The sequence below is a fragment of the Devosia sp. T2-14 genome (genome assembly GCF_055397495.1).
The window spans coordinates 333,982-390,746 of record NZ_AP027921.1 but is presented as its reverse complement, the minus strand read 5'-3'; the positions used below and the strand labels follow the sequence as shown (position 1 = coordinate 390,746).

Here is a 56,765-nt window from a genome sequence, read left to right as displayed (position 1 = left end):
CATTTCGTTGCATTGCTTGTCCGGTCGTAACGGGCTTTCAATACTGAACCAGTCAGGTATCCTCCGCGCCGTTTGATTTGCGGAGTTTCGGCATGAAAAGCGCTTTGATCGTCTATGGTGGCTGGTCCGGACATGATCCGGAAGAATGCGCCGCCATCTATCGCCGGTGGCTGCACGAGGATGGTTTCTCGGTGCGCACCGCGACCGAGACCAGCGCTTTCGCCGACCCGGCGATCCATGATCTGTCGCTGATCATCCCCATCTTCACCATGAGCAAGATCGAGAAGGCCGAGGTCGAGAACCTGGTCAAGGCGGTCGAGGGCGGCGTCGGGCTGGCCGGCCATCATGGCGGCATGAGCGACGCGTTCCGCGAGGCGGTGGACTACCAGTTCATGGTGGGCGGGCAGTGGGTGGCCCATCCGGGCAACATCATCGACTACACGGTCGACGTCACCGATCCGCTCGACCCGATCATGGCGGGGATCAAGTCGTTCCCCTACACGTCCGAGCAATATTACATGCATGTCGACCCCTCCAACAAAGTGCTGGCGACGACCACCTTCACGGGCGAACACGCGCCGTGGATCGAGGGCGTGAAAATGCCGGTGGTGTGGAAGCGCCAGCATGGCAAGGGCCGCGTGTTCCACTCCACGCTCGGCCATCAGGCCAAGGAATTCGACGTGCGCGAAATGGCCACCATCATGCGCCGCGGCATGAACTGGGCCGCCCGCGACGAGTAGGGGCTGTACCCTCGGGCTTGACCCGAGGGTTTTTCGTCTCCCTCCCCTTGTGGCGACGCGGCCCCGCACTCTCGTCGCCAAGTCTTGATTGGAAACTTGTCGCCATGCGCCTCCGTATCTGATGGAGTGGACAGCGGAGGGGCAGATGAGTGATGCGAGCGAAAAGAAGGGGCCACTGATCTATCGCCAATCGGCGTGGACGCGGGTGACCCATTGGGTCTGGGCGATTTGCCTGTTCTTCATGCTGCTGTCGGGGCTGCAGATCTTCAATGCCCATCCCGCGCTCTATATCGGGCAGGAATCGGGCTTCCAGTACAACAATTCGGTGCTGAGCATCGGCGCCATCGATACGCCCCAGGGGCCGCGCGGGCAGACCGTCATCCTGGGCAACCGGTTCGATACGACAGGCGTGCTGGGCGTCAGCGGCTCGGTCCAGCAGCCCAGCTATACCGGCTTTCCCGGCGCCCTGACCATTCCGTCCTATCGCGATCTCGGCACTGGCCGGGTGGTGCATTTCTTCTTCGGCTGGATCCTCGTCGCCACCATGCTCGTGTGGTTCGTGGCCAGCTTCATCAACGGGCATTTGCGGCGCGATATCGTGCCCGGCGCCAAGGATCTCAGGGGCCTGCCGGGCGACGTGGTCGATCACGCCACGCTGCGCTTCAAGCACCGCCGCAGCTATGGCCCGCTGCAGAAGCTGAGCTATTTCACGGTCTTCTTCATCCTGTTTCCGCTGATCATCGCCACGGGGCTCACCATGAGCCCGGGCATGAATTCGCTGGCGCCCTGGATGCTCGACCTGTTTGGCGGGCGGCAGACGGCACGGACCATCCACTTCACGGTCATGGTGCTGCTGGTGACGTTCTTCATCATCCACATCGTCATGGTACTGGCCGCCGGGCCTCTCAACGAATTGCGCTCGATGATCACCGGCTGGTATCGCGCCAGTCCCGGTACGCCCAGCGCCGAGGGAGACAAGCCATGACCCGGCTGATCACGCGCCGTAGCTTCCTGCGCAGCTCGGCAATTGCCGGCTCTGGGCTGATCCTTGCCGGATGCGACCAGTTCGATTTCCTTGGCCAGCGCGACCACCCGGCCCGCAATTTCATGGAGCAGGCCAATGTGCTGACCTATCGCGCGCAGCGGGCGCTGATCGGCGAGCAGACGCTGGCGCGGGAATATTCGTCGAGCGAAATCCGCCAGGGCATGAAGCCCAATGGCTCCAACGATCCGACAACGCCGGAATACCTGTTCCTGCGCATGCGCGACTTCGCCGACTACAAGCTCAAGGTGACGGGCATGGTGGAGCGCCCGCTGGAATTCTCGCTCGCCGAATTGCGCAACATGCCTGCGCGCAGCCAGATCACAAGGCACGATTGCGTCGAGGGCTGGAGCTGCATCGCCAAGTGGACCGGCACCCAGCTCGGGCCGATCCTCGATATGGCCGGGGTGAAGCCGCAGGCGCGGTTCTGCGTCTACCACTGCTTCGACAATATCCAGCGCACGCTGTCGGGAGACATCCTCTATTACGAGAGTTCGGACCTGGTGGACGCCTACCACCCCCAGACAATCCTCAGCTACGGCCTCAACGACCAGGTGCTGCCGGTGAGCAATGGCGCCCCGATCCGCCTGCGTATCGAGCGGGCCCTGGGCTACAAGCAGCCCAAATTCCTCCACACGATCGAGCTGGTCGACGACCTCTCGCCCTTCGGCAAGGGCCAGGGCGGCTATTGGCCAGACAATGGCTATGACTGGTATGGCGGGATCTAGGGGCACGCCCTCGTGGTTTGCGTAGGTTGCCCTCTCCCCATCCACGATGTCACCCCGGCCTTGAGCCGGGGCCCATCCTGAGATCTCAAGATGGATCCCGGCTCAAGGCCGGGATGACACAGTGTTTTGGAAGCTTACCGTGGCCTACTTTATGAGCTTCACACTCCGCTCAATCAGCGCTGTGAGGGCTTCGATCTGGTCGGCATAGACGGCGTAGGAGCGGATCCATTCGGCGGGCCAGTCGCCGACCTGGTTGGCGATCACGGCGGGGAGGCGCTTGCCCATCGGGTGGTCGGCGACGATCTCAAGGGACGAGGTTTCCCAGCGGTCGTCCAGCAGCAAGATATCTGCAAGAAAACTGCCAGCATTCTCCCAGCTGATGCTTGCATAACTGGTGCCCGGCGTGACGTCCGGCGACACGAAGTGCACGCCCCAGCGGGCGAAGTCGCTGAGCTCGCCGAAATAGGCGGGCACGGCGATCGAAAGGCCTGTATTTGAAGGCGAAATCGCCATCACCGTGAGGTCCGGCTTGGCGGCCGTAACAGTCTCAAGGCCGGTGACCGCAGCCTCGAAACGGGCGCGGTCGGCAGCCAAAGCAGGGGTGTCGGTCGCTGCACCCAGGCTTGCAGCAAAGTCGCGATATTCTTCAAGCATGCTGGTGATCGAATTGGTGCGGGCAATGCCGACTGTGGGGGCGATGCTTTCCAGCCGCGCGGCCACGGCGCCCTCATTGGTGCCGCCCTGATAGATGCCCTCGATGGTCGAATATTCAGTGAGGATAATGTCGGGGTCGAGCGCCAGCACGGCCTCGGCATCGATCTCGAACCAGCCGCGCGACACGACGGGAATGTCAGTGAGATCAAGGCCTTCAAGGGTGCGATCGAGCGAGGGCGGGCCATCGCGCAGAATGCCGATGGGGCGGATGCCATAGGGGATAAGCGCCGCGGCGACGGTGCTGTGCGCGATGATCCGCGCCGGCGGCTCGGGCAGGGTCACGGTCTTGCCGGCACCATCGGTATAGCGCCATTCGGCGGCGAAGGCAGGCGTGGTGAGAAGGAGGGCGGCGAGGAGTATTCTGAGCATGATCAGGTCATAGCACAAGGCCATTTCGGCGTGGCGGGAAACCATGCCCTGAGTGGCTGGCGCGCGTGGGTCGCTTGGGGGGCATGCGCGGCGCGAGGGTGAATATCCTTGCTTTTTCAGGTGCCTTGGGCCATATGAGCCTCATCGTCACCCGGCGCATGGACCTTCGATGGATCCGCTGGCGCCCAATATTGGTGACGGACTTCTCTTCTTATCCCCTGCGGTGAGCGGCGAAGTCAGCCCGGAAACACGTTTCGTCCGGGTTCGAGCCAGCACCCGCGCGATACCCCTTTATCGCCCGATTGCACCTGTTGATCCGCCGGCGCTTCGCGTCCGGCGACATGCGCGCTGGATTGTCCTGCGCGCGTTGCAGCGCCGTCATCGGCGCAGAAAGACGTGTTCTTTGAACGACTTCATTTCTCTCGGCCTGCCGTCCATTCTCACCGACAGCCTGACTGCCGGCGGCTTCACCGAGCCGACCAAGATTCAGGCCCAGGCCATTCCCAAGCTCCTTGAAGGCAAGGACATGATGGGTATCGCCCAGACCGGTTCGGGCAAGACGGCAGCCTTCGGCCTGCCGATCCTGGCCGGTATCCTCACCCTCAACGGCCGTCCGCGGCCGCTGACCACGCGCGCGCTGATCCTGGCGCCGACGCGTGAACTGGCCGTGCAGATCGACGAAAATATCCGCAAGTTCGCCGGCTCCAAGATGAAGCTGGATACCGTGCTGCTGCTGGGCGGCGTGTCGCGCTACCATCAGGTCAAGCGCCTCGAACGCGGCGTCGACATCGTCGTTGCCACCCCGGGCCGCCTCAAGGACCTGATGGACGACGGCAAGATCCGCCTCAACGAAACCCGCTGGCTCGTCCTCGACGAAGCCGACCGGATGCTCGACATGGGCTTCATTGCTCCGGTTCGTGCCATCGTCAAATCGATCGGCATGAAGCGCCACACCATGATGTTCTCGGCCACCATGGCCCCTGAAGTTGCCGACCTCGCCAAGACCCTGCTGCAGGATCCGGTGCGCGTCGATGCTTCGGTTGCCGGCTCCACCGTGGTCAAGATCGACCAGCGCGTGATCCTCTCGGGCGCCAAGGCCAAGCGCGGCGTGCTCAATGAGCTGCTGGCCAGCGAAGAAGAAAACATGGAACGCGTGATCATTTTCTCGCGCACCAAGCATGGCGCCGACCGCGTCGCCAAGAACCTCGAGATCGACGGCCACAAGGCAGCGGCCATCCATGGCAACAAGAGCCAGAACGCCCGCCAGGCGGCCCTCAAGGGCTTTGCTTCGGGTGATGTGCGCATTCTGGTCGCGACCGATATCGCCGCGCGCGGCATCGACGTGCCGGGGATCACCCATGTGGTGAACTACGAGCTGCCCGACGATCCGGAAAACTATGTGCACCGTATCGGCCGCACCGGCCGCAACGGCGCTTCGGGCTCGGCGATCACTCTGTGCGACGGCACCGAGCGCGGCAAGCTGCGCGACGTGGAACGCCTGATCCGCCGCACGCTGCCCTATACGGGTGACCTGCATACCGGCAACGACACCGGCGTCATTGAAGCACCGCGCTCGGCTTACAAGAAGCCCAATGGCGGCCGTCCCGGCCCGCGTTCGGCCAAGAACCCGCGCAAGGACCAGACCGATCGCCGCTCGCCCGCCGAACGTCGTCCCTTCGCCGAATTCGCCAAGGAAGTTGGCGCCAAGGCCGCACAGCCGCATCACCAGCCTTCGGACGCGCCACGCGCTCGTACGGATGGTCAGGTAACGCGCGTGCGTCGCGACAATGATACGGGCAAGCCCGTGGGCGCCAAGCCTGCTGGCGGCAAGCCAGTTGCCAACAAGCAGCGCTGGGGCAAGACGCAAAAGGATGCGGTCCGCAGCGGCGGCCGGTCCAATGCCGACCGCCAGCGCGGCCGGACGGCACATTCGAACTAAGACGTGAAAGGGCGGCCCAAGGGTCGCCCTTTTTCATTCGCCCTTGACGGGCGGGGTCATCGTGGAGCGGTCGGCAGAACCCTGCGGACCGCCGCCGCCGGGAGGCCCACCGGCGCCGTCGGGCGGAGGTCCGCCTGCGCCGCCCATGCCCATGCCTGAGCTTGAGGTGGCATGGGGATCGACACCGATGATCATTGCGACGAGATATTCCGCGTCGAGTTCCTTGATGAAGGCAAAGGCGGCGCGGGTCGACTGCTGGGCAATGCCATCATTGGCGTTGAGCGTGTCGCGCTCGCTGGCCCGGTCATTGTAGGGCGCGACCTTGAGGTAAATGTATTCGCTTAGGGCATCGGGGAAAAAGATCTGCCCGGTGAGGATATTGGTCTCGTCGAGAAAGACCTTGAAGTGGATGTGGGTGGTGCGGCCGCGATACCAGCTGGGGTAGACCGTCTCGAATTCGGCAATGCCATTGTCGTTGGCGAACTGGGTTCCGCGCATAAAGGTCTGTCCGGTCGTATCGACCGAGCCGTCATCGCCCTGGCCGGCATAGCCGGAGTAAACGCCGGTGGCGTCGCAGTGCCAGATATCGACGCGGGCGCCGGGCAGTGGCGCGCAGGCCTCGTCGACAACCTGCAGCCGCACGCGCAGCGGAATGCCGGGGCGCCCCTCGGTGATATCGACGCGCTCCAGAGCGGGGTCGAAATAGTAGGGGCCCTCGGTCACTTCGGGAATGATGGCGCAGACATCGGCGCCCGAGAGCAGGGCGGAGGTCTGCCTAGCGGTGACGCCAGCCTCCTGCGCAAAAGCCTGCTGGCTCATCAGCAATCCGCCGGAAGCGGTAACGGCGACGGCCTTGAGGGCGTCGCGGCGATTCATCCCTGTCATGTGTGGTCCTTCCGGTCAGTGTTACAGCGCTAATTTGTTAGCGCAGCCACTGCCCGAGGAGGCGTTACAAGGCGGAGAGCTGCGTGACGATTTGGTAAGGCAGCTTTATCAATGGGTGACCTGAGCCTCGCGGTCGCGCGCGGCGATATCGCCCAGCCCCTTGATGAGGGCGTGTACCGAAGCGACGTTGTCGATGCGCATGCGGGCAGCCGTGCGCCCCTCGCCGAGCTTTATGCCGACGCCGCCCAGTTCCTGGGCCGCGATAAAGGCATCCTCGTCGGTGGTTTCGCCACCGATGAAGATCGGGGTGCGGCCGAGGAAGGGCTCCTCGCGCATGAAGGCACGGAGGGCTTCGCCTTTGCTGGCGCTGCGTGGGCGGGCTTCGAGCACCATGTCGCCCGGGATCAGCGAGAAATCCGGCACGCCGTGAATAGCTTCCTGCATGGCGTGGCGGGCCACGTCTTCGAGCTCGGGGGCGTCGCGATAGTTGAGCAGGACCGTACCCTCGCGGGATTCAAGCAGCAGGCGGGGATGGGCGGCGATGACGGTGCTGACGGCATGGGCTATTTCCTCGGCGCCCAGCGCCGCCGCTGGATCTACGGTTTCAATGAAACCATCCGCGCGCCGACGCTGGGTACCGTGGGCGCCAGCTACCGGGAGGTGTAGCGGCGCAAGGAAGCGATCAATGTCCGCGATCTCGCGTCCGGTCAGCACGGCGAAGGCGCTGTCCAGTTCGCGGGCGGCACGCTCAAGTTGCCAGGGAAGGGAATCGGGAACTTCAATTTCGTCGGGGCTTTCGGCCCATTCGACCAGGGTTCCGTCGAAGTCGGTGAAAATGGCCAGCTGCGGCATGGTGTGGGGTGCGATGGCATCGGTCTGGGACATTTGCTGGGGCTTCCGAAAACACTGTTTCGTGTGCAACGCGCAGCCGCCGCATTGGTTCGTTTTCCAGCATGGCAGGCATGTGGGATTCGAGCTTCTGAACGCCATCTGAATGGGGCATTGCTCGCCCGTTCAACGCCGGTCACCTAGAGGAGAGATCATGACTGACAGCACTGGAAACCCTGTGTCCGTCGGTCAGGAATCGTCGTCCTCCAAGGGAGCGAGCAAGATGACCCAGGTGTTTCTGACGGCCCTGTTTGCCATTGCGTTGAGCATTCTCACCTTTGCCGCCTCGTTTGCCGAAGCGCCGCGCAGCGAGCTGATTTCGCTCCCGGCCGAGAGCGTGTCGCACTAGGCCAAGGGTATGCCCTTGTTGCCCTTTTCGCGCTGATAGATCGCGGACAGATCAGCATAGAGCGCATTCAGATCGTCGAAGCGCGCGAGCAGCTGCTCGCGGTTGTCGCGATCGAGCCCGGCAATCATCTGCACGATATTGTGGCTGGCCCAATAGGGGTTAGTGCGGTTGTAGAGCGGACGGTCGGGCGGCACCGTCGCCATGCCGGGATCGGGCACGGCATAGACACCTTTGAGGATGGCGATGTCATAGGGAATGGCAAAGCTGTCGCGGGTGTCTTCGTAACTGAACAGATAATAGAAATTGTCGAAGCCTGACCAAGTGATGCCCGAGAGGCAGAGCGAACATGGCTCGTGGGTGGCGAGGAACAGGCAGTCGCTGACATCCGGGCGCTGGTCGGCCGGTAGCTCGAAGAAGCGCTTGATGGCGTGCATTTCCCCGTGCCAGAGAGGATTTTCGATCTCGTTATTGGTCTCGGCGACCACCACCGAGAGGTCCGACTTGCGCAGGATGGCGGCGCCGAACAGCTTGTTGCCGCGCGCCACGCCTGCCCGGGTCACCGGGGCAATGTCATGCTCGATGACATCAAGCAGGCGGGCGACGAGTTCGGCATTATCCATCAATCAGGCCGCGGTTTGCGGGGCGAGACGCAGGACCAGGTCGCCCTCGGCATCGTAGAATTCGAGGTCGGTGCCGGAGCGTTTGTAGCTGCGGGCTGCGCCAAGGGCGCCAAAGAAGGCAGCTTCCTGCTTCATGAGATCGGGAGCGCAGGCCATTCGTGTGCCGGCGACGGGGCCGAACTCGACGGTGTCGGCACCAAACTGGCCTTCGGCAAAGTAGTTGTTGCAGGCCCGGCCGCTGATGCGCTGATCGGCGGCGATGGCGAGGGAAATCCGGGAACCATCCAGCAGCGGCGCGGCGCCGATCATGACAACGGTCCACTGGGTATCGGCCAGCGCTGCGGCAGGCGGCTCGGCCGGAACGATGGGTTCGGGATGGTATTGCACGAGGATGCGGACCGGGTTGGGGGCGACGGCGTCGACATGGACGGGCTCTTCATTACGGAAGAGCACCTGGCCATTGTGGGAAATCTCGGCGAGCAGGCCATATTGGCGGTCGGGGTCGACATTGCTGCGCACGTTGAGAGTGAACTGCAGCGGCACGCCGCCCTGGGCCGCAATGGTGGCCGTGGCGCCGACAACGGCGCGATGATCGGCCATCGAAACCAGCGAAACGCGCAGTTCCGCGCCCTGAGGAAGCGCGATGCGTTCGCGATAGGTCACCTGGCCGGTGAATGTGACGTCGGCCATCGCCGCGCCAGAGAGTGCCAGCACGGCAAGGAGCGCCAAACCGGCGCGTTTAATCAATTCCAGCAACATATTGCCCTCCAGAGTCCGCCAACAGCAGCATAACCCAGCCGCGCGATGGTTTCGACCTCTGACGCGGCACAGGGTTAGCGGCGTTGCACCTCAAAAGGTTCCGAAAAATGGTGCTCCTCGAGATTGTTGCCGTCGCCGCCCCGGTCGACGACGAGGAAATCGCTGGCCTGATCGAGCGGCGTCAGCACGCCGTGCCAGGTGTTCATGGCGATATTGACGCCTTGTCCGGGTGCGGTGAGGAAAGCCCGCGGCATCTGTGGTGTGCCAGCATGGTCGAGCGCTACGATGACCAGGAAGGAACGATCGGATAGCGGAAAAAACGCCTGGCTGCCCAGGGGGTGCCGCTCGACCATCGTGAGGGCTAGCGGCAGGGAATAAGGCTGGCCGCGAAAGATCGAGATCAGCGGGCGGGGATGGACGCCGCCCAGCTCAACCCGCGCCAGATCGTGGAAGCGCTCGGTCATGCCGTTGTTGATCGGATAGTGATGCGCGCCCTCGGTCTGGATGACCTGACCGAAGGGAGCGAAAGCCCCTGCCGTCAAGGGCTCGATGAAAATGGTGCGGTCGGTCATGGCTAGAACGGCAGCTTGGCGTGGCGGTTGACGTCCTTGAACAGCAGGTAGCGGAAGCGGCCGGGGCCGGCATAGCAAGCCTGCGGGCAGAAGGCGCGGAGCCACATGAAGTCCCCGGCTTCGACCTCGACCCAATCGCGGTTGAGGCGATAGACGGCCTTGCCTTCGAGCACGTAGAGCCCGTGTTCCATGACGTGGGTTTCCTCAAAAGGAATGACCGCGCCGGGCTCGAGGGTGACGATATTGACGTGCATGTCATGGCGCAGGTCGGTGGGCTCGACGAAGCGGGTGGTGCCCCAGCGCTCGTTGGTATCGACCATCCAGCGGATGGGTTCAGCCCTCTCGTTGGTGACGAAGGCTGTTGGCAGGTCGATGCCCTCGGCGACTTCGTAGCGCTTGCGCACCCAATGGAAGCGGGCAGGCACCGTGCCGCGATTGAAAAGCGTCCAGTCGCAGCCGGGCGGCAGGAAGGCATAACCGCCGGGCGCCAGCTGGTGGGGTTCGCCGGCGATGGTCAGCGTCAGGTTGCCGTCGACGACGAACAGCACGCCTTCGGCTTCCGGGTTGGGTTCGGGCTGAGCGCTGCCGCCGCCGGGAGCGACCTCGACGATATATTGCGAGAAGGTCTCGGAAAAACCGGACATCGGACGGGCGATGACCCAAAGGCGGGTCTGGTCCCAATGGGGCAGGTAGCTGGTGACGATGTCGCGCATCACCCCATGGGGGATGAGCGCATAGGCCTCGGTAAAGACGGCGCGCCCAGTGTGGAGCGTGGCCTGTGAGGGTAGGCCGCCGGGGGGAATGGCGTAAGTGGTCTCGACCATGATCGTCCTGAAATCAGCTAGATGGCGTTGCGATGATCGGCGACGATCGGTCCAGCGGCAAGGGCCTCCCGTTCATATTGTGCCTTGCGCCAGGTCTCGGTGAGCGCCGCGTCATACCAGTCGCGCATGGCGGGCAAGGCGAGGATGCGCCTGGCATAGTCTGCGGCGGGCTGGCTCAGTTTCAGGTCGTAGATTTCAACGCGGAAGGCGACCGCGGAAAAGAACGCATCGACGGCGGTGAAGTGTTCGCCGGCGAGGAAGGGGCCGCCGAAGCGCTTGAGCCCGTCGCACCAGAGGGCGTCGAGGCGGGCAATATCCTGCGCCAGGCCTTCGGAGATGGTGGCGAGTTCGATGCGCAGGCCCAGCACCATGCCGCAGGTATTGCGCAGGTTGGCGAAGCCGGAATGCATCTCGGCGGCAGCGGAGCGGGCGAAGGCGCGAGCCTCGCGGTCGGCCGGCCAGATTTGCGGATGGGCTTCGGCGAGATATTCGGTGATGGCGAGGGAATCCCAGACTACGGTCTCGTCATCGACGAGGCAGGGGAATTTCCCACTCGGCGATACTTCGCCAAAGGATGGGGCCGGACCGCCGCCAAAGGGCAGCAGGCGCTCGGTGAAGGGGATGTCGAGGGTTCGCATCAGCACCCAGGGGCGCAGCGACCAGGACGAATACATCTTGTTGGCGACGTAGAGTGTGTACATGGCGGCCCTCCGATCTCTCCTCCGGTTTCTTGGCGATAGACCCTCTGGAGAGCGGCCGCAAGTCAGGGAAGGTGTGGCTCCTCCACTTGCCGCTGCAGGCGACTGAGCATGGACGCCGCATAGGCGGCATAGGGACCGATCCAGCGCTCGTGAATGGCGTGGACGGGCAGGGCGTCGAGGTGGTTCCAGCGCTCGCGGCCACGCCGCTCGGCCACGACCAACCCCGCCTCTTCGAGCACGCCCAGATGCTGCATGACGGTGCAGCGATCGAGTGCCGGCATGAGGTCGCAGAGCATGCCGGTGGTGCGCGGCTCGTGCTTGAGCAGGTCGAGGATCTGGCGGCGAACGCGGTGGCCCAGCGCCTTGAAAATCCGGTCATCTTGGTCTTCGGTTGACATGTTATATTTTTATAACATATGTTTTTTCACGTCAAGCTCAGGAGGGTATGATGGCCTATGATTTCAGAGTAAGCGGCCGCGTCAGCCGGCCGGTCCATGAGGTGTTCGAGGCGGTGGCCGATCCCGGCAAGCTGTCGGGGTATTTCACCACCGGCGGCGCAGTGGGGCGGTTGGAGACCGGCGCGACCGTCACCTGGGATTTTGCTGATTTTCCCGGGGCGTTTCCGGTGCGCGTCGAGCGTGTCGTGCAGGACAAGGAGATCGTGCTGCACTGGGGCGCGGCCGATGATGGCGGGCCCAGCTATGACACGACCGTGGTGATGAGCTTTACCGGCCTCGAAGATGGACGCACGCTGGTTACTATCGAGGAAAAGGGCTGGCGCGAGACGGCTGCTGGACTGAAGGCGGCGATGGGCAATTGCGAGGGGTGGACCGGGATGCTGTGCGCACTCAAGGTTTATGTCGAGCACGGCATCAACCTGCGCGAAGGGTTCTACAAGTGAGCGCCGCAATTGAAGGTGGCGTCAACATCGCGATGAAGGTGCCGACCCACCAATATGAGGCGACAGTCGCCTTTTATCGCGACACGCTGGGGCTGACGCCATTCACCGAAAAGCCGGGCAATGTGGGTTTCATCCATGGGCCGAACCGTTTGTGGATCGACGAGGCGCCGGGTCACACGCAGGCCGAGGTGTGGCTCGAATTGTTCACGCCGGATTTCCCGCAGACTGCCGAACGCCTTGCCTCGGCGGGTGTTGTGCGCAATGACGCAATCGAGGATCTGGGCGAAGGTTTTCGCGGCGGCTGGTTCTTCAACCCGGCAGGCGTGGTGCACATGGTGCGCGAGCCCGACGCCTGGTAAGACTAACGCGCTGTTAGGGTTACCGTTTGTTCAACTTTTGCCGCCATGCTGGGGGCATGAACGGACACAATATCCATAACGGGGCGGCACCCCATGCTTGGCTGCAGCACAATCTGCCCTGGCTTGGCCTGTTCGCGCTCGTGATGAACCTGTTCCAGCACGAGGCTGAAACAGGGTTCAATCCGGACGCACTGAACGGCTAGGGCAGCAGAGCCTGCAGGCGCAGCTGCGCGATGCGCTCGACCTGCGCGCAGGCGGTGGCGAATTCGGCTGCGGCGGTGTTGTTGATGCGGGTTTCGAACGCCGCCAGGATCGACGCCTTGGTATTGTCGCGCACGGCGATGATGAACGGGAACCCGAACTTTTCGACATAGGCGGAATTAAGCGCGGTGAAGCGCTCGCGCTCGGCATCGGTCAATGCGTCGAGGCCTGCAGAGGCCTGTTCGGCGGTTGAGGCTTCCGTGAGGCGCTTGGCGGCGGCGAGCTTGCCCGCGAGATCGGGGTGGGCGCGCAGCACGGCGAGCCGCTCCTCGGGCGTTGCCAGGCGGAACTGGCAGCGCAGCGCGAAATTGAGGCCCACAGCGGTGTCATTGGCGGGGGCGAGTTCACCGTCCCAGGCGCGTTCGGCGATCCATGGGGAATGCTCGAAGATCGAGCCGTAGCGGGCAACGAAGTCGGCCTTGTCGAGCTGCGATGGCGTGACGGCCGGGGCGACATAGGGATGCTCGCGCGCCCAGTGCTCGGCAATGGCGAGGCGCGTCGGCACCCAAACCTTGTCGAAGGTCTTGATGTAGTCGACGAATCTCTTGAGGCCCTGATAGCGGCCGGGCTGGCCGACCAGCCGGCAATGCAGGCCGATCGACATCATCTTGGGTGAGCCGGCCTGCCCTTCGGCATAGAGGCAATCAAAACTGTCTTTCAGGAACTGGAAGTAGTCCTCGCCATTGGCAAAGCCCGAGGCGGTGACGAAGCGCATATCGTTGGCGCTGAGCGTATAGGGAATGATCAGCTGGGGCGTGCCCTTATGCACACGCCAATAGGGCAGGTCATCGTCATAGGTATCCGAGACATAGGCAAAGCCGCCTTCCTCGGAGACCAGATCGACGGTGTTGATCGAGCTGCGGCCGGTGTACCAGCCGCGCGGGCGCGAGCCGGTGGCGATGGTGTGCAGGCGCACAGCTTTGGCGATCTGGGCGCGCTCGGTTTCGAGCGGCATATCCTTGTGCTCGACCCACTTGTAGCCGTGGCTGGCGATTTCCCAGCCCGCGTCCTGCATGGCGGCCAGTTGGGCGGGCGCGCGCATCAGGGCGGTGGCAACGCCATAAATGGTGACGGGCAGGGCGGCTTCGGTGAACAGGCGATGCAGGCGCCAGAAGCCGGCGCGCGCGCCATATTCATACATGGACTCGATGTTCCAGTGGCGCTGGCCCGGCCAGGGCGCGGCGCCCACGACGTCCGCCAGGAAAGCTTCCGAGCCGGCATCGCCATGCAGGATGTTGTTTTCGCCACCCTCTTCGTAGTTGAGCACGAACTGAACCGCGACATGGGCGCCACCCGGCCAATTGGCCTGCGGCGGATTGGGGCCATAACCTTGCATATCGCGGGGGTAGCGCATTGGTGTGCTCTCGTTGGTCTTGGCGGCATAGTATGATTCTGAGCGGCGCGAACAAGATGCACAAAACTGGACCAGTTGGTAAAAAATGAGCATTGCGCAAAGGTGACGATGCGGTAGTCTCGTGCCTGGGGACGACTAAGGGAGCAGCAAATGGCGGGTGATGGACGCCTGACGACGCACGTGCTGGACACGATGCATGGCAAGCCAGCGCGGGGCATGCGGATCGAGCTGCTTTTCGTGCATGGGGATCATACCCATCACATCACGGACAGCTACACCAATGCTGATGGGCGGGTGGACCGCCCCTTGCTCGACAGCGACCAGTTCCAGCATGGCCAGTTCGAGATACACTTCCATGTCGGTCAGTATTTCGAGCGGCTGGGCGTCGAGATCGAAACACCTTTTCTCGATGTGGTGCCGATCCGCTTTACCATCTCGGAAGACAAGCATTACCATGTGCCGCTGCTGGTGAGCCCGTTTGCCTATTCCACCTATCGGGGGAGCTGAGGCATGACCGAGATATCCAACGCGATCCGCTTCATCCTCAACGATGAGGAAATTACCCTCACCGATGTGAAGCCCGACACGACGCTGCTTGATTGGCTGCGCCTGGAACGCCGTCTGCGCGGCTCCAAGGAAGGCTGCGCCGAGGGCGACTGCGGGGCATGCACCGTTCTGGTGGGGCGTGTGCAGGGCGATGAGATCATTTATGACTCGGTCACCGGCTGTATCCGTTTTGTCGGGAGCCTGCACGGCACCCATGTGGTGACCATCGAGCATCTGCGCGGCAAGGACGGGCAACTCCATCCCGTGCAGCAGGCCATGGTCGACGAGCATGGCAGCCAGTGCGGTTTCTGCACGCCCGGCTTCGTGATGAGCCTTTATGGGTTGTGGATGCGCGACCCCAAGCCAAGCCAGGCCGCTATCGAAAAGGCGCTGCAGGGCAATCTCTGCCGCTGCACCGGCTATGCGCCGATCATCCGCGCGGGCAAGGCGATGGGTTCCTATGGCGCGCCGGAAGCCGATCCGCTGCATGCCGAGCGCATTGCGCTCAAGGGCAAAATCGCGGCGATCCACGATGGTAGCCGGGTCGATATCGGGGAAGGCGCCGATCGCATTATCGTGCCGGCCAGCCTAGATGATTTCGCTGAGGTCTATGAAGCCAATCCCGGCGCGACCATCGTTGCAGGGTCCACCGATGTGGGGCTCTGGGTCACCAAATTCATGCGTCCCATCGGTCCGGTGATCTTCATCGGGCATCTGCAGGAACTGCGCCGCATCGCCGAGAATGACAGCGAAGTGCGGTTCTATGCCGGGGTGAGCTATTCGGATGCGCTGCCGGTGATCGCGGGCATTTTCCCCGATCTTGCCGAGCTGTGGAGCCGCATTGCCGGCGAGCAGGTGCGCAATATGGGGACGATTGGCGGCAATATCGCCAATGGTTCGCCCATTGGGGATACGCCGCCGCCCTTTATTGCGCTGGGTGCCAAGTTGCATCTGCGCAAGGGTTCGCATCGCCGCGAAATCAAGCTCGAAGATTATTTTCTCGCCTATGGCAAGCAGGACCGCCAGCCCGGCGAATTCGTCGAGAGTGTCACCATTCCTTTCCTGCCAGCCGGCGAGAAGTTTGCCGTCTACAAGGTCTCCAAGCGCCGGGATGAAGATATTTCGGCGCTGTGCGGCGCGTTCCGGGTGTTCGTCAACGATGTTGGCGTCGTTGGCATGGCGCGCATTGCATACGGCGGTATGGCGGCAACGCCCAAGCGGGCCAAGGCCGTCGAGGCCGCACTGGTCGGCAAGCCCTGGACGCTCGATACGATCGAGGCGGTGATGCCGCTGTTTGCCGAGGACTATCAGCCGATTTCGGATATGCGGGCGAGCGCTGAATATCGCCTGCTCAGCGGGCAGAACCTGCTCAAGCGGTTCTTCCTCGAAACCACCGGACAGGGCCAGCGGCTCAAGCGGGAGGTGCTGGCATGAACAAGCGCGAGACGCCGATCGCTGTAACGCCCCTGCATGCCTCGACCCGCCACGACAGCGGCCCCAAGCATGTGACCGGCACGGCCGAATATATCGACGACATCATCGAGCCGGCCGGCACGATGCACGCCTATCTGGCTTTGTCGACGCGGGCGCATGCCGAAATCCTCGCCATCGACTTCGATGCCGTCAAGGCGGCGCCGGGGGTGATCGGCGTACTGACCGCCGAGGACATTCCCGGCGAGAATGACGTCTCGCCCAGCCACAAGCATGACGAACCGATCTTTGCCGCGGGCAAGGTGCATTTCTGGGGGCAGCCGCTGTTTGCGGTTATCGCCGAAACGCGCGACCAAGCACGCCGGGCGGCGCATCTTGCCAAGGTGGAGTATCGCGACCTGCCGCACATGACCAATGTGCGCGCCGCGCAGGCGGTGGGTGGCAAGCTGGTGACCGAGCCGCTGAAGCTCGAACGCGGCGATGTCGCGGCGGGTCTGGCCGCGGCGCCGCATCGCGTCAAGGGCAGCATCGCCATTGGCGGGCAGGATCACTTCTATCTCGAGGGGCAGATCGCACTGGCGGTGCCCGGCGAGGATGAGGATGTGACCGTGCATTCCTCAACCCAGCATCCGAGCGAAGTGCAGCTGATGGTGGCCGCGGTGCTGGCCATTCGCCAGCATGCGGTGACAATCAATGTGCGCCGCATGGGTGGTGGCTTTGGCGGCAAGGAAACGCAGGGCAACCTGTTTGCCGTAGTAGCGGCGCTGGCGGCAAAGAAGTGGAACCGCGCCTGCAAGATCCGCCCGGACCGCGACGACGACATGACCGCCACCGGCAAGCGCCACGATTTCGTGGTCGATTATGACGTGGGCTATGACGATGGAGGCAAGATCGCCGCGGTCGATGCGGTCTATGCCGCGCGCGCCGGCTTCTCGTCGGACCTGTCGGGTCCGGTGACGGACCGTGCGCTGTTCCACGCCGACAATGCCTATTGGTATCCGGCGGTGCGAGTGCGGAGCGAGCCGCTGTATACCAATACGGTATCCAACACGGCGTTCCGAGGCTTCGGCGGTCCGCAGGGCATGATGGCGGCCGAGCGCTGGGTGGAGGACATCGCCTACGCGCTGGGCAAGGATCCGCTCGATATCCGCAAGGCCAATTTCTATGGCACCGACGACCATAATGTGACGCCCTACCACCAGAAGGTGGAGGACAACATTATCCATCGGGTGGTGGAGGAGCTGGAAGCGTCGTCGGACTATCAGGCGCGTCGCGCCGCGGTGCTCAAGTTCAACGCTGAGAATGCCGTTCTCAAGAAGGGCATCGCGCTGACGCCGGTGAAGTTCGGCATCTCGTTCACGGCCACCTGGTACAATCAGGCCGGTGCGCTGGTGCATGTCTACAAGGATGGCTCGATCCATCTCAGCCATGGCGGCACCGAAATGGGGCAGGGGCTCCATATCAAGGTGGCGCAGGTGCTGGCCGATGCGTTCTGCGTCGGGCTCGATGCCATCAAAATCATGGCGACCAACACCGGCAAGGTCCCCAATACGTCGGCAACGGCCGCCTCGTCGGGTTCGGATCTCAATGGCATGGCGGCCTATGATGCGGCCCGCCAGATCAAGGCGCGGCTAACCAAGCATGCGGCCAAGCTCTACAAGTGCAGCGAGGCCGAGGTGGAGTGGGTGCCCGGCGGGGTGCGGGCGGGCGCGACATTTGTCGGCTTTGCCGAGCTGGTGGCGTCGGCCTATCTCAATCGCGTGCAGCTCTCGGCGGCAGGGTTCTACGAGACGCCCAAGATCCATTGGGATCGGGCGACGGGGCGCGGTCATCCGTTCTACTATTTCGCCTATGGCGCGTCGGTCAGCGAAGTGACCATCGATACACTGACGGGCGAATATGCGGTGGATCGCGTCGACATTCTCCATGACGTGGGGCGTTCGCTCAATCCGGCCATCGATATCGGTCAGGTCGAAGGCGGGTTCATCCAGGGCATGGGGTGGCTGACGACCGAAGAGCTGGTGTGGGACGACAAGGGACAGTTGCGGACCAAGGCGCCCTCCACTTACAAGATCCCCCTGGCCAGCGACGTGCCGCCGATCTTCAATGTGAAGCTGGCGGAATGGTCGGTGAACAAGGAGCCGACCATTGGCCGATCCAAGGCGGTCGGCGAGCCGCCACTGATGCTGGCGATGAGCGTGGTCGAGGCGCTATCGATGGCGGTGGCCAGCGTTGCGGACTACGCGATTGCGCCACGCCTCGATACGCCCGTGACGCCGGAGCGCGTATTGATGGGCTGCGAGCGCTTGAAACGGGAGGCGCGGGGGTGAACGCGGTGGTTATCTGGGCCCTAGTACCCCCACCTAACCTCTCCCTGACAGGGGGAGGGATTGTTCCGCGCTCGGACCATGATTTGGGCTTGCCCACCGAAGGGCTCCTCCCCCTGTCAGGGGGAGGTTGGGAGGGGGCGTTCCCTTTATGAAGCGAACCACGCAACTCGCCACGTTCCTTGCCAACAACGCCGACGCGATTGTCTGCGAACTCACCTCGGTGCGTGGCTCCTCGCCGCGCGAGCAGGGCACCTTCATGCTGGTGGGGGCGGCCGGGCTGTTTGGCACCATCGGGGGCGGCGCGCTCGAATATATGGTGATCGATCATGCGCGCAGGCTGATCGAGAATGGGCAAAGCCGGGACGCGATGGACGTGCCGCTGGGGCCCGAGATCGGCCAGTGCTGCGGCGGGCGGGTTGCGGTCAACCTTGAATATGCCGACACGTCCTGCCGCGAGCGGCTGACGGCGCTGGTCGCGGCCGAGGATGCGGCGCTGCCGCATGTCTATGTGTTCGGCGCTGGCCATGTCGGACGCGCGCTGGCAAAAATGCTCGACATGCTGCCGGTGCAGGTCGAGGTCATCGATACACGGCGCGAGGAACTGGCCGGCCTGCCACCCCATATCAAGGCGCAAGCCGTGCCGATGCCGGAAGCGGTGGTGCGCTCGGCGCCGCAGGGCAGCAGCTATGTGATCGTCACCCATGACCACGCGCTCGACTTCCTGATCGCCCGGGAAGCGCTGGCGCGCGCCGACAGTCCCTATGTCGGCATGGTAGGCAGCCGGACCAAAAGGGCGAAGTTTGCGAGCTGGTTTCGCGGAGAGGGCGGCAATGCCGAGGCTTTGGAGCGGTTAATTCTGCCGATCGGCGAGCAGGGGCTTGGGGATAAGCGGCCAGAAGTCATTGCGGTACTGGCAGCGGCCGAAATTATGGTCCACATTAGGCAACGGGAAGCAGACTCTGCGCGGGCACGCGCCCCCGTACCATTGGGGGTGGTGATTGGACGTTAGTATGCCGTATCGGCTTGAATTGACCGGTATCACGAAACGCTTTCCCGGCGTTCTTGCCAACGACAACGTGACCTTTGCCGTCAAGCCGGGAGAAATCCACGCGCTGCTCGGTGAAAACGGTGCTGGCAAGTCGACCCTGGTCAAAATGATCTATGGAATCATGCAGCCCGACTCCGGCGAGTTTCGCTGGGACGGGGTGCCGGTGGTGGTGAGCAGCCCGAAGGCCGCGCGCAAACTCGGCATCGGCATGGTGTTCCAGCACTTCTCGCTGTTCGAGGCGCTGTCGGTGCTCGAGAATATCGCGCTCGGCATGGACGCCAAGATTCCGTCGCGGGAACTGGAAGCGCGCATCCGCGAGGTGATGGAAACCTACGGGCTGTTGCTCGATCCGCACCGGACCGTAGCGACCCTTTCGGTGGGTGAGCGCCAGCGCATCGAAATCGTGCGCGCCCTGCTGCTCAATCCAAAGCTGCTGATCATGGATGAGCCCACTTCGGTGCTGACCCCGCAGGAGGTGGACCAGCTATTCGAGGTGCTGCGCAAGCTCGCGGCACAGGGCTGCTCGATCCTGTACATCTCCCACAAGCTCTACGAAATCAAAGCGCTGTGCGACACCGCCACCATTCTGCGTGGCGGCAAGCTGGTCGACACCTGCGATCCCAAGATCGAGACCAGCCGCTCGATGGCCGAGAAGATGATCGGCGCAGGGCTCAAGGACATTGTGCGCGCCGAAGGGCGCAAGCTCGGCGAGCCGAAGCTGGTGGTGTCACATCTCTCGACGCCCAAGACGGGACACTTCGACGTGCCGGTCGACGATGTGAGCTTTACCGTCCGCGCCGGTGAAATCTTCGGCATTGCCGGGGTTGCGGGCAATGGCCAGAACGCGCTGCTCGATGGGCTGTCCGGCGAGATTCTAGGCAATGATAACAATGCCATTGCCATCGATGGGCGACCGCTTGGCCTGCTGAGCACCACTGCGCGCCGCAGGCATGGGCTATGCGCCGTGCCCGAGGAACGCAACGGCCACGCCGCGGTCGGCGACTTTTCGCTGTCCGACAACTCGGTGCTGACCGCGCGCGATCGGTTGGGCATGGTGGTGATGGGCCTGATCAATTCGGGCGCTGCCAAGACCTACACGGGCAAGGTGATTGCCGACTTTGCCGTGAAGGCTCTGGGGCCTGCTTCGATGGCGGGTTCGCTGTCGGGTGGCAACCTGCAGAAATATATCATGGGTCGCGAAATCCTGCAGAAGCCGAGCGTGCTGGTGGTGAGCCAGCCGACCTGGGGCGTCGATGCGGGTGCTGCTGCGGCCATTCACCAGGCGCTGGTCGATCTGGCGGCGGTGGGGTCGGCCATCGTGGTGATCAGCCAGGACCTCGACGAATTGCGGGCGCTGTGTGACACGCTCGCCGTGATCAATATGGGCCGACTGAGCCCGGCCCGGCCGGTTGAAGAGGTCAGCGTGGAAGATATCGGACTGCTGATGGGCGGCGTACACGGCATGGTGGAGGCAGGCGATGCAGTTCAGGCTTGAGAAGCGTCCCGAGCCGTCCAAGGTCATGCTTTATGCCACCCCGATCGCGGCGGTGGCATTGACCATGGTGGTGGGCGCGATCATTTTCTCGCTCATTGGCTATAACGGCACCGGTGCGGTGCGCGAAATCTTCCTGACGCCGCTGACCAATCCCTACAAATGGCAGGACCTCGGCGTCAAAGCGGCACCGCTGATCATCATCGGCGTCGGGCTCTCCATCGCCTTCCGCGCCAATGTGTGGAACATCGGCGCCGAAGGCCAGTATATCATGGGTGGCGTTGCCGCGACCGGGGTGGCGCTGTTCACCTGGGGCATGACCGGCTGGTGGATCCTGCCGCTGATGATGCTGGCCGGCATGGCCGCCGGCATGGCCTATGCAGCCATTCCTGCGCTGCTCAAGACGCGGCTCAACGTCAACGAGATACTGACCAGCCTGATGCTGACCTATGCGTCGGTGCAGCTGATTTATTACCTGATCCGTGGCCCGTGGAAGGACCCGATGGGCATCGGCTTCCCGCAGACGCGGCTGTTCTCCGAGGCCGCGCGCCTGCCCACCGTCATTCCGGGCACCATCGTGCATCTGGGCGTGCCGATCGCGGTGATCGTGGGCATCATTGCCTGGTTCATCATGACGCGTTCGGTCTTCGGCTATCGCATGCGTGTCGTCGGCGCGGCGCCCCATGCTGCGCGCTATGGCGGGTTCTCGGAAAACAAGACCATCTGGCTGGCCATGCTGGTGAGCGGTGGACTGGCGGGCTTTGCCGGCATGCTCGAGATCGCCGGGCCATTCCAGCGCATGGTGCCGGGCTTTCCGACCAATTACGGCTTCACGGCCATCATCGTGGCCTTCCTCGGGCGGCTCAATCCGCTTGGCGTGATTATCGCCGGCGTGGTGCTGGCGATCACCTTCGTGGGTGGTGAAGTGGCGCAGACCACGATCGGCCTGCCGAACGCGGCGACCGGCATCTTCCAGGCGATGATGCTGTTCTTCCTGCTGGCGGGCGATATTCTGGTGAAGTACCGGGTCCGGCGTGTGGTGCCGCAGACTTCGGCGGGGGCGGCATAAATGGATCTCACCCTCGTCCTCGCGATTATCGTAACCGTCGTCGGCGCGGCGACGCCGATTTTGATCGCGGCCCTTGGCGAACTCGTTGTCGAGCGCTCCGGCGTGCTTAATCTGGGTGTGGAAGGCATGATGCTGATCGGCGCGATCGCCGGTTTCGTCGTGCAGTTCCACACAGGGAACCCGTATCTGGCGCTGCTCTGCGGCGCTGCGGCGGGCATGGCGTCGTCGCTGATCTTCGGCTTCCTGACGCTCACGCTTTCGGCCAACCAGACCGCGACAGGCCTGGCCTTGACCATTTTCGGCACCGGTTTTTCGGCGCTGGCAGGGTCGTCCTACTCGGCGCGTCCTGTCGCGCTGATGGATTCGCTGTTTCCCGATGCCATTGCCGATCACCCGATCGGCAAGGTGCTGTTCGGCTATTCGTTCCCGGTCTACTTCTCCTTCATCATGGTCGTGGCGATCTGGTATTTCCTGCACAAGACGCGTGCGGGGCTGATCCTGCGGGCGGTGGGCGAGAATGACCAGTCGGCCCATTCGATCGGCTATTCGGTGATCGGGGTGCGCTATCTGGCCATCATGTTCGGCGGCGCGATGGCCGGTATTGCCGGAGCCTGCTTCCCGCTATTGCTGACGCCCCAGTGGGCCGAACGCATGACGGCCGGGCGCGGCTGGATCGCCGTGGCGCTGGTCGTGTTCGCCTCCTGGAGGCCATTCCGCCTGCTGGCGGGCGCGTATCTGTTTGGTCTGGTGATGACCATGGAACTCTATGCCAAGGCCGGTGGCGGTCCGCTGTCGGTCATTCCGTCCGAGATCTGGGCGGCCTTGCCCTATCTCGCAACTATCGTGGTGCTCGTGCTGATCTCGATCCGCCGCGATGCTTCTACCAATGCACCGGCCTGCCTCGGCAAGCCATTCCTGCCCAGCAATTGAGCCGACGCCTCAATGATCGTCTCAATCTAAGAATGTCATCCTGGAGAAACACATGACACTGACCCGCCGTACATTCGTAAAGATCAGTGGCGCAGCCCTCACGCTGCCGCTGCTTGGCTCGGCCGCATTCGCCCAGAAGGAAAAGATCAAGATCGGCTTCATCTATGTCGGCTCGATCAACGACAATGGCTACAATTACGCCCACAATCAGGGCCGCATCTATGTGCAGGACAAGCTCGGCGATAAGGTCGAGACCGTGTTCGTCGAAAACGTGCCGGAAGGTCCGGACTGCGAGCGCGTGCTGCGCGAACTGGCCCAGCAGGGTTGCGACCTGATTTTCGCGACCAGCTTCGGCTTCGGTGACTCAGTGGTCAAGGTTGCCGCCCAGTTCCCCGAAATCGCCTTCGAGCATGCCACCGGCTATATGAGCGGCCCAAATATCGGCCTCTACAATGCCCGCTTCTACGAAGGCCGTGCCGTTTGCGGCACCATTGCCGGCCACATGACCAAGACCAACAAGGCTGGCTATATCGGCTCGTTCCCGATCCCGGAAGTTGTCATGGGCATCAACTCGCTCGCGCTTTCGGGCCGTCGCGTGAACCCCAACTTCACCGTGAAGCCGGTCTACATCTCGACCTGGAACGACCCTGCCAAGGAAGCCGACGCGGCCCGCGCCATGATCGACCAGGGCATCGACGTGATCGCCCAGCACACCGACGGCCCGGCTGCCCTGCAGGTTGCTGCCGAGCGCGGCATCATCGGTGGTTTCGGCCAGGGCGCCGACATGAGCGCCTTCGCTCCTGAAACCCAGCTGACCGCCATCATCGACAACTGGGGCCCGCACTACCTGGCTTCGGCTGAAGCCGTGCTGGCTGGCACCTGGGTGCCGGGCAACACCTTCGAAGGCCTCAAGGAAAACGTGGTCGAAATGGGCCCGTACAACAAGAAGGTCCCGGCCGACGTCGTTGCCGACGCCGAGAAGATCCGCACGGGCCAGGCCGACGGCTCGTTCCACATCTTCACCGGCCCGATCAAGGACAATACCGGTGTCGAGCGCGTTGCCGCCGGCGTCGTGATGACCGATGCTGAACTGCTCAGCATGGACTGGTATGTCGAAGGCGTTGAGCAGCCGGCGTAAGCTGGCGGTTCCATAGATTTCAGGGGGGCGGGTTCAGGCCCGCCCCTTTCTACGAGATCCCCACCAGAGCGCTCGGTGAGCGCCGCAGAAGTGGGGCCGTAGCACGGTCGGCGGCACGACCTCCTGGTTCGATGAACTCACCATGAGGTCTACTCAAAGGGCGAGAAAATGGGCGATCTGGCGATCTCGTATGAATGGTTCATGTTTGCGGTGCGCTGGTTGCACGTCATCACCGCCATCGCCTGGATTGGCTCATCCTTCTATTTCATCGCGCTCGACCTGGGCCTGCGCAAGACCCCAAGCCTGCCGCCCCTGGCGCATGGCGAAGAGTGGCAGGTGCATGGCGGCGGCTTCTATCACATCCAGAAATACCTGGTGGCGCCCGAATTCCTGCCCGAGCACCTGACCTGGTTCAAGTGGGAGAGCTACTGGACCTGGATCTCGGGCTTCATGCTGATGGCGCTGATCTACTACGTAGGCGCCGATCTCTATCTCATCGACCGCAATGTGCTCGACCTGCCGCAATGGCAGGCGATCGGGCTGTCCATGGCGTCCATCGTGCTGGGCTGGGTGCTCTACGATACGCTGTGCAAGTCGCCCATCGGCCAGTCCACGACGGGGCTGATGCTGGTGCTGTTCGTCATCCTGGTGGCGATGAGCTGGGGCTATACGCAGCTGTTCACCGGCCGCGCGGCCATGCTGCATATGGGCGCGTTCACCGCGACCATTATGGCGGCCAACGTGGCCATGGTCATCATCCCCAACCAGAAGATCGTGGTGGCCGATCTCAAGGCGGGACGGGTGCCCGACGCCAAATATGGCAAGATCGCCAAGCAGCGGAGCCTGCATAACAACTACCTGACGCTGCCTGTCATCTTCTTCATGCTCTCGTCCCACTATCCGCTGGCCTTTGCCACGCAGTGGAACTGGATCATCGCCAGTCTGATCTTCCTCGTCGGGGTGGTGATCCGGCACTATTTCAACACGCGTCATGCGCGCAAAGGCAATCCGCACTGGACCTGGGCCGCTGCCGTCATCCTGTTCCTGATCATTGCGTGGCTCTCGACGGCCCCCAAGCTGATCTCGGGAAGCGAGGAGGTGGCGTCTCGTGCGGCCGAGCCATTTCTGGCCGCAGCCAGTTTTCAGTCGGCCAGCCTAGCGGTGCAGACGCGCTGCGCCATGTGCCATACGGCAGAGCCGGTCTGGCCGGGCGTCAACCAGGCGCCCAAGAACGTCATTCTCGACAATGACACTGCGATCGCCAACCACGCCAAGGATATCGCCATGCAGGCCGGCTATGCCCACGCCATGCCGCCGGGCAATGTTACCGGCATGACACCGGAGGAGCGCGCTGCGATCGTCGCGTGGTTCCGTGAGGGATCAGGGCAATGAGCCGGACTATTCTGCGCGGACGTGTGCTGAGCTTTGTCAGCGAACCGCAGGGCCTCGATGACACGGCCAGCTATCGCTATCTGGACGACGGTGCCGTCGTTATCGAGGCGGGCAAGATCGTCGCCGTCGGCGATTTCGATGCGGCCATGGTGGGCGATGTCGAGATCATCGATCACCGGCCCCACCTGATCCTGCCCGGTTTCATCGATATGCATCTGCACTATGTGCAGAGCCAGGTCATCGCCTCCTATGCAGGGTCACTGCTGGAGTGGCTCAACACCTACACCTTCGTTGAAGAGCAGAACTTTGCCCAGCAGGGCCATGCCGGCGTCATTGCTTCGGCCTTCTTTGACGAGCTCATCCGCAATGGCACCACCACGGCGGTGGCCTATTGCTCGAGCGCGCCGCAATCGGTCGATGCGTTTTTTGCCGAAGCCAAGAAGCGCGACATGCTTGTCGTTGGCGGCAAGGTGATGATGGATCGCAACGCGCCAGAGGCCCTGTGTGACACTGCCCAATCTGGGTACGACGACACCAAGGCCCTGATCGCGCGCTGGCATGGGCAGGGCCGGGGCCTGTACGCCATCTCGCCGCGTTTCGCCCTCACGTCGACACCGGCCCAGATGGAGGCGTCGCGGGCGCTGGTGGCCGAATATCCCGATTGCTATGTCCAGACCCATCTCAGCGAGAACGACGCCGAGATCAGCTACGCCATGGAGCTCTATCCGGATTCGCCGGACTATACCGGCATCTACGAAGACTATGGCCTGCTGGGGCCGAAGACCCTGTTGGGGCACTGCATTCACCTCAATCACCGCGAAGCCCATGTGCTGGCCGATACCGGTGCGGTGGCAGTGTTCTGCCCCACGTCCAACCTGTTTCTCGGCTCGGGCCTGTTCGACCGCGAACGGCTGGTGAAGGCTGGCGTACGCATTGGCGTCGCCACCGATATCGGCGGGGGCACCAGCTATTCGATGCTGCGCACGCTCGATGAGGGCTACAAGGTGCTGCAACTGCGCGGGCAGCGGCTGACCCCGTTCAACTCGTTCTACATGATGACGTTGGGCAATGCCCGCTCGCTGGGGCTGGAGGGCACGATCGGCGCGGTGGCGCCGGGCAATGCTGCCGACCTCGTTGTGCTCAATGCCGCCGCCACCCCGGCGATGGCCCTGCGCATGCAGACCGTGACCACCCTGGCGGAAGAATTGTTCCTGCTGCAGACCTTGGGCGACGACCGGGCGATCGCTGAAGTCTATGTGTCTGGCGCAAGGGCGAAGTCAACTTTAGGCGGGTTGTGACAGCGTTGGGCTTGGCCTAGGCTCTCGCTGAAATTGTGTGCTGCCTGCTCGATAAGTGTCCAGCAAATGCCCCAGCGGGCCCGGCGGACTGCGATTACAGAAATGCCCACCCCGACCCGCTCGGCCCGAAATGGCATGGGAGCAGTTCGGGGCGCGGTTACATGCAAGAAGGATAGACGATGAGCGAGTATCTGACGAAGTCCGGCCTTTCGGTTCATCCCCTGCTGGTAGATTTCGTCGAGAAAGAAGCGCTGTCCGGTACGTCCGTATCGGCAGAGCAGTTCTGGAACGGATTTGCTGCCCTCGTGGCCGAGCATGGGCCAACCAATGCCCGCCTGCTGGCGCGCCGCGACGATCTGCAGTCCAAGGTCGACGAGTGGCATCATAAGTATGGTCCCGTTGGCAACAACGCTCAGGGCTACGAGTTCTTCCTGCGCGAAATCGGTTACCTGGTGCCCGAGCCCGCCGACTTCACCATCGAGACCACGGGTCTTGACCCGGAAATTACCTCGATTTGCGGCCCGCAGCTGGTGGTGCCGGTCAGCAACGCCCGCTACGCCCTGAACGCCGCCAATGCGCGCTGGGGGAGCCTCTATGACGCGCTATATGGCACTGACGTCATCTCGCGTGACGGCGACCTGGCGCCCGGCAAGGGCTATAATGCGGCGCGTGGCGCAGCGGTTGTCAGCAGGGCCGCGGAATTCCTCGATAGCAATTTCCCGCTCGCCAGCGGCAGCCACCGCGATGTGACCGGCTATCACGTCATCAAGGACGGCGAGACGCGCCGGCTTGAGATGGATACCGATGCAGGCCGCACCGGCCTGCGCGATCCCTCCGCCTTCGTCGGCTATGCCGGCGCGGAAGCCAAGGGCGAGCTGGTGCTGCGCCATCATGGGCTGCATGCGGTGCTGGTCATCGATCCGGCCAGCGTTATCGGCGCGACGCACAAGGCGGGCCTCAGCGACGTGATCGTCGAAGCGGCAATCAGCACGATCCAGGATTGCGAGGACTCTGTCGCCGCCGTGGACGCGCAGGACAAGGTCGGCGTGTATCGCAACTGGCTGGGCCTGATGAATGGCTCGCTGCAGGACACGTTCGAAAAGGGCGGCCGCTCGGTCACCCGCACGCTCAACCCCGACCGCTCCTACAAGGGCATTGATGGTAGCCCGCTGGTGCTCAAGGGCCGCTCGCTGCTGCTGGTGCGCAATGTTGGCCACCTGATGACCACCGATGCGGTGCTGTTCAACGGCAAGCCGATTGGCGAGGGGCTGATGGACGCGGCGGTGACCGTGCTCTGCGCCATGCAGGACAAGGTCAACAGCACGACTGGCGCCATCTATATCGTCAAGCCGAAGATGCACGGCCCAGAGGAAGTGGCGTTTGCCTGCGCCATCTTCACCTCGGTCGAACAGATGCTGGGCCTGGCTCCCAACACGATCAAGATCGGCATCATGGACGAGGAGCGCCGGACGTCGGCGAACCTCAAGGCCTGCATTTATGAAGCGCGCGCCCGCGTGTTCTTCATCAATACCGGGTTCCTCGACCGCACGGGCGACGAAATTCACACCTCGATGGAAGCCGGGCCGGTGCTGCGCAAGGATGAGATCAAGTCCGAACGCTGGATCTCCTCCTACGAAGACCGCAACGTGCTGATCGGGCTGAGCTGTGGCCTGTCGGGCAAGGCGCAGATCGGCAAGGGCATGTGGGCCCGCCCCGATGACATGGCGGCCATGATGGCCTCCAAGGCCGCTCATCCCAATGCCGGCGCCAATACCGCCTGGGTGCCGTCGCCGACCGCTGCCACGCTGCACGCTCTGCACTATCACGAGGTGGATGTGTTCGAGGCGCAGCGCCGCCGTCACAACCAGTCAGTGCCGCCCCTGGGCCATCTGTTTTCGATGCCGGTTCAGGCGCCGTTCTCGCTCAGCCGCGAAGAGATCATCCGCGAGCTGGAAAACAATGCGCAGGGTATCCTGGGCTATGTGGTGCGCTGGGTGCAGCAGGGTGTCGGCTGTTCCAAGGTTCCTGACATCAACAATGTCGGCCTGATGGAAGACCGTGCAACCTGCCGCATCTCCTCGCAGGCGGTGGCCAACTGGCTGCGGCACGGCCTGGTGAGCCGCGACGAGGTGACCTCGGTATTCGAGCGCATGGCGGCTGTGGTTGACGGGCAGAATGCCGGAGATCCGATCTATCGCCCGATGGCCGAGAACTTCCAGTCGGTCGCCTTCCAGGCAGCGCTTGATCTGGCCCTGCATGGGGCCGACCAGCCCAGCGGTTATACCGAGCCGCTGCTGCACGCCGCGCGCCGCAAGGTCAAGGCGCGCGACGGCAAGTAAGCCGGAAATGAACCAAGGCGCCTGGGCGGCAAGCCCGGGCGCTAGCGGTAATACTCGATGACCGTGTCGTTGAGCAGAACGCGGATGACGCGGTAGGCGTAGAAGAACGCCGCGATACCCAGCGTGACGATGATCAGCAGAATCCAGATGATCACGTGGCCGAGCGAATTGCCGATGTTGAATCGGCAATTCAGCCGCCCGATCGCGTTGCCGCTGCGGTCGAGCACTTCGGTGCGGTTCAGAACGACCTTGTTGAAGTAGTATGGGAACACCAGCAGGGCGAGCCCCAAGGTGACGATGCTCAGGATCAACCAGATGATCACCTGCCCGAGCGTTTCGATAAGTCCGAAGTCGCATTTCAAGCGTACTGGCACGTTTCCGGCGCCATAATCATTTGTCGTCATTTGCTATCCCCAATGCATAGACGCAAGTCATATTGTGTATGTTGGCAGGGCGATAGATGTCGGGTGCAGGATCTGCACGTCGTTTGCCAGCATCGCCGTCGCGGTTCCGATGTTCTCATCGGTGCCAAGGTTGCGGGCGTAGCGGGGATGGGCGCCCGATGACACCTGCAGCCGAAGCCGGTGCCCGGGGCGGAAGTTGTGACAAGCGGCGTGCAACGTGAACTCCAGCCGCCAGCTGCCATCGGGGTCACGCGGTGTTTTTGGGGTGACTCGGATCAGGCCGTCGCAGATGTTGGTGGAGACCCCGTCGAGCCCGACGTCGCAGAGCCGCAGGAAGAAATCGACATTGGGCAGGCTGGCGCGCGCGTGCAGCGATACCGGTGCTTGGCCGATGATCGTCAGGCCCTCGGCCAGCGGCTCGGAGGTGTAGACCAGCACGTCGTCACGGCTTTCGCGCGGGGCGTTGTCGACGGGCCCTGCGCCGGTGAAGGCGAACATGTTGCCGCCAATATTGGGCGTCGGATCGGCCGGGTCGTAGCGATAGCAATCGGGCGTTCCGGAGGTGGCGGGTATCGGGCTCAGGCCTCTGCCAGGCTGGATGTGCCAGGTCTGCATTCTCGCCGGGGCAGGCGGGTAGCGGTCGTATTCGCGCCACTCATTGAGCCCCGAAATGTGGATGCTGACCGGCTTTTCGCGCAGGCCGCTGCTGTCGCCCAATAGCTTTGCCCGCATCCAGATCAGAGTTTCGCGCATGCTCTCGCCCTGCAGGTCGTTGGCGATATGCGTCCAGGGACCGACGGTGAGATATGGCGTGTGGCCGAGTTCCAGGAGCCGCTGGTAGTCGCTCAGCAGCTGATCAAGCATGAAATCGTGCCAGCCGGACAGGAAGTAATTGGGCGGGGTGGTCGGGCTCAAGCGGTGACGATGATCGAGCGCCGACCAGAAGGCATCGTTGCCGATGGCATCCTTGAACCAATGCCGCCAGAACGGCACGCTGTGGCCCACGGCCCGCACGTCCGCTTCGATCAGGGGCAGGGACATGGCCGCCCTGGCGGTGCGTTTTTCCACGCCGCCGGAGAACATGCTGCCGGTCATCTTGAGCGAGTTGCCGCGCAGGCCTTCGATAACCTGCACCCAACTCAGCCAGAGCCCGAGATGGAAGGCACCGGCAGGAAACACCACGGATTGGAATTCGGCACTGGTGACCTTGGTGGCCATGGCCGAGACCTCGGGCAGCGCGTCACAGATGGCCCATTGGGCATAGCCAAGATAGGAGGGCCCCGACAGGCCAAGCCGCCCGTCGTACCATTTCTGCTGTTCGATCCAGCGCAGGGTGGTCAGCCCATCGGCGCGTTCATTGACCAGCGGGTCGAAGTCGCCGCCCGATTTCTCGGTACCGCGACACGCTTGCAGTACGACGTGAAAGCCCCGCTCGGCGTAACACTCGGCGACCGTGCCAAACCCCTGGCGTCCGTAAGGTAGGCGCATCAGTATCGTGGGGTGCTCCCCCGGCGCGCGGGGCGAATAGACATCGGTCATCAGCGTCACACCATCGTCCATCGGCAGGGCGATATCGCGTTGACGGCTTGTGGGATAGAGGCGCGGCGGCAGTCCGTACATCTTGGCGAGGATCAGACTGCCGACGCTCATCGGTCACTCCACGAAATCGAATTTGTCGACGTCGAACAGGCCGCGATCGGTCATCTTGAGGTGCGGGATGACCGGCAAGGCGAGGAAGGCCACCTGCAGGAACGGCTCGGGTAGGACGCAGTCGAGCGCGTAAGCCGCCGAGCGCAGGTCATGCAGGTCGTGGGTTACCTGCTCGAAAGGTTTGTCGCTCATCAGGCCGGCGATGGGCAAAGCCAGTTCGGCAGTGACCTTGCCGTCATCGGCGACGGCAAAGCCGCCACCCAAGGCGATGAGGCGATTGACGGCCACGGCCATATCTTCATCGGTGGCGCCGATGACGGTGATATTGTGGCTGTCATGGCCGACCGACGAGGCGATGGCGCCGCGCTTGAGCCCAAATCCCCTAACGAAGCCGCGGCCGATATTGCCGTTCTTGCCGTGGCGCTCGATCACCGCAACCTTGAGCACGTCTTCCTGCAGGTCTGGCTGGGTGCCGCGCTCGCTGACCGGCAGGGTAGCGCTTTCGCGGAAGGTCAGGATCAGCCCGGGTTTGACGCCGATCACCGGCGTCTGGTTCTGGTCGGCGCGAGGGGCGACGATGAAGTCGTCGGCCGAGACCGGCTTGGCCTTCATTGAGGTGAGGCCAACCGGCGCGACTGGTTGGCGCGCGGCAAACAACTGCGGCCCCACCAACCGTCCGCCCGTGACAACGTCGCTGACGCGGCAATCCTCAAGGCTATCGAGCAGGGCGATGTCGGCGCGCCAGCCGGGGGCCACAAGGCCACGGTCGCGCAGGCCGAAGATGCGGGCGGCCGAATGGCTGGCAGCGCGATAGACGTGGTGCAGCGGCCGCCCCATGGCGATGAGGCGGCGGATGGAACTATCGAGATGGCCTTCCTCGGCAATGTCGAGCGGGTTTCTGTCATCCGTGCAGAGCGCGACGAAGCTCGACGTGTTTTCGTCCAGTACTTCGGCGAGGGCCTTGAGGTCCTTGGAAACGGACCCTTCGCGGATAAGGATCGCCATGCCTTTGCTGAGCTTTTCGCGCGCCTCTCGGGCGCTGGTGGCCTCGTGGTCGGTGCGGATGGCGGCTGCGAGGTAGCCGTTGAGAGCGGTGCCGCTGAGGAGCGGAGCGTGGCCATCGATATGCCCGCCCTGGAAGGCGGCGAGCTTGGCCATAATCCCCGGATCGCCGTTGAGCACGCCGGGGAAGTTCATCATTTCCGCCAGGCCGATGACCTTGGGATGGCTGCGGAAGGGTTCGAGATCGGCCATCTCCAACGCTGCGCCCGACGTCTCGAAGCTGGTCGCGGGTACGCAGGACGACAGGTTCACCCGCACGTCCATCACGGTCTGCTCGGCGCAGTCGAGGAAATAACGGATGCCTTCAGCCCCGAGCACATTGGCGATTTCGTGCGGGTCGCAGATGACCGTGGTGACGCCGTGCGGCAGCACACAGCGGTCGAATTCGAACGGGGTCACCAGCGAGGATTCGATATGCAAATGGGTGTCGATGAAGCCGGGGACGGCATAGCGCCCCTTGCCGTCGATCACGGTCTTGCCCTCGTAGCGGGCGTGGGTGCCCACGATGCGGTCACCGACAATAGCGATATCGGTTTCAGTTACCGCGCCGGTTATGACATCGAGCAGCTTGATATTGGTGATGACCAGATCCGCTGGCTCCTTTCCCTGTCCGGCCATGATCATGCGGGTGAGGGTAGCGGCGGTGGTCATCGAAGATTCCTGAAGTTCGGTCATGGCCGACGTTCGGCTCCCCCGATGCCCGCGTCAAGGGCTGGTTGGGCTGGTGTGGGGAACCGTGGTGGGTGGCACACGTTGGTTCTGCAACTGACACAGGAGGCTAGCGTGCGAACCTATGACCCCCACAAGAGCGAGACCGACGTGCGGCAAGCCAATCCGCGCCGGATGAACCTGCGGGTTCTGATCATGTCCATCATCGGCATCGTGGTGGCTTTTGCGATCATTTACCTGATCTTTGCCGTCACCCAGAGCGGGCCGGTTTGATGCGATGAGACTGAAGAAGGTTGGCCGGGAGGCGCTTACCCTGACGCGCCAGCGGCGGGGATCGGGCTTCAGTTATCAAGACGGCGAGGGGCGGCCGGTTCGTGATCCGGCCGTTCGCGAGCGGATTGAGGCATTGAGCATTCCGCCTGCCTGGGAGCATGTTCGGATCGCTGCCATCCCCAATGCACATATTCAGGTGCTGGGCCTCGATGAGGCCGGCCGCGAGCAATATATCTATCATCCGGATTGGACGGTGCGGCGCGACAGCAAGAAACAGCGCCGCCTTGCCGCGCTGACCATTGCCCTGCCCAGGCTGCGCCGGAAGGTGGGCCATGGGTTGGCGGCCGAAGCTGGCACGCGCGACCTGGCGCTGGCCATAGCAGTGACCCTGATCGACAAGACGGCGATGCGGGTGGGGCGTGAAAAGTACCTTGAGAGCAGTGGCACGCGCGGCGCAGGCACGCTGTTTGCCCACGATGTCGCGGTGGATGGCGACGAGGTGTGCATGGCGTTCGACGCCAAGGGTGGCAAGCGGGCGCAATATTGCGTGACCGACGCGCGGCTCGCCGACGCGGTCAGGCGCATCAAGGCGCTGCCGGGCAAGCGCCTATTGGTCTATCGCGACAGCATGGGCAAGGTTCGTCCGATCAAAACGGCGGCGATCAACGACTATCTGCGGGCTCTGTCGGGGGCAGAAATTTCGGCCAAGGATTTCCGTACTCTCCATGCCAGTGCCATGGCGGGCGAGGCCTTGGCGCAGCTTGAGGCCGGGGCAACTCCTGCCGCGCGAAAGCGGCAGATGGCCGAGGTGACCCGTCAGGTGTCGGAGGTGTTGCGGAATACGCCGATGATTTGCCGGAAGTCCTATATTGCGCCGTGCCTGTTCAAACTGTTCGACGCCGGCAAGCTGGCTCCGATCTGGGCCGAGGCAGGGAAGGGACGCGCCGGGCTGTTGGCGCGCGAGAGCAAGTTGGGTGCAGTGCTTGCGGCGATGGCCTAGGCCGCCCGGGTGCGGGACCGGCGCGCGGGCGCGTTGGCCTTGTCGGCAAAGATGGCCGTGATCTCTTCGGGCGCGATGCCGCCGGAGAACAGGAAGCCCTGCAGCGTGTTGCAGCCGAGGCGGCCCAGGATATCGGCCTGGCTCTCCGTCTCGACGCCTTCGGCGGTAACCTCGATGTCCATGGCGTGGGCCAGCGTAACGATCGCCTGGGTGATCGCAACGGAAACGTGCCTATCGGCCAGTTGGCTGACGAAAGAACGGTCGATCTTGATACGGTCGACGGGGTAGCGCTTGAGGTAGGACAGCGAAGAATAGCCGGTGCCGAAATCGTCGAGCGCGATGTGGATGCCGGAATTGCGGAAGGTCAGCAGATTTTCCGACGACACATGCTCATCGTCGAGCAAAATGGACTCGGTGATCTCCAGTTCCAGATCCGCCGGGCGCATGCTGGTCTGGTTCAGAATATCGAAGACGAGATTGGCAAATCGCGGGTTGCGCAACTGGGTCGGCGAGATGTTGACCGCGATGGTGTGGCCCGGGGTGGTGGCGCCCAGCTCGCAGGCCCGCCGCAACACGAGCTCGCCCAGTGCGTCGATGAGGCCCGTGCTCTCGGCGATGGGGATGAAGCGCCCGGGCGAAATCGGCCCGTGCTTAGGGTGGTTCCAGCGGGCGAGGGCCTCAGCGCCAATGACCTTGCGGCTCTTTTGATCCACCAGCGGTTGGAAAACCACGAACAGCTGGTCATCGAGCTTGAGAGCCTCGCGCAGCTCACCTTCGATCGTGTGCTGGAGCTGCAGCAGCTCGTTCATCTGCTCTTCGTAGACCACGGCACGATTGCGCCCATTCGCCTTGGCCTCATACAGCGCGATATCTGCCTTGCGCACCAGTTCGCGCGGTTCGGCATGCGCAGCGGCGGCGTTGACGATGCCGATGCTGACGCCGACATGGGCCTTGAAGTGATCGAGGTCGAAGGGACGGGAAATGGCTTCGATGATCCGTGCCGCCATCACGTTGACATCGAACTGGCGGTCGCCGTTGACGGTCAGAATGGCGAATTCGTCGCCGCCCAGGCGGGCAATCTTGGCGCCGGACCCCACGACGGCGCGCAGCCGGCGGCCGACGGCGCAGATCAGCTCGTCGCCTGCTTGATGACCCAGCGTGTCATTGACCTGCTTGAAGCGGTCGAGATCGAGCATCATCAGGGACACTGTGGTGCTTTGTCCGTCGGACAGGACGCGCGCCAGGTGCAGATCAAAGCTCATGCGATTGGGCAGGCCGGTCAGTCGATCGTGAGCGGCCTGGTGTTCGGCGTGGCGACGCCCGGCCTCCAGAGCGGCCGAAGAGCGGCGCAGCTGGCCCAGCAGCAGGATTACCAGAATGGCGGCGACGATGAAGGCGGCTGCGAGTGCCGGACCGGTTTGGCGCAGCATGGTTAGGCCGGGGCGGTCGCGCTCCCACTCAAAAAAGGCGATGAAGCGGCCGGCGTCGTTGAGCACGGGGTGAACGCCCCGGTCGCTGCCGGTGGGACGAACGAGGCTGAAGCGACCGTCCTCGAACAGATACTCGCTGCTGAACTGGGCGGCGGTGACGGCATCGAGAAACTGCACGGCCGCAATCAGTGGCTCGGTGCCCGCAGGCTGCCGGATAGCACCGGAGTCGGACACCACGGTGACGAGGCCAATAATGGCGGGCTGGCCTTCGATGACGGCAAAATCCGTCAGGGTGCGCGGCGATGTTGGGCCGCCCGCCCAGACCTGTTCCGCCGGCATGGCCCGGATGCGGTTGACCATTGCCTGGATGGGGCTAGCCATCGGACGGAAGGCGCTGATCTCGGCGGCGACACCATCCTTCATCAGGTAGAGGGGCTGCGCCGAGGCATCGAGCACCACGGTGCGGTTGTGGCCGAAGAAGTCGTAGGTCCAGCGGCCCAGGTTACCGTCGACCCACTCGAAGTTGAAAGACAGGCGCGTATTGGTCACCGCGTCGTCGGAGGCACCAACGCTGGCGAGTTCGTGCTCCATGCGGCCGCGTCGCGCGTCGATGACTTGCGCCAGCATGGCGGATTGCCGCTCGAAGGCGCGCTGATCGATGTTGGCGGTAGTCCAGAACACGAAGGAGAGAACACTGGCGACCGTTATGATCAGAACCAGAACAACAGGCAGCAGAATAGCGGATGAGAACCGCCAGCGTGCGCGCGTTGACGTTTGGGGCTGCATAAGGTTGACCGGTTTTCTCCCTGTGGCCGGCAAACTATAGGCCGACTAAAATTGCGGACTGGTTACCAAGAATGCCGCAGAGCAACCCGTCGTCGACGGAGGGCGAGTGGTGGACTAGTATTGGCCTCAATACCGTCTGGCCCGATCGAAGGATGCAACATGACCAAAGTCCGCGCCCTGGTTCTGGAGCGCCAGCACGAACTGGCTCTGCGTGATATCGAATTGCCGCTCGAGGTCGGGCCCGGCATGGTGCGCATCGCCATTCATACCGTGGGGGTCTGTGGCTCGGACGTCCATTATTACACTCATGGCAAGATCGGCCCCTTCGTTGTGAACGCACCCATGGTGCTGGGCCACGAAGCAGCGGGGACGGTTGTCGAGGTTGGCGAAGGCGTCACTCATCTCGCGGTGGGCGATCGCGTTTGCATGGAGCCCGGCATTCCCGATGCCAATTCGCGGGCTAGTCGCCTGGGCATGTATAATGTCGATCCTGCGGTTAGGTTCTGGGCCACACCGCCTATCCATGGCGTGTTGACGCCCGAAGTGGTTCATCCCGCCAATTACACGTTCAAACTGCCTGATAATGTGAGCTTTGCCGAAGGCGCGATGGTCGAGCCGTTTGCGGTGGGGATGCAGGCGGCGACCAAGGCGCGGATTACGCCCGGCGATACGGCCGTGGTGCTGGGAGCGGGGCCGATCGGCACGATGGTGGCGATCGCGGCGCTAGCGGGTGGCTGCGCGCGAGTGATTGTCGCCGATCTTGCCCAGCCCAAGCTCGATATCGCCGCCGGGTATCAGGGCGTCATTCCGGTCAATATCAGCCAGACCAGTATCGTCGCCGAAGTGGCTAGGCTGACGGACGGCTGGGGCGCCGATGTGGTGTTCGAGTGCTCGGGCTCGCCCCACGCCTGGAAGACCATCATGGACCTGCCGCGCCCGGGTGGCGCTATTGTCGTGGTCGGCCTGCCGGTGGATCCGGTCGCGGTGGACATCGCCGCAGCCTCGACCAAGGAACTGCGGATCGAAAACGTCTTCCGCTACGCCCATCAATATGAGCGCGCCATCGCCCTGATCGCCTCCGGTAAGGTTGACCTCAAGCCGCTGATTTCCGGGACCTTCGATTTCGAGGAGTCCATCGTGGCGTTCGACCGGGCCGTCGAGGGGCGGCCGAGTGACGTGAAACTGCAGATCAGGGTAGCGAAGTAGGATCCGGCCGGAACCAAGCCTTGCTTTGCCGGGTTGTGAGGCAAACTTCACAACCCAGGATGCCCATATGGATGTCGGCAACGAAATCGGCTTCGTCCAAACCTATCTGCCTCAACATATCATCGCGATCCGCCTGCTGATTGCGGCAGCGCTGGGGGCGATAATCGGCTTCGAGCGCGAGGCTCATACGGCCGAGGCAGGGTTACGCACCCATATTCTGGTGGCCGTGGCGGCGGCGCTTTTCACCATCCTCACCTTCGAGATTTTCCACACCATCGAGCCGGGCGCGACCGGGCCACAGGCTGATCCGATCCGCGCCGTCGAGGCGGTGACGGCGGGCATTGCCTTTCTGGGGGCGGGCGCGATCTTCCGGTCTGGCGGCAATGTGCTGGGGATCACCACAGGCGCGGGCATGTGGCTGGCTGGCGCGGTGGGCGTGGCGACCGCGCTCGGCTACTACATCATTGCCCTTGGCGTGGCCTTGCTGGCCGTGCTGGTTCTGGCGGCGCTGCGTGTCTTTGCGCATAGCATCATCGGCAAGCAACCTGGCGGGCAGCGCGCCGATCTGTCCTAGCGGGCCGCGGGGAGAAGCAGAAATCCGGTCAGCAGCGCCGAGGGACGTGCGCGCCGCCGATCTGCCTCTCCCCCCGTGCGGTTACGACCGGGAGGTGTCGCAACCGCGGTCCCGCGCCATCGCCCATGGGGGTGGGGCTGGCGTCTCCACGATCCAACAGGGGAGGATCGTGATGGGTAAAGTGGCCGGAGAGGCGCCTGGGAATGCAGGAGCGGTCCGAAAACCGTCTTGCAGCGACTCTACCGGCCGAGGCATGCAACCTGTGGACGCAGGCGTTACATGCCAACCGCATCCAGGCGCTGCGTGCGCGCCCAGTAGCTGACGATGCCGGCGACCTCGCGCCGATAGGCGTCGAGTTCAGCGTGGCGAAAGAACACTGCCGAAGCGCCCGCCCGTTCCAGGGTCTCGCGGGCCTGGCGGTCGAGCGGAACGGACATCACCACGATCGGGACGCCTTTGGGGCGCCACATCGTGTGATGGGCGGTGATGAAATCGAGATTGGCGCTGCTGTGTGCCTTGAGGTCGACGATCACCAGGCTCGGCCAATTGGCCGTGGGATCGGACAGCACGGCATTGAGGGCCGCGCTGCCGACTTCTGCACTGGCATAGGTGGTGACATCGGGCGAACCGTGCGCCAGCAGCATCCGCGTCAGCAGGTGAGCGGAGTGGCTGTCGTCATCGATGAGTGCCAGGAACGGCACGTTTTCCACAAAATCGTTCAACCTGCACCTCGTTGCACCGCCGCAATGCGGGACAAAGCCGAATGAGAAGGCCGACGGCCACTCACGTGGTCGACAGCTGGGCCGTTTGTTGTTCAAATACAGTGTGGTCTGGGAGCGGCGGGGGGCGCTTGGCCAACCGGCGAGTTGCCGCGTTCTGCACGTCGACGGTCGGCCTATGCTTGAAGCAATGCGGTGCGCCTAGGCAAACTAGGGTAAAGTCGACGTAACGAGCGCTTGTGTTTTACATGTAACGAGTCACTATTGCCCCGTAACCTGGAGAGGCGGGTGACTGATCTGGCGCATAAGCGCGAGGCGATCCTGACTGCACTCGAGCGGCTGCTCGAGTGGCCCGAAATCTCGCGCTCTCCCCAGCTCGCCCGGTTCCTGGACTACATTGTGCGCCGCACGCTCGACGGCGACGAGACGTCCATCAAAGCCTATTCAATTGCCGTTGACGTGTTCGGGCGCGGTGCTGATTTCGATCCGCAGGCCGATCCCATCGTGCGGGTGCAGGCTCGCCGGCTGCGCGCCTTGCTCGAGACCTATTACACCGGGCCAGGGCGCGATGATCCAACCCAGATCAGGCTGCCCGTCGGGCGCTATGTGCCGGACTTCGTGTTTGCGGGGGAGCTTGCTGGCAGCACCGAAGCTGCACCTGAGGCACAGGCGAAGGCGTCAACGAAAAGCGCGACAAGTCAGTTGCCATTGACGTGGTATGCGCTGGCATTGATCGCGGTTGTGGCGGCGACAACGGCCTATGCCATATCATCCTGGGGGCCGGGCAAGGAGCAGACGGACGTTCTGCAGCGGCCTTCCGTTGCGGTGGTCGAATTCCAGAATCTGGCGCCGGGTGGCGCAACCCCGCCCCAGGTGGCGGGATTGGCGGTCGAGCTGGTCACCGATCTCGACGAGTTTCAGGACCTGACAGTGCGGTATGGCGGTGGGGGCGAAGCTAATGCGGCCATGCCCAACCTGCCGACCAGCGACTTCGTGCTCACCGGTATCGTCCGGCTCGATGATGCAGTGATGCAGTATAGCGCCATCCTTACCGAGAGCCGGAGCAGCAGCGTGGTGTGGAACCAGACATTGGCCGTGCCGGTGCTGGAGGCAATGTCACCGCAGGTGCTCGACAAGGTTTCGCGATCCCTCAGCCTGGTTCTGGGCAGCCCGCGCGGCCCGCTGCATGCGCCGGCACGGCAAATGCTGGCCAAGGGCATGCCGCCGGCGGGAATGCAGAGTTCCTACATGTGCCGTGTGCTCTACGGGCTCTATCGCGAGAGCGGCAAAACCGTGGACGCGGAGCAGGCCAGCGCCTGCTATGCAGGCCTGCCCGAAATCGACAGGGGCACGCCCACCGCACTCGCCGCCAGCGCCATTCTCAAGGCGGAAACGGGCGCGGCGCCTCTGGTGGACCGCGAAGCAACGGCGCAGGACATGCTTGATCAGGCGATTCTGCTCGATCCAACCAACGGCTTCGTCTGGGAGCAGCAGGCGCGCCTGCACGAACTGGAGGGGAAGAATACTGCCGCGCTGACCGATTTCAGTTCATCCATCCAGCTCAACCCGGCAAATGGCGATGGACTGGCGAGCTTTGCGCGTCTGCTGGCGCTGGGGGGGCACCTGGCTGAGGCCGAGGCCATGTCGCATGAGGCCCTCAGCAGTTCGCCCAATCCGCCTGCCTACTATTTCGGTGTTCCGGCGCTGCTGGCGCTGCGCGACCGCAACTTCGATGCCGCCCGGGAATGGGCCGAGCAATATGCGCAGTCTGATCGTGAGCTCGGGCCGATCCTGGCGGTCATGGCCGCCCAGGGGAGCGGCAATACCGATGTGGTCAATCGCTTCCTGCCGCAGGTGCTCGACCATGCGGCCTTCCGCGCCAGCGGGATCATGCCTCGGCTGCGTCAGCGGATTTCCGACGATGCCCTGCTGGAAGCCGTTCGCGATGCGCTGGTTCGGGCGGGCGTGCCCGAGCAGGCGATGGAACAGGGTGCCCAGGCTAGTGCGCGGACGACTGCGAAAACAGGTTGATGACCAAAACGCCCGCCAGGATCAAGCCGATGCCGATCAGCGCCGGCAGGTCCAGCGATTGGCCATAGGCGAAGAAGGCAATGATCGATACCAGGACGATCCCGACCCCTGACCAGATGGCATAGCCAACACCGACCGGAATGGTCTGCAGCGCCAGCGAGAAGAAGTAGAAGGTCACGCAATAGCCGACTACCACGACTATCGACGGCACGAGAACGGTGAACCCCGCCGACGCCCGCAGGAACGAGGTCGCGATGACCTCGCCGACAATGGCAATGCCCAGATAGATTGCGCCGTTCATCGGGTTTCCGCTCCAAACAGGGACTGGGCGAGCGCGATGAAATGCTGGCCGCGTTCCTCGAAATTCTTGAACTGGTTGTAAGACGGTGCGCCCGGCGACAGGATCACTGTGTCGAAGGCTGCGCGATGCTCATGCAGCGCCTTCATGGCGGCCTCGAGATCAGGCTCGCGCAGCACTTTGACCTGCGGCGCAGCAGCCTCGGTCGCGGTCGCGAGGCGTTCGCCGGTCACGGGCAGGCAGGCCAAGGTGGTCACGCCATGCCCGGCCAGCAGCGTTGCCAGCTCAGCATAGTCCTGCTGGCGTTCGTGCCCTCCGGCAATCAGGGCGATGCGGCGGCCGTGATAGGCGGCCAGCGCCGCCTTGGTGGCTTCGGGTGTCGTCGAAATCGAGTCATCGACGAAAGTGATACCGCCGAACAGATGCTCTTCCAGGCGATGGGGCAGGGGCTGGAACGCCGCAATGCCGGCGACAATCCCCTCAATGGTGCCGCCTGCGGTCAGCGTGATCTGCGCGGCAAGTCGGGCGTTGTCGAGGTTATGTGCGCCCTTGAGGCGGGATGTGGCAACGGCGTGGTCGATAGCCGTGCTTTCCTCTGGCGTCAGGTTGCGGATCAGGCGCCGCTGGTCGCGCAGGGCGGCAACCACCAGGCCGTTGGTCTTTGCCGCAGCGCCCAGCGCCACGGGGAACCCGCCTTCGCGATCGATTAGGTGCAGCTTGTCGCGGAAGTAGCGATCGACGGAACCATGCCAGTCGACATGTTCGGGATAGAGGTTGGTCACCGCCGCGATGTCGGGCAGGAAGCTCATATCGGCGGTCTGGTAGCTCGAGAGCTCAAAGATCACTACGGGGTGCTGGTCGGCGATCTCGAGCGGGGCCAGGCCCACATTGCCCGCCAGGCCGGCGTCGATCCCCGAACTGGTCAGCATCAGATGCACCAGTGTTGCGGTGGTTGACTTGCCCTTGGTGCCGGTGATGGCGATCACCATGCGGTTCATGCGGTAGGCCGCGCCCCACAGATTGAGGTTGGACGTCACCGGAATGCCCGCGTCGCGGGCGATGTCGAACACGTCCTTGTAGCGCGAGACGCCCGGGCTTTTGACGATCACCCCGAAGCGATGTTCCTTAATGGCATTCACCAGCTCGGCTGGCTCGATCACCTCGGTGTCGGGAATGTCTGCCGCGCCGCTATCGACAGTGACGAAGACCTTGAGGTCGGGCTGGCGTGCCCTGAGGAAGGCCCGGGTCGATAGCGCTTCGCGTCCCGCGCCATACAGCAGGATGGGTTCTTCAAACCGCATAGGCGGCCACCTTGGCGGCAAGGGCAGGGGGAATGTGGTGGTCGTGACTGTCGGTCAGGCATTCCGCCATCGCCAGCTGCAGCTGGGGTTCGCCATACTGGGCAAAGAGATCCGCCTTGACCGCGCGGACCACGGCAGTCTCGTGCCAATCGGCATGCCGGGTCAGGGTGTAAAGGCAGGCAGCGGCCTCAAGGATTTCTCCGACGCATTCCCACGGCTTCTGGCCGGCCAGCCCAGCCAGTTCGCGGAACGAGCCCTCATTGGCCGGATTGTCGAGCAGGTCTTGGCCGAAGATGGAGAGCAGGCGATCCTTTGGCATGAAGGGCGCAAAGATCAGGAACACGAAGTGGCACTTCGGGCATTCGCCACACCATAGCGGACCATCATGTCCGGACAGGCGGAAGTTGCGGTTGCAGCTCGAAAAGACGTGGTCGAACTTGGTTTCGTGGGTGAAGAGCGAGGCAATCCGCGCTTCCGAATAGGGGCGGAGCAGGCTGAAATATTTCAGCGCACCACCGGTGGCGTCGCTGAGAATGGCAGCGATCAGCAGCTCAAAGCCCAGTGACTTGGAATACTGGTGATTGGTCTCCCGCCCGTCGAACTCGACATTGCCTTCGCTGGCTGAGCGCTCGTTACTCAGCACGATCTGGTTGTAGCCGTAGAGGACGGAGCAGAGCGCCGCGATCATTGAGTTGATGGCCGTCGAGGGGACGTGACCGTTGTAGTAGCCGGGCTCGCTGCCCAGCCGGATCATCTCGGCATCGAGCTTGCGCGTGACATAAACCGGCGCGATGCCGATCTTGTCGACTGAGGTGAGGATCGGGCCCTTGGGATTGACGGCGAAGGGGCTGAACTCCACCCCGACATGGCTCAGCAGGTCCACGCTCACCAGCGAGTCCTTGCCACCGCCGATGGGCAGGAGGGTACGGTTGGGCAGGGCTATGGCCGGCTGCACGGAAACAGGCTCGTCGGCCGCCGTGATCGACAGGCGCCCGAAGCGCTGCAGGTTGTTGCGGGCATAAAATTCGCCCAGCCCGTTTTCATAGACGTCAATGGCGAAGGCGCGTTCGGCTTCGCTCAGCGCAATGGAGGGGGCGGCGATTTCGAATGGCGCCTTGAGCTTGAAGTAGCTGACGCCAAGCACGATGGCGGTGAGATCGAGCAACTTGCCGAAAGCGGGACTAGCCGCCATGGCCGGATCGGCGACGGGGGGTAGGGTCAGCGTTTCGCGGAAGCGCTGGCCGGCCAGAACATAGGTAAAGCTGGCGGTGCCGCTAGCCAGGTCAAATTGGGGGCGCTCGATGAGGAATTGTTCGGTCAAGGCTCGGGTCACTCGCGGGATTACTCTCCCTATACGTGATTTGCGTCCGTGGCGGGAGTGGGGCCTTTCGAACGTGTCGAAATTGGCAGAACCTGTTCGTCGTATGGTCAGAGGCCGTGACAGGCCTCAACCAACCCAAGGAGTGGTGCGATGCGCGTAATGGTAATGGTGAAAGCGACAGAGGATAGCGAAGCGAGCGTGATGCCCAGCACCGAAATGCTGGAGGCCATGGGCAAGTTTAACGAGGAACTGGTCAATGCTGGCATCATGCTGGCCGGCGACGGGCTCAAGGCATCGGCTCACGGCAAGCGCGTGGCCTTCGATGGCGCCAGCCGGGCCGTGATCGATGGGCCCTTTGCGGAAACCAAGGAGCTGGTGGCGGGCTATTGGCTGTGGGAAGTGCGCGACATGGACGAGGCGATCGCCTGGGTCAAACGCTGCCCCAATCCGATGCCCGGGCCGAGCGAGATCGAAATCCGCCCGATCATCGAGATGAGCGACTTCGCCGAACAGATGACGCCCGAAGTGGAAGCCCTCCACGCCCGGGTGCGCGAGAAATACGAGGAACGATAGCGGCCCCTTTTTTGGCCCTGCCTTGTGGGCGAGGTGGATGAGGCTTCCACCATGCGGAAAGGATCTCAGAAAGCCTTGTTGAAGCGCTGACGCGAGCGCTCAAGATGGGCGCGCATGGCCGCTTCAGCGGCGGTGGGGTCACGACGCGCCAGAGCATCGATCAGGTGCCGATGCTCGTCGATAGCATCCGCGGTGACCCTCGCGTGGTAAAAGAGGCGGAACAGATGCACGTGGATATGCAGATTGGCCAGTGTCTCCTGAACCAACTCGTTCCGGCTGGCCGCTGCAATCAGGTCGTGGAACTGCGTGTCGAGTTGGGCGAAGCGGCCATAGGCTTCACCTGGGGCGTCGTTGGCGCAGGACAGCATGTCTGCCGCGAGCTTGTTGAGGCTATCAATGGTCGCATCGTCCATGAACTCGGCGGCCCGGGCGGCCGCAAATGGTTCCAGCAGAAGTCTCAACTCGTAAAGCTGCTCAAGGCGATCCGCATCCATCTGGTCGGCGGCGCTGTAGCCAATCAAATGGGTTTTGACGACAAGGCCCTGTGCTTCGAGCCGCGACAACGCCTCGCGGATCGGTGTTTGCGACACGCCAAGTTCGCGAACAAGCCGGTCCACCGAGATTCTCCCGCCCGGAGGAATCAGGCGCGACACCAGCTGGTCGTAGATGACGTTGTAAACTTCTTCGCCAAGCCGGGTCGGGCGTTTGACCAGACCTGTGGCAGCGCGCTCACGACCCATCGTCATTTTATCAGGAATCCATATTGACCTGACTGATGGATACCACCATGCTTCAGCCTGAACAATCAGATATCAGATCGGATTTTATATCTTGCCTGTCTTGTTACCAGAAAAGGTGAGAAATGCGGCCCGCCAAGCGCTTCAGCGCTCGGGCGTGCCAGCAATTCATGCGGAACGGCAGGTTGATCTGTGGCTGGATGCCGATCTGAGGGGAATCAGTTCGCACGGGCTGCTGCGCCTTCCCCGTATCGTTCAGCGCATCGAAGGGGGCCTTGCTGACCCGGTTACCCGTGGCACGCACGTCTGGCGCGGTGACAGCTTTCTTGAAGTTGATGGCGAGAGGGGGCTTGGCCCAGTCGTTGCGCTTGCCGCACTTGAGGCCGTCACCGAGAGGGCCAGGGAAACCGGCGTCGCGATCGCTGCAGTCGCCAACGCGCAGCATATCGGCATGCTGGCCTGGTATGCCGAACACGTCGCTGCGGCGGGGCAGGTGGCCATCGTGCTGTCGACCAGCGAGGCATTGGTCCATCCATGGGGCGGACGGCAGGCGCTTTTAGGCACCAACCCCATAGCGATCGGTGTACCGACCGGCGACGCCGAGCCATTCGTCATGGACACGGCGACCAGCATTGTCTCCATGGGCGAAATTCATGATCGTGCCCATCGGGGGCTTTCCCTGGAACCGGGTTGGGCGCTGGACGAGCTTGGGGAGCCGACCACGAATGCCGAGGCTGCCAAGCTTGGCGCCATTGCCCCATTTGGCCAGGCAAAGGGATATGCACTGGGGCTTGCCTTTGAGCTTCTGGTTTCGACCCTCACCGGCGCAGCTCTGGGGCGTGACGTCCAAGGTACGCTCGACGCCGAGCACCTCTGCAACAAGGGCGATATCTTCATCGTCATCGACCGTGTCCGCGCAGTCGGCATCGCCAACTATCTAGACATTATCCGAAATACCGCCCCAGCCAATGGCTTTGATGCCGTGCTGGTTCCGGGCGAGCGCGGGCTTGCGCAGAAGGCAAAGCGGCTTGTCGAGGGCGTGCCTATTGCAGACCCGGTCTGGGACCAAATCCAGATCCTTTCCGGAGAGTTAGAACATCTACAGGACCATATTTGATGACTAGCCTATTCGGGCTTTCCAGATTTCCTCGCACCCTGCTGTTTGGGCGTGGCCAACGTGGTGCCATTGCCGCCAATGCTGCCGTGCTCGGCAAGCGGGCGCTGGTGGTAACAGACCAGCGCATGGCCGTTTCTGGTGACTGCCGTGAACTTACTGAAAGTCTTGAGGCCGCAGGACTTGCCGTCACGGTGTTTGATGGCACGATCGCTGAGCTTCCCGCCGAGAGCATCACCGCTGGAGTTTCGGCAGGACGGGCTGCCAAGGCCGACGTAATTATTGGGCTCGGCGGTGGCAGCTGCATGGATGCGGCAAAGCTCATCTCCCTGTTGCTGGCGCACGGCGGCCAACTGTCCGACTACTATGGGGAGTTCAAGGTGCCAGGACCGGTCCTTCCGGTCATCGCCGTTCCCACGACGTCCGGTACTGGTTCGGAGGTAACCCCGGTGGCCGTGGTTGCTGACCCTGATCGGGCGGTCAAGGTTGGGATGGCCAGCCCGCACCTGATACCTCAGATAGCTATTTGCGATCCGGACCTGACCGATACATGCCCGCCTGGCCTGACGGCCGTGTCCGGGGCCGACGCATTGACCCATGCCATCGAAGCATACACCACGCTGCGTCGGGCGCCTTCTGCAGGTTTGGCGCAGGAACATGTCTTCGTCGGCAAGAATGCCTTCTCGGACTACTATGCCGTCGAGGCCATTAGGCTCATCGCCGGCAACCTTCAGCGCGCTTACGAAAATGGTGGCGACCGGGACGCGCGTGATGCGCTCATGCTGGGATCGACTTATGCGGGCCTGGCCTTTGGTGTTGCCGGTACGGCTGCAGCGCATGCCGTGCAGTATCCCGTCGGGGCCCTGACCCACACTCCGCATGGCGCGGGTGTTGCGGTGATGATGCCCTATGTAATGCAGTTCAATCGCAGCCATGCAGCGCCGGAACTCGCCGAAATCGCGGCGGCGATGGGCGTCGCAAATAACGGCAAGAACACCGCCGCGAACGCACAGGCGGCAATTGAGGCTGTTGTCCAACTTTTCGACAGCGTCGGCATCCCCCGGACCATCAAAGATCTCGGTCTACCCGAAGGCAGGCTTGCGTGGACCGCTGACGCTGCGCTCGGTGCCTCTCGCCTCGTCAAGAACAACCCGCGCCCGCTGGACGGGAACAGCATGCTTGCTCTGGTTCGCGCCGCCTATTTTGGCGACCGGGCGTCGCTCATTGCCGGATGACTGACATGATCACAAGTAATTCGCCTTTCGCGCATCTCCATTTCGATCCCAAGACGCTCAAGGGGGACCTGTGGATCGATGGGATTTGGAAGCCAGGAAGCGTCGGCAAACGGATCGACGTGATTGATCCGTCCACCGCGCAAGTTATCACAACGGTCGCCGATGCCGGTGTGGATGACGCGATTTCGGCCGTCGACGCCGCGCACGCTGCCGGTCCTGCCTGGGCGGCGACACCGCCGCGCAAACGTGGAGAAATCCTCCGGCGATGCTATGAGCTGATGATGGAGCGCCAGGAAATCCTGGCCCAACTCATCAGCCTCGAAAATGGCAAGTCATTGGGCGACGCTCGTGGCGAAGTGGTATACGCGGCCGAGTTCTTCCGTTGGTTCTCGGAGGAAGCGGTGCGTCTCAATGGTGAGATTTACACGGCGCCGAGTGGGGCCAATCGCATCATCGTGCAGCACCAGCCGATCGGTGTTTCGGTTCTGGTTACGCCCTGGAACTTTCCCGCAGCGATGGCGACGCGGAAAATCGCACCCGCACTCGCCGCGGGGTGTACCTGTGTACTGAAGCCAGCAACCGAGACGCCGCTGACTGCCTGCTATCTCGCGGATGTCTATCGCGAGGCCGGTGTTCCGCCCGGCGTGGTCAACGTCATCACCACCTCACGTTCGGGCACGACGGTCAGCGCCATGCTGCATGACCCGCGCGTGCGGAAGCTGTCTTTCACCGGCTCGACCGAAGTCGGGCGCAAACTCTTGCACGAGGCCGCTGACACGGTCATTTCCTGTTCGATGGAACTCGGCGGGAACGCGCCGTTCATCGTGTTCGACGATGCCGATTTCGACGCAGCGCTTGACGGCGCAATGGTCGCGAAGATGCGCAATGGCGGCGAGGCATGCACCGCCGCCAACCGCTTCTATGTGCAGAAGGGCATTGCGGAGCGTTTTTCAAAGGGCCTCGCAGAGCGCATGAATGCGCTGAGGGTGGGGGTTGGCTATGCCCCCGACACCCAGTGTGGACCGTTGATCAACCAGGACGCAGTCGAGCGCATCAGCGGGCTGATCGAGGAAGCTGTTTCCGACGGCGCAGTCGTGTTGGCCGGTGGCGACGCTGACGATCGTGGCGGCTTTTACCTCAAGCCGACGGTGCTCAGCGGTGTTCCTGCTACGGCGCGGATCACGCGCGAAGAGATCTTTGGTCCCGTCGTCGCGATCAGCACTTTCGAGGCAGAGGACGAGGCGATCGCAGCTGCCAATGACACCGAGTATGGCCTCATTGCCTATGTCTTTACGAGCGATTTCGCCCGCGGCCTGCGAGTTTCCGAGAAGCTTGAAAGCGGCATGGTGGGCTTGAACCGCGGCCTTGTGTCCGATCCTGCAGCGCCCTTTGGAGGCGTCAAGCAGAGCGGCCTCGGCCGGGAGGGCTCACATCACGGCATTATGGAGTTTTGCGAGACCAAGTACATCGCTGCCAACTGGTAGCGATCGGGGAAAGCTGAAGGAGGGACAGCGTTGAAGATTACTAAGGTCGAACCATTTCAGCTGGAATGGGGTGAGGGACGGGGGCGGTCGTCGTTCGTCAGAATTGAAACGGATGAGGGGCTCTTTGGCCTGGGTGAAGCCTCGCCAATGCAGGGCGGACTAGCGTCGCTGACCATCATTGCGGCGGATATGGCCCCGTTTTTGGTTGGGAAAGACCCGCTCGATCACGCCGTTCTGCTCGATACCCTGTTCCACAAATGCATCAAGCTGGGCCCCGAAGGAGCGACCACAGCTGCGCTTGCGGCCATCGATATTGCCTTGTGGGACCTCAAGGGAAAGCTGTTTGGCCAACCCATCTACAAACTGCTCGGTGGCGCATGGCGCGAGAGCCTCACATGTTACGCGTCCGTTGGCGGTAATGCCTGGCGTACCGTCGATCAGGTCGTGGAAGTTGTTCAGCGCCGCGTTGCAAAGGAAAAACCCGCTGCCGTCAAAATACGCTGGGATGGCGACCGCACGAAGCTCGACGTGGATATTCCAGGCGATATCGCCAAGGCCAAGGCAGTCCGCAGGGCATTGGGCGACGACTTCGTTCTCGGCTTCGATGCCAACAATGGCTATTCCGTCGGCGGCGCAATGCGCGTCGGGCGGGCGCTTGAGGACCTTGGCTTTGCCTGGTTCGAAGAACCGGTCCAGCACTACCACGTCTCGGCCATGGGCGAAGTGGCACAGCGTCTCGATATCACCGTTTCCGCCGGCGAGCAGACATACACTCTTCAGGGTCTCAAGGACCTCATCAATGCCGGCGTTCGCATGGTCCAGCCGGATATCGTCAAGATGGGCGGCATTACCGGACTGATGCAGTGCGCCGCTATCGCCTATGCCCACGGCGTCGACTTCGTGCCGCACCAGACCCAGCCATCGATTGGCCACCTGGCCAATCTGCACGTTCTCTCCACCGTCATGCACCTCAACAAGCCTGTGGAACTGGCCGATGGCTGGGAGAGAGCGGGTGCTGTGTTCAAAAACCCATCAGAGCCCAAAGACGGATTGTTCCATCTGCCAACTGGCCCAGGTCTGGGTGCGGAGTTCGATGGGGAGGAACTGCGACGGCGATCGATACCAATAACTGTCTGAGATCAATCAGGGGAGGAGAACCCGATGACACTGACTAGACGAAAATTCCTTGTTGCGGCCAGCGCAGTCGGCGCTGCAGGCAGTCTTGGGCTGTCGGTTGGCCCGGCATTTGCACAGCAGGAAGCGATTTCCATTGCGCTTGCCGCTCGTGCGCCCACCGTTGTGAACCCGCAGCAGACGGGGCTCACGGGCGGCGACAATTGGGCGATTTACCAAGTATTCGAGACACTGGCGAGGAACCCGGACGGCAAGTTTGCCACGCGGCCCGATGAATTCGAACCGGCCCTGGCCGAGAGCTGGGAGATGTCGGCGGACGCCAAGACCTGGACCTACAAGCTGCGGCAGGGTGTGCAGTTCCACAAAGGCTATGGAGAGATGACTGCGGATGATGTGGTCTTCACCTTCGGCAGACAGCTGGACCCGAACCTTGTCACCAATGGCAAGGTGCAGTTCGCCAATGTCGCCTCGGTCGAGGCGGCCGACCCATATACCGTGGTGATCAAGCTCAAGCAGCCTGATCCGCTGCTCAATGGTGCTACCGTTTCGGTTATGGCTGCGAGCATCGTCAGCAAAAAGGCCTTTGAGGAGAAGGGCGAAAGCTTCGGCATCGATCCGGTCGGGACGGGACCGTTTGAGGTAGAGAGTGTCACGGAACAGGGGGGTATCGTCCTCACCGCGTTTCAGGACTACTGGGACGAGCTGGCGGCAAGCCCGCGTGTCAACGTTACCTTCATTGCTGATACCACCGCGCGTACGCTCGCATTTGCGTCAGGCCAGGTCGACATGATCGAGGGGGTGCGGTCCCCCGGCTGGATCCAGACGATGCAGCAGAGGTCGGCAGATACGGCCTTCGACATGACCAAGCCGGGAAGCTTCAACTTCCTGCATCTCAACCTGACTCGCACGCCGCTGGACGATATCCGTGTTCGCCAGGCCATTCGCTATGCGATCGACAACACGGCGCTTGCTTCGGCCTATGGCGAGCAAGCGGCACCAATGGTCGGGATCATCGCTTCGCAGTTCCAGGGTTCCGTGACCAAGGAAGAGCTGCCTGAGGAACTGCGCTACGATTACAATCCTGAAAAGGCGAAGGCCTTGTTGGCCGAGGCCGGGCATCCAAACGGCATCACCATCTCGTGCTATACCAGCCAGCGCGAGGACTATGCCGCCATCATGCTGATGATCCAGGAACAGTTGCGCGCAGCCAATATTACGCTCGACCTCTCCATTATCGACCACAACGCCTTCCACGGAGACAACCGGCAAGACAAGAACAACATGCCGTTGAACTCCTCTAGTTATGGTCCAGCGGTTATCAATGTGTTCCTCCAGCAGGCTTCAGCGCGCGCCGTCGTCAAGGCGGATGGCACGGGGCAGGGCAACTTCAATCACTATGGCGTTGCCATTCCAGGCATTGACGATCTCATCGCCCGGGCCCAGCAGGAGCCGGACTTTGACAAGCAGATTGGGATCGTCAAGGAGATGGAAAAGAAGATCCTGACCGATTTGCCGATGATTGGTATCATCACGCTTGGCTATGTCATTGCGCGCGATCCGCGGGTCGATATCGGCTTTCCTGTGGAGTCCGGCTTCGCATATTGGTCGCTGCGCAAGGCCCGCCGGGTCTGATCAAAGCGGCGCGCCTGTGAAGCGCGCCGCGATTTCTCGTCTAGGCAGGCAATCAATCGATAATGGCTACCTCGTGGTCGAGGATTGCGTCGACGACAAACACCAGGGCATCGCCATCGCGTCGCGCCGGTACGGACTTGCCGGCCACGCGAAGTGACACTTCGGCGGCCTTGCTGCCGACGGAGAGCCGCACTTCTACGGGACCGACGGGCAGCAAGTCGTATTGGCGACCAGGCACTTGCGAAAGCAGGAGGCGATTGTTCAGATGCAGGATGTGACGGCCCTTCTGACGGTACAGTTCTGCGGTGATCACGCCATGTCCGCCGGACAGCCGAACCTTGTCTGTGCCGCCGAGCGCATACCGCACGGCATTGGCAATGATCTGGGCGTGCTCGGCATTTTCGTCTCGTGCGAAGCAGCGATCCAGATCGGCGCCGATCCAGACCATCGATCCGCCAGCACTATCCTTCCGGACGGTGATCGCAGGAATGTTGGTCCGTGGCTGGCGCATCCACGACGTTTCCGGCGGAAAGATCGGAAAGTCCGGCACAAACGTCGCCAGAACGTCGACGTCTTCAGACAGCGTAACGATTGGCAGGTAGCCGCCGAACGGGATCGTGTCCGTTTCCTCGAGCCCCTCAAGGATGGCATGGCGGATGCCTCCCGTGCCGGGTGCGGTGGCGTCCGTTGGCCCGTAAACGCCAGAACGGTTTTCTGGCGACAGGCGCAAATAGGTGTGGCGGGCCCAGGTTTCCATGTCCGGATTGATCGGGCCGGTACCGCCCAGATGGCCTTGACCACGGTGGACACCAAAAAGATCCGCGAGACCGAAATCGGTGCGGGCCTCGCCGTTGTGATCGGCGATCCCGGTTTCGCCAGTGGCGATAACCGAGCCCCCTTTGCCCGCAAAAGCGCGGACGTTTGCGAGCTGTGCATCGCTGAGGGTGCCCACGTTGGGCAAGAGGATCACCTTCACGCGCTCATGGGCGGTCGCGATATCATCGGCGTGCAGCGGCACGTAAGGGATCGCATGGCGGTCGAGGGCCTTGATGGCCCCGCGATAGGGCGCCATGGTTTTTTCGGCCGCTGTCTCGCGTCCAAAAAAGTCGTGATTCTGTTGGGTCCAGACGACTCCAACATCTGGGCGAATCTCCCGGTTGACCAAGATGTCCTGGTTCTCGGCATGCCAACGGAAGACCGGTTCGGCGCTTTGATATTGCCGCCGGTCGTCGTGGTTGGCGCCGATATGGTGCCACCATGGCTGGATACCACCCGCGAAGCCGGCAGTGGCCCAAAGGCGCATTTCCGGCCGGGGCATGGAGGACAGGCGGAAAACCGGCGCACCCAACTGGTATTGGGGCGTGGACTCGGGGATCAACTTGTCCCAACCAGCTATCTCGTGCAGCCGCTTGCCCGCTTCAGTGTTCTGCTCAAAGCCTTCGATCGCGCTGCGACGCTGATGGTCGAGCATAACGATTGGCGCCTGCGAAAGAATGCCCCGAAGGTCGATGAACCGCTGGGAGTTGTAGAGTACCTCACCGCTAATCATGCCCATCCACGCGCAATGCTCGCCGCCCGCTGCACGCGTGACGCGGTTATTGAGGGCCCAGAGCTCGGTGCGCCGTTCGAAGTTCCAGCGGATCCAGGCGCGATAGGGCTGATCGGTCCAGTCGTGATCCTGCGGAAGATCCATCCCGGCATGCACCTTGAATTGTTCCCTGCAATTCTCGCAGTAGCAGATCTTGTTGCGCGGCAATCCGGCCCAGCTATTGTCGGAGAACCCGTCTGGCTGACTACGCGCAATAATCTCTTCCATCACCTTGGGCAGGTATTCCGTGTAGTAGGGCGAGCCTATGCAGGTCACATACTTGTCTGCGAGGCGATAAGGTTCGCCGTTACGGTCGCGGCAGATCCAGTCAGGATGGGCTTCGTAGAAGTCCTGCGCGACGCGATTGGAGTCCATTCGGGCGATGACGGCGAGGCATTCCTCGCGCGCGGCCTTTACAATCTCCCCATAGAGGTCGCGATCGCCAAGCTTTTCGGCGCGATGATGCAGTTCAAATTCGGACGGATAGTACGCGACGATCCCGCCCGCATTGACGATGACGCTCTGCACTTTGGTCTTGCGCCAATGCTCGCGCCAGAACTCCGGATCGTACCGTTCGGGGTCGCATTCGACCAGATTGGTCTGCCCCCAACGCAAGGCAGTCTTATACCAAGGCTCCGAGCCCATTATTGTCCTCCTCAAGTGTTTGGCGTTCGTTTTCCAGAGCTAGCGCATTGCCAATCAAGAGGTAGTCCCGGGCGCCGTACTTTCCGCGATGCGGAAGCAATCCCACGCAAATTGTTGGTCTCTTCCACGATGCGGAAAAGGGCCACCGGCAGGCTTGAGCGAAGCCTTGGTCGCGCTACCGTGGGTCAGCGTGTGGCCCTGCTGGACGGGACAAGCAGGCGAGTCAGACATCTTTTCGGGAGGATAAGATGAGCATTTCAAGGCGCAGTTTTGTGGCAGGCACGGGTGCGGCGGCGGCCGGGCTGGCCTTATACGCCGTGACCAGCGGCAGGGCTTTCGCGCAGGGTGTTGATACACTGCAGGTAGCCTTCGCCGCCCGCGGCTTGCGGACCATGGATCCTGTCAAGTCGATCCAGGGCGTCGATAACTGGGCGATCATTGCCATGTACGACAAGCTGGTGGATCTGCCGCGCTGGCGGTTCCCAGATAGCCAGGATGAGCTGGTGCCGCGTCTCGCAACGAGCTGGTCCAGTTCCGCGGATGCCAAGACCTGGACGCTCGAGCTTCGGCAGGGCGTGCAGTTCCATAAGGGTTATGGCGAGATGACGTCCGCCGACGTCAAATACACGTTCGACCGGGCAACTGACGGGCAGCGTGTCGGTGGCGTGCGCGCAAAATTCACCAACATCGCCAGTGTCGATGCGAACGGTGACTATCGGGTTATTTTCAACCTGGAGCAGCCTGATCCCCTGTTCCTTCTGGGAGTCCTGAGCGACTACGACGCCGCCATTTTAAGCCAGAAGGCCGTCGAGGAAATCGGCGATGAGGCGCTTGGCTCCAACGCAATCGGTACTGGCGTCTATATGCTTGAGACCGTCCATCAGGATCCCTCGCAAGGCATCACCGTGGTTGCCAATCCCGATTACTGGGATACGCCAGCGGCGACCCCCAGAATCCAGTTCCGCTACATTGCTGACACAACAGCCCGCACCCTCGCCATCCTTTCGGGCGACGCGCATATCATCGAGGGCGTTCGCGCGCCGGGTTGGGCGGATTCAATGCGTCAGCGCGATCCGAACCTGATCTTCGACGTCGTCAGTCCGGGTAGCTTCTTTACCATCCAGTTCAACCTGACAAAGGCGCCATTCGACGACATTCGCGTGCGTCAGGCTCTCTTCTACGGCATCGATCGCGACGAAATCACCACCGCTATCGCCCCGATCAGTCAGCGCACCTATGGCCTTAACCCGCCCAGTTTCCCTGGTGGCTTCAACGCCGATACCATTCCGGAGGAAGTGGCCTACAAATACGATCCTGAGAAGGCCAAGGCGCTTCTCGCAGAGGCTGGCTATCCGAACGGTCTGCGCTTCCCCAATGACACGTCGCAGCGCGAAGACTTCTCGGCGATCATGCTGATGATCCAGGACCAGCTCCGCAGGATCAATGTCGACATGCAACTTAACATCAAGGACCATACTGCCTTCCATGCCGACCAGAACATCGGCACCAACACGCTGAGCCAGCAGTCCTCGGCCATGCCGCCGGTTCCGACCCAGGTGATCCTGACCTACCTGACCGCGACAAGCGAGGTGAAGTCTGACGGCAGCGGAAGCTCGAATATGAGCCATTATGGGGTCACGATACCGGGCATCGATGATCTTCTGGATCAGGCACTTGCGGAGCCCGACCTCGATAAGCGCATCGCCATTGTCCAGCAGATCGAAGTGCAGGCCCTCAAGGACGCGGTCATTCTGCCGGTGTCCAACAACGGCTTCATGATGGTTCGTTCGCCCAAGGTCGACCTCGGCTTCGAGGTTCTGTCGGGATACGTGAACTGGCCACTCTCGCAGGCGACGTCCGTCTAGTCAGGTCCTCCCTGGGCCCCGGAGAGACTTGTGTCTCCGGGGCCCATTCCGCCTTCTGATTTTAGGAATTCGTCATGTCGCCGGCGCTGCAGGTCACCATTGTATTTCCAGATGTTCTTCGAGACCCTGCAGGGGCAGTTGAATGGGCAACTGCTGATCTCGTTCGTGCGCTGGAAGAGCGGAACATTGCTGCTGTGATTGCCGATAGGCCATCATCCGGGCTCGTCGTCGAACTAGCCTCAGTGTTGACGCCGGACAGCGCGCCTCAGGTTCAATTGCCCGAAGAACCGGAAGCGATGGCGCTGGTTCGCAATGGGGATCACATAATCGCTTGGGGCAGCGACAGCCGGGGCCTTGTCTATGCGATCACGGAGCTGGCGGACCGCGCCCGGACCACGACGGACGTGGACCCCTTCTGTGGTGCTTTTCCGCTGACCGAGAAGCCATCGTCACGAATCCGGTCCATGTCCCGGCTCTTTTGCTCGGAAGAAGAAGACAAGGTCTGGTTTTATGACAAGCAGCAGTGGCGCGATTACCTCTCCATGCTGGCTTCCAACCGTTTCAACCGGTTCTCGCTCGCACTTGGGTTTGGGTACAATTATCCCTACCACAACCCATGGATAACTGACGTCTACTTCTACTTTCCCTACCCCTATCTGATGGCGGTCGATGGCTACTCGATCGACCTCAAGGAACTAAGCGCGGAGGAGCGCGAGCATAACCTGGAAATGCTCCGCTTTATCGGTCGGGAAGCTGCACGACGAGGGCTCGATTTCCAGCTTGCGCTCTGGACGCAACGATACGATTTCGATGACGTTCCCCGCGCCAATTACACCGTTCGCGGCGTGACGGACGACAATTTCGCCCCCTATTGCCGCGACGCTGTTGCTCGGCTCTTGCGGGAGGTTCCGGAGATCACCGGCCTCACTTTCCGTGTCCATGTCGAAGGTGGCGTAGCCGAAGGCGAATATGGCTTCTGGGAAGAGGTGTTCTCGGGTGTGGCATCAGTCGGCCGA

At 62.6% G+C, this 56,765-nt stretch carries 53 protein-coding genes (2 of these 53 only partly in view); 33 read left to right on the top strand and 20 right to left on the bottom strand.

What is annotated here, in order from left to right; genetic code table 11:
* The 4 genes from ACZ5WT_RS01940 to ACZ5WT_RS01925 all read left to right on the top strand — a co-directional run.
* On the top strand, positions 1-30 hold the final stretch of the coding sequence (locus ACZ5WT_RS01940; protein ID WP_464285707.1) for a class I SAM-dependent methyltransferase. Its footprint begins 591 nt before the window's first position; only the last 30 of its 621 coding nucleotides appear in the window; its start codon lies beyond the left edge, outside the window; the stop codon is at positions 28-30.
* Positions 31-92: 62 nt separating this feature from the next.
* Positions 93-740 (top strand): ThuA domain-containing protein, encoded by a 648-nt coding sequence (locus ACZ5WT_RS01935; RefSeq protein ID WP_464285706.1) that lies wholly within the window; start codon positions 93-95, stop codon positions 738-740.
* A gap of 145 nt (positions 741-885) precedes the next feature.
* On the top strand, positions 886-1,725 hold the full coding sequence (locus ACZ5WT_RS01930; RefSeq protein ID WP_464285705.1) for a cytochrome b/b6 domain-containing protein: 840 nt from the start codon (positions 886-888) through the stop codon (positions 1,723-1,725).
* Positions 1,722-2,510: a molybdopterin-dependent oxidoreductase gene (locus ACZ5WT_RS01925; RefSeq protein ID WP_464285704.1), complete on the top strand. Its 789-nt coding sequence runs from the start codon at positions 1,722-1,724 to the stop codon at positions 2,508-2,510. Before ACZ5WT_RS01930 ends, ACZ5WT_RS01925 begins: the two co-directional genes overlap by 4 nt.
* Positions 2,511-2,654: 144 nt before the next feature.
* Here ACZ5WT_RS01925 and ACZ5WT_RS01920 read toward each other — a convergent pair whose 3' ends face one another.
* A complete protein-coding gene (locus tag ACZ5WT_RS01920) occupies positions 2,655-3,593 on the bottom strand; it encodes an ABC transporter substrate-binding protein (protein WP_464285703.1) in 939 nt (312 codons plus the stop codon).
* Positions 3,594-3,996: 403 nt separating this feature from the next.
* On the opposite strand from ACZ5WT_RS01920, the gene ACZ5WT_RS01915 reads away from it, so the two are divergent.
* The gene (locus tag ACZ5WT_RS01915) at positions 3,997-5,532 is read left to right on the top strand and encodes a DEAD/DEAH box helicase (RefSeq protein WP_464285702.1); all 1,536 of its coding nucleotides are present in this window, start codon (positions 3,997-3,999) and stop codon (positions 5,530-5,532) included.
* Positions 5,533-5,565: 33 nt separating this feature from the next.
* Here the strand turns inward: ACZ5WT_RS01915 and ACZ5WT_RS01910 are convergent, their stop codons facing one another.
* Positions 5,566-6,417 carry an intradiol ring-cleavage dioxygenase gene (locus ACZ5WT_RS01910; protein WP_464285701.1) on the bottom strand — a complete coding sequence of 284 codons (852 nt, stop codon included), beginning with the start codon at positions 6,415-6,417 and terminating at the stop codon, positions 5,566-5,568.
* A gap of 108 nt (positions 6,418-6,525) precedes the next feature.
* Positions 6,526-7,302, bottom strand: a complete 777-nt coding sequence (gene otsB / locus ACZ5WT_RS01905; protein WP_464285700.1) for a trehalose-phosphatase — start codon at positions 7,300-7,302, stop codon at positions 6,526-6,528.
* Positions 7,303-7,459: 157 nt separating this feature from the next.
* Between otsB and ACZ5WT_RS01900 the strand changes: the two genes are divergently transcribed.
* Complete coding sequence (locus ACZ5WT_RS01900; protein WP_464285699.1) at positions 7,460-7,654, top strand: hypothetical protein; 195 nt, start codon at positions 7,460-7,462, stop codon at positions 7,652-7,654.
* On the opposite strand, the gene ACZ5WT_RS01895 is transcribed toward ACZ5WT_RS01900, so the two are convergent.
* The 6 genes from ACZ5WT_RS01895 to ACZ5WT_RS01870 form a co-directional block, all read right to left on the bottom strand.
* Positions 7,651-8,274: a nucleoside deaminase gene (locus ACZ5WT_RS01895; RefSeq protein WP_464285698.1), complete on the bottom strand. Its 624-nt coding sequence runs from the start codon at positions 8,272-8,274 to the stop codon at positions 7,651-7,653. The two genes, ACZ5WT_RS01900 and ACZ5WT_RS01895, sit on opposite strands and share 4 nt — an antisense overlap.
* A gap of 3 nt (positions 8,275-8,277) precedes the next feature.
* Entirely contained in the window at positions 8,278-9,033 is a 756-nt protein-coding gene (locus tag ACZ5WT_RS01890) for an META domain-containing protein (protein ID WP_464285697.1), read from the bottom strand.
* A 74-nt stretch (positions 9,034-9,107) separates the two neighbouring features.
* Positions 9,108-9,605 (bottom strand): ureidoglycolate lyase, encoded by a 498-nt coding sequence (locus ACZ5WT_RS01885; protein WP_464285696.1) that lies wholly within the window; start codon positions 9,603-9,605, stop codon positions 9,108-9,110.
* A gap of 2 nt (positions 9,606-9,607) precedes the next feature.
* Positions 9,608-10,429 carry a bifunctional allantoicase/(S)-ureidoglycine aminohydrolase gene (locus ACZ5WT_RS01880; RefSeq protein ID WP_464285695.1) on the bottom strand — a complete coding sequence of 274 codons (822 nt, stop codon included), beginning with the start codon at positions 10,427-10,429 and terminating at the stop codon, positions 9,608-9,610.
* Between the two features lie 17 nt (positions 10,430-10,446).
* Positions 10,447-11,130: a glutathione S-transferase family protein gene (locus ACZ5WT_RS01875; RefSeq protein WP_464285694.1), complete on the bottom strand. Its 684-nt coding sequence runs from the start codon at positions 11,128-11,130 to the stop codon at positions 10,447-10,449.
* 62 nt (positions 11,131-11,192) lie between these two features.
* Positions 11,193-11,528: an ArsR/SmtB family transcription factor gene (locus tag ACZ5WT_RS01870; protein WP_464285693.1), complete on the bottom strand. Its 336-nt coding sequence runs from the start codon at positions 11,526-11,528 to the stop codon at positions 11,193-11,195.
* Between the two features lie 50 nt (positions 11,529-11,578).
* Here ACZ5WT_RS01870 and ACZ5WT_RS01865 point away from each other — a divergent pair, with 50 nt between their 5' ends.
* Genes ACZ5WT_RS01865 through ACZ5WT_RS01855 form a run of 3 tightly spaced genes read left to right on the top strand, consistent with a single transcriptional unit; the run spans position 11,579 to position 12,593 of the window.
* Positions 11,579-12,031, top strand: coding sequence for an SRPBCC family protein (locus tag ACZ5WT_RS01865; protein ID WP_464285692.1), 453 nt, complete (start codon positions 11,579-11,581; stop codon positions 12,029-12,031).
* Positions 12,028-12,390: a VOC family protein gene (locus ACZ5WT_RS01860; protein ID WP_464285691.1), complete on the top strand. Its 363-nt coding sequence runs from the start codon at positions 12,028-12,030 to the stop codon at positions 12,388-12,390. Before ACZ5WT_RS01865 ends, ACZ5WT_RS01860 begins: the two co-directional genes overlap by 4 nt.
* A gap of 56 nt (positions 12,391-12,446) precedes the next feature.
* Positions 12,447-12,593 carry a hypothetical protein gene (locus tag ACZ5WT_RS01855; RefSeq protein ID WP_464285690.1) on the top strand — a complete coding sequence of 49 codons (147 nt, stop codon included), beginning with the start codon at positions 12,447-12,449 and terminating at the stop codon, positions 12,591-12,593.
* Here the strand turns inward: ACZ5WT_RS01855 and puuE are convergent.
* Entirely contained in the window at positions 12,590-14,005 is a 1,416-nt protein-coding gene (gene puuE, locus ACZ5WT_RS01850) for an allantoinase PuuE (protein WP_464285689.1), read from the bottom strand. The two genes, ACZ5WT_RS01855 and puuE, sit on opposite strands and share 4 nt — an antisense overlap.
* 150 nt (positions 14,006-14,155) lie before the next feature.
* On the opposite strand from puuE, the gene uraH reads away from it, so the two are divergent.
* The 11 genes from uraH (at position 14,156) to ACZ5WT_RS01795 (ending at position 29,018) form a co-directional block, all read left to right on the top strand.
* Entirely contained in the window at positions 14,156-14,512 is a 357-nt protein-coding gene (gene uraH / locus ACZ5WT_RS01845) for a hydroxyisourate hydrolase (protein ID WP_464285688.1), read from the top strand.
* A 3-nt stretch (positions 14,513-14,515) separates the two neighbouring features.
* Positions 14,516-15,985, top strand: a complete 1,470-nt coding sequence (gene xdhA / locus ACZ5WT_RS01840; RefSeq protein ID WP_464285687.1) for a xanthine dehydrogenase small subunit — start codon at positions 14,516-14,518, stop codon at positions 15,983-15,985.
* Positions 15,982-18,312, top strand: a complete 2,331-nt coding sequence (gene xdhB / locus ACZ5WT_RS01835; RefSeq protein ID WP_464285686.1) for a xanthine dehydrogenase molybdopterin binding subunit — start codon at positions 15,982-15,984, stop codon at positions 18,310-18,312. The genes xdhA and xdhB overlap by 4 nt, the downstream gene beginning before the upstream one ends.
* A gap of 148 nt (positions 18,313-18,460) precedes the next feature.
* Entirely contained in the window at positions 18,461-19,321 is an 861-nt protein-coding gene (xdhC, locus tag ACZ5WT_RS01830; RefSeq protein WP_464285685.1) for a xanthine dehydrogenase accessory protein XdhC, read from the top strand.
* Position 19,322: 1 nt separating this feature from the next.
* Positions 19,323-20,855, top strand: coding sequence for an ABC transporter ATP-binding protein (locus tag ACZ5WT_RS01825; protein WP_464285684.1), 1,533 nt, complete (start codon positions 19,323-19,325; stop codon positions 20,853-20,855).
* On the top strand, positions 20,839-21,921 hold the full coding sequence (locus ACZ5WT_RS01820; protein ID WP_464285683.1) for an ABC transporter permease: 1,083 nt from the start codon (positions 20,839-20,841) through the stop codon (positions 21,919-21,921). The genes ACZ5WT_RS01825 and ACZ5WT_RS01820 overlap by 17 nt, the downstream gene beginning before the upstream one ends.
* A complete protein-coding gene (locus ACZ5WT_RS01815; protein ID WP_464285682.1) occupies positions 21,922-22,851 on the top strand; it encodes an ABC transporter permease in 930 nt (309 codons plus the stop codon).
* A 52-nt stretch (positions 22,852-22,903) separates the two neighbouring features.
* Entirely contained in the window at positions 22,904-23,989 is a 1,086-nt protein-coding gene (locus ACZ5WT_RS01810; protein WP_464285681.1) for a BMP family ABC transporter substrate-binding protein, read from the top strand.
* Positions 23,990-24,157: 168 nt separating this feature from the next.
* Positions 24,158-25,381, top strand: coding sequence for a urate hydroxylase PuuD (locus ACZ5WT_RS01805; RefSeq protein ID WP_464285680.1), 1,224 nt, complete (start codon positions 24,158-24,160; stop codon positions 25,379-25,381).
* Positions 25,378-26,679 (top strand): guanine deaminase, encoded by a 1,302-nt coding sequence (guaD, locus tag ACZ5WT_RS01800; protein WP_464285679.1) that lies wholly within the window; start codon positions 25,378-25,380, stop codon positions 26,677-26,679. Before ACZ5WT_RS01805 ends, guaD begins: the two co-directional genes overlap by 4 nt.
* 179 nt (positions 26,680-26,858) lie before the next feature.
* Positions 26,859-29,018, top strand: a complete 2,160-nt coding sequence (locus tag ACZ5WT_RS01795) for a malate synthase G (protein ID WP_464285678.1) — start codon at positions 26,859-26,861, stop codon at positions 29,016-29,018.
* Positions 29,019-29,059: 41 nt separating this feature from the next.
* On the opposite strand, the gene ACZ5WT_RS01790 is transcribed toward ACZ5WT_RS01795, so the two are convergent.
* The 3 genes from ACZ5WT_RS01790 to ade are packed head-to-tail and all read right to left on the bottom strand — an operon-like array spanning position 29,060 to position 32,785.
* Complete coding sequence (locus ACZ5WT_RS01790) at positions 29,060-29,422, bottom strand: DUF6693 family protein (RefSeq protein WP_464285677.1); 363 nt, start codon at positions 29,420-29,422, stop codon at positions 29,060-29,062.
* A 27-nt stretch (positions 29,423-29,449) separates the two neighbouring features.
* Positions 29,450-31,072, bottom strand: coding sequence for a CocE/NonD family hydrolase (locus tag ACZ5WT_RS01785; RefSeq protein ID WP_464285676.1), 1,623 nt, complete (start codon positions 31,070-31,072; stop codon positions 29,450-29,452).
* Positions 31,073-31,075: 3 nt separating this feature from the next.
* Complete coding sequence (gene ade / locus ACZ5WT_RS01780; RefSeq protein WP_464285675.1) at positions 31,076-32,785, bottom strand: adenine deaminase; 1,710 nt, start codon at positions 32,783-32,785, stop codon at positions 31,076-31,078.
* Positions 32,786-32,917: 132 nt separating this feature from the next.
* On the opposite strand from ade, the gene ACZ5WT_RS01775 reads away from it, so the two are divergent.
* Positions 32,918-33,076 (top strand): hypothetical protein, encoded by a 159-nt coding sequence (locus ACZ5WT_RS01775; protein ID WP_464285674.1) that lies wholly within the window; start codon positions 32,918-32,920, stop codon positions 33,074-33,076.
* A 4-nt stretch (positions 33,077-33,080) separates the two neighbouring features.
* On the top strand, positions 33,081-34,076 hold the full coding sequence (locus tag ACZ5WT_RS01770; protein WP_464285673.1) for a DNA topoisomerase IB: 996 nt from the start codon (positions 33,081-33,083) through the stop codon (positions 34,074-34,076).
* Here the strand turns inward: ACZ5WT_RS01770 and ACZ5WT_RS01765 are convergent.
* A complete protein-coding gene (locus ACZ5WT_RS01765) occupies positions 34,073-36,187 on the bottom strand; it encodes a putative bifunctional diguanylate cyclase/phosphodiesterase (protein WP_464285672.1) in 2,115 nt (704 codons plus the stop codon). The genes ACZ5WT_RS01770 and ACZ5WT_RS01765 overlap by 4 nt on opposite strands.
* A 264-nt stretch (positions 36,188-36,451) precedes the next feature.
* On the opposite strand from ACZ5WT_RS01765, the gene ACZ5WT_RS01760 reads away from it, so the two are divergent.
* Both ACZ5WT_RS01760 and ACZ5WT_RS01755 read left to right on the top strand, forming a co-directional pair.
* Positions 36,452-37,498, top strand: coding sequence for an NAD(P)-dependent alcohol dehydrogenase (locus ACZ5WT_RS01760; RefSeq protein WP_464285671.1), 1,047 nt, complete (start codon positions 36,452-36,454; stop codon positions 37,496-37,498).
* A gap of 67 nt (positions 37,499-37,565) precedes the next feature.
* Positions 37,566-38,072 carry an MgtC/SapB family protein gene (locus tag ACZ5WT_RS01755; protein ID WP_464285670.1) on the top strand — a complete coding sequence of 169 codons (507 nt, stop codon included), beginning with the start codon at positions 37,566-37,568 and terminating at the stop codon, positions 38,070-38,072.
* 275 nt (positions 38,073-38,347) lie between these two features.
* Here the strand turns inward: ACZ5WT_RS01755 and ACZ5WT_RS01750 are convergent, their stop codons facing one another.
* Positions 38,348-38,794 carry an ANTAR domain-containing protein gene (locus tag ACZ5WT_RS01750; RefSeq protein WP_464285669.1) on the bottom strand — a complete coding sequence of 149 codons (447 nt, stop codon included), beginning with the start codon at positions 38,792-38,794 and terminating at the stop codon, positions 38,348-38,350.
* Positions 38,795-39,079: 285 nt separating this feature from the next.
* On the opposite strand from ACZ5WT_RS01750, the gene ACZ5WT_RS01745 reads away from it, so the two are divergent.
* Positions 39,080-40,822 carry a hypothetical protein gene (locus ACZ5WT_RS01745; protein ID WP_464285668.1) on the top strand — a complete coding sequence of 581 codons (1,743 nt, stop codon included), beginning with the start codon at positions 39,080-39,082 and terminating at the stop codon, positions 40,820-40,822.
* Here the strand turns inward: ACZ5WT_RS01745 and ACZ5WT_RS01740 are convergent.
* Genes ACZ5WT_RS01740 through ACZ5WT_RS01730 form a run of 3 tightly spaced genes read right to left on the bottom strand, consistent with a single transcriptional unit; the run spans position 40,791 to position 43,742 of the window.
* Entirely contained in the window at positions 40,791-41,123 is a 333-nt protein-coding gene (locus tag ACZ5WT_RS01740; RefSeq protein ID WP_464285667.1) for an SMR family transporter, read from the bottom strand. The genes ACZ5WT_RS01745 and ACZ5WT_RS01740 overlap by 32 nt on opposite strands.
* Entirely contained in the window at positions 41,120-42,421 is a 1,302-nt protein-coding gene (gene murD, locus ACZ5WT_RS01735) for a UDP-N-acetylmuramoyl-L-alanine--D-glutamate ligase (protein WP_464285666.1), read from the bottom strand. Before murD ends, ACZ5WT_RS01740 begins: the two co-directional genes overlap by 4 nt.
* A complete protein-coding gene (locus tag ACZ5WT_RS01730; protein WP_464285665.1) occupies positions 42,411-43,742 on the bottom strand; it encodes a hypothetical protein in 1,332 nt (443 codons plus the stop codon). The genes murD and ACZ5WT_RS01730 overlap by 11 nt, the downstream gene beginning before the upstream one ends.
* A gap of 150 nt (positions 43,743-43,892) precedes the next feature.
* Here ACZ5WT_RS01730 and ACZ5WT_RS01725 point away from each other — a divergent pair, with 150 nt between their 5' ends.
* The gene (locus ACZ5WT_RS01725) at positions 43,893-44,315 is read left to right on the top strand and encodes a YciI family protein (protein ID WP_464285664.1); all 423 of its coding nucleotides are present in this window, start codon (positions 43,893-43,895) and stop codon (positions 44,313-44,315) included.
* A 65-nt stretch (positions 44,316-44,380) separates the two neighbouring features.
* Here ACZ5WT_RS01725 and ACZ5WT_RS01720 read toward each other — a convergent pair whose 3' ends face one another.
* Entirely contained in the window at positions 44,381-45,061 is a 681-nt protein-coding gene (locus tag ACZ5WT_RS01720; protein ID WP_464285663.1) for a GntR family transcriptional regulator, read from the bottom strand.
* Positions 45,062-45,209: 148 nt separating this feature from the next.
* Here ACZ5WT_RS01720 and ACZ5WT_RS01715 point away from each other — a divergent pair, with 148 nt between their 5' ends.
* From ACZ5WT_RS01715 to ACZ5WT_RS01695, 5 genes are read left to right on the top strand one after another with little or no spacing between them, the layout of a single operon-like run.
* Positions 45,210-46,169, top strand: coding sequence for an Ldh family oxidoreductase (locus ACZ5WT_RS01715; protein ID WP_464285662.1), 960 nt, complete (start codon positions 45,210-45,212; stop codon positions 46,167-46,169).
* Positions 46,169-47,401, top strand: coding sequence for an iron-containing alcohol dehydrogenase (locus tag ACZ5WT_RS01710; RefSeq protein ID WP_464285661.1), 1,233 nt, complete (start codon positions 46,169-46,171; stop codon positions 47,399-47,401). The genes ACZ5WT_RS01715 and ACZ5WT_RS01710 overlap by 1 nt, the downstream gene beginning before the upstream one ends.
* 5 nt (positions 47,402-47,406) lie before the next feature.
* A complete protein-coding gene (locus ACZ5WT_RS01705) occupies positions 47,407-48,885 on the top strand; it encodes an NAD-dependent succinate-semialdehyde dehydrogenase (protein ID WP_464285660.1) in 1,479 nt (492 codons plus the stop codon).
* Positions 48,886-48,915: 30 nt separating this feature from the next.
* The gene (locus ACZ5WT_RS01700; RefSeq protein ID WP_464285659.1) at positions 48,916-50,022 is read left to right on the top strand and encodes a mandelate racemase/muconate lactonizing enzyme family protein; all 1,107 of its coding nucleotides are present in this window, start codon (positions 48,916-48,918) and stop codon (positions 50,020-50,022) included.
* Positions 50,023-50,046: 24 nt separating this feature from the next.
* Positions 50,047-51,651: an ABC transporter substrate-binding protein gene (locus ACZ5WT_RS01695; protein ID WP_464285658.1), complete on the top strand. Its 1,605-nt coding sequence runs from the start codon at positions 50,047-50,049 to the stop codon at positions 51,649-51,651.
* Positions 51,652-51,703: 52 nt separating this feature from the next.
* Here the strand turns inward: ACZ5WT_RS01695 and ACZ5WT_RS01690 are convergent, their stop codons facing one another.
* A complete protein-coding gene (locus ACZ5WT_RS01690; protein WP_464285657.1) occupies positions 51,704-53,884 on the bottom strand; it encodes an alpha-amylase family protein in 2,181 nt (726 codons plus the stop codon).
* Positions 53,885-54,132: 248 nt separating this feature from the next.
* On the opposite strand from ACZ5WT_RS01690, the gene ACZ5WT_RS01685 reads away from it, so the two are divergent.
* Positions 54,133-55,749: an ABC transporter substrate-binding protein gene (locus ACZ5WT_RS01685; RefSeq protein WP_464285656.1), complete on the top strand. Its 1,617-nt coding sequence runs from the start codon at positions 54,133-54,135 to the stop codon at positions 55,747-55,749.
* A 74-nt stretch (positions 55,750-55,823) separates the two neighbouring features.
* Positions 55,824-56,765: the 5' portion of a hypothetical protein gene (locus ACZ5WT_RS01680; protein ID WP_464285655.1), read on the top strand. It continues 1,635 nt past the right edge of the window; 942 of the gene's 2,577 nt are visible here — the first part of the coding sequence; its start codon is at positions 55,824-55,826; the stop codon falls past the right edge of the window.

Coding starts and splice junctions, on each gene's coding strand:
- ACZ5WT_RS01935 (WP_464285706.1), top strand. CDS start 93: ATGAAAAGCGCTTTGATCGTCTATGGTGGCTGGTCCGGACATGATCCG.
- ACZ5WT_RS01930 (WP_464285705.1), top strand. CDS start 886: ATGAGTGATGCGAGCGAAAAGAAGGGGCCACTGATCTATCGCCAATCG.
- ACZ5WT_RS01925 (WP_464285704.1), top strand. CDS start 1,722: ATGACCCGGCTGATCACGCGCCGTAGCTTCCTGCGCAGCTCGGCAATT.
- ACZ5WT_RS01920 (WP_464285703.1), bottom strand. CDS start 3,593: ATGCTCAGAATACTCCTCGCCGCCCTCCTTCTCACCACGCCTGCCTTC.
- ACZ5WT_RS01910 (WP_464285701.1), bottom strand. CDS start 6,417: ATGACAGGGATGAATCGCCGCGACGCCCTCAAGGCCGTCGCCGTTACC.
- otsB (WP_464285700.1), bottom strand. CDS start 7,302: ATGTCCCAGACCGATGCCATCGCACCCCACACCATGCCGCAGCTGGCC.
- ACZ5WT_RS01900 (WP_464285699.1), top strand. CDS start 7,460: ATGACTGACAGCACTGGAAACCCTGTGTCCGTCGGTCAGGAATCGTCG.
- ACZ5WT_RS01895 (WP_464285698.1), bottom strand. CDS start 8,274: ATGGATAATGCCGAACTCGTCGCCCGCCTGCTTGATGTCATCGAGCAT.
- ACZ5WT_RS01890 (WP_464285697.1), bottom strand. CDS start 9,033: ATGTTGCTGGAATTGATTAAACGCGCCGGTTTGGCGCTCCTTGCCGTG.
- ACZ5WT_RS01885 (WP_464285696.1), bottom strand. CDS start 9,605: ATGACCGACCGCACCATTTTCATCGAGCCCTTGACGGCAGGGGCTTTC.
- ACZ5WT_RS01880 (WP_464285695.1), bottom strand. CDS start 10,429: ATGGTCGAGACCACTTACGCCATTCCCCCCGGCGGCCTACCCTCACAG.
- ACZ5WT_RS01875 (WP_464285694.1), bottom strand. CDS start 11,130: ATGTACACACTCTACGTCGCCAACAAGATGTATTCGTCCTGGTCGCTG.
- ACZ5WT_RS01870 (WP_464285693.1), bottom strand. CDS start 11,528: ATGTCAACCGAAGACCAAGATGACCGGATTTTCAAGGCGCTGGGCCAC.
- ACZ5WT_RS01865 (WP_464285692.1), top strand. CDS start 11,579: ATGGCCTATGATTTCAGAGTAAGCGGCCGCGTCAGCCGGCCGGTCCAT.
- ACZ5WT_RS01855 (WP_464285690.1), top strand. CDS start 12,447: ATGAACGGACACAATATCCATAACGGGGCGGCACCCCATGCTTGGCTG.
- puuE (WP_464285689.1), bottom strand. CDS start 14,005: ATGCGCTACCCCCGCGATATGCAAGGTTATGGCCCCAATCCGCCGCAG.
- uraH (WP_464285688.1), top strand. CDS start 14,156: ATGGCGGGTGATGGACGCCTGACGACGCACGTGCTGGACACGATGCAT.
- xdhA (WP_464285687.1), top strand. CDS start 14,516: ATGACCGAGATATCCAACGCGATCCGCTTCATCCTCAACGATGAGGAA.
- xdhB (WP_464285686.1), top strand. CDS start 15,982: ATGAACAAGCGCGAGACGCCGATCGCTGTAACGCCCCTGCATGCCTCG.
- xdhC (WP_464285685.1), top strand. CDS start 18,461: ATGAAGCGAACCACGCAACTCGCCACGTTCCTTGCCAACAACGCCGAC.
- ACZ5WT_RS01825 (WP_464285684.1), top strand. CDS start 19,323: ATGCCGTATCGGCTTGAATTGACCGGTATCACGAAACGCTTTCCCGGC.
- ACZ5WT_RS01820 (WP_464285683.1), top strand. CDS start 20,839: ATGCAGTTCAGGCTTGAGAAGCGTCCCGAGCCGTCCAAGGTCATGCTT.
- ACZ5WT_RS01815 (WP_464285682.1), top strand. CDS start 21,922: ATGGATCTCACCCTCGTCCTCGCGATTATCGTAACCGTCGTCGGCGCG.
- ACZ5WT_RS01810 (WP_464285681.1), top strand. CDS start 22,904: ATGACACTGACCCGCCGTACATTCGTAAAGATCAGTGGCGCAGCCCTC.
- ACZ5WT_RS01805 (WP_464285680.1), top strand. CDS start 24,158: ATGGGCGATCTGGCGATCTCGTATGAATGGTTCATGTTTGCGGTGCGC.
- guaD (WP_464285679.1), top strand. CDS start 25,378: ATGAGCCGGACTATTCTGCGCGGACGTGTGCTGAGCTTTGTCAGCGAA.
- ACZ5WT_RS01795 (WP_464285678.1), top strand. CDS start 26,859: ATGAGCGAGTATCTGACGAAGTCCGGCCTTTCGGTTCATCCCCTGCTG.
- ACZ5WT_RS01790 (WP_464285677.1), bottom strand. CDS start 29,422: ATGACGACAAATGATTATGGCGCCGGAAACGTGCCAGTACGCTTGAAA.
- ACZ5WT_RS01785 (WP_464285676.1), bottom strand. CDS start 31,072: ATGAGCGTCGGCAGTCTGATCCTCGCCAAGATGTACGGACTGCCGCCG.
- ade (WP_464285675.1), bottom strand. CDS start 32,785: ATGACCACCGCCGCTACCCTCACCCGCATGATCATGGCCGGACAGGGA.
- ACZ5WT_RS01770 (WP_464285673.1), top strand. CDS start 33,081: ATGAGACTGAAGAAGGTTGGCCGGGAGGCGCTTACCCTGACGCGCCAG.
- ACZ5WT_RS01760 (WP_464285671.1), top strand. CDS start 36,452: ATGACCAAAGTCCGCGCCCTGGTTCTGGAGCGCCAGCACGAACTGGCT.
- ACZ5WT_RS01755 (WP_464285670.1), top strand. CDS start 37,566: ATGGATGTCGGCAACGAAATCGGCTTCGTCCAAACCTATCTGCCTCAA.
- ACZ5WT_RS01740 (WP_464285667.1), bottom strand. CDS start 41,123: ATGAACGGCGCAATCTATCTGGGCATTGCCATTGTCGGCGAGGTCATC.
- murD (WP_464285666.1), bottom strand. CDS start 42,421: ATGCGGTTTGAAGAACCCATCCTGCTGTATGGCGCGGGACGCGAAGCG.
- ACZ5WT_RS01725 (WP_464285664.1), top strand. CDS start 43,893: ATGCGCGTAATGGTAATGGTGAAAGCGACAGAGGATAGCGAAGCGAGC.
- ACZ5WT_RS01720 (WP_464285663.1), bottom strand. CDS start 45,061: ATGACGATGGGTCGTGAGCGCGCTGCCACAGGTCTGGTCAAACGCCCG.
- ACZ5WT_RS01710 (WP_464285661.1), top strand. CDS start 46,169: ATGACTAGCCTATTCGGGCTTTCCAGATTTCCTCGCACCCTGCTGTTT.
- ACZ5WT_RS01705 (WP_464285660.1), top strand. CDS start 47,407: ATGATCACAAGTAATTCGCCTTTCGCGCATCTCCATTTCGATCCCAAG.
- ACZ5WT_RS01695 (WP_464285658.1), top strand. CDS start 50,047: ATGACACTGACTAGACGAAAATTCCTTGTTGCGGCCAGCGCAGTCGGC.
- ACZ5WT_RS01690 (WP_464285657.1), bottom strand. CDS start 53,884: ATGGGCTCGGAGCCTTGGTATAAGACTGCCTTGCGTTGGGGGCAGACC.
- ACZ5WT_RS01685 (WP_464285656.1), top strand. CDS start 54,133: ATGAGCATTTCAAGGCGCAGTTTTGTGGCAGGCACGGGTGCGGCGGCG.